The following is a 56,605-nucleotide window of genomic DNA, read 5'->3' as shown; positions in this document are numbered from 1 at the left end:
GACGTCCTGCTTGCCCGGGATCAGCAGCCGGGCGATCACACCGAGGACCAGCCCTTCGATCAGTGCCGAGACGATTGCCCACATGCCAGCTCCCAGGGGTCGGGGCCGCCGACGGCCGGTGGCGTTCCCCTTGCAGCTCACAGTCTTGGCTCCGTTCGGCCCTGGCGCACCCCGGACGGGCCGCCGCCCACGCCCGGGCACCGGGGCGGACACGGAAAGCCGGCTCCTCCCCCGCTCTCCTGCACGGCGCCGGCCCGGCGTACCGTGAGGAGGGCCGCACGGCGAGGCGTGCGGGCGCGGACGAAGGCGGTAGGACATGGGCAAGAGCGCCGGCAGCGGACCGGTCTTCCGGATCACCGGAGCGCGGAGCAGTCTCACCGAGGATGTCCGCGGGCGCCAGCGCCGCTACGTCATCTCGATGCTGGTCCGCACCCTCTGCGTGCTGCTCGCCGTGATCATGTGGGACGTCCAGCGGTACGTCGCGTTCGTCGCGCTGGCCGGCGGTCTGCTGCTGCCGTACTTCGCGGTGCTGATCGCCAACGCCGGACGGGAGCGGGCGCCCGGACTGCCGAGCACCTTCGCCGTCCCGGCCGAGACCCCGCTGATGCTGGGGCCCGGCGGAACGGGCGGTGGCGGGGCCGCCCCGGCGGCGCCCGGAGCCATGGACGAGTGACTGTCCGTTTCCTCCGGATTGATTGCCGTTAGTCCGCCGGAAAGCTCAAACCAGCCTCAGATTAATCATGAAAGAGGCCCCCGGAAGGGGTCTCGGCCGTGACATACTGCGTACGCGCTCCGCATCCCCCGTCGGAGCGACGGACCGACGCCGGGCGGCTCCCCCCGTGGCTGCCCGGCGTCGCCATGCCCGCACGCGGTCAGGCCGGACGCGAGGTGCGCCCGGGGCCGCCCGACGGGTGCGGGAGACTGGCGGTGCACACACCCGCCCCTCCCCCGAGCCGGAGGGCCCCGATGCCACAGGACGGCCCGCGATGACCCCCCAGGACGACCAGCAACCCTCGCCCAGCCTCTTCGCCGGCGCGGCGGGGCACCCCGAGAACCCGATCTGCTCGGGCAAGGGGTGCCGGACCGCCGCCGCCTGGGTGCTGGTGTGGAACAACCCCAAGCTGCACACCCCGGACCGCCGCAAGACCTGGCTGGCCTGCGACGAGCACCGCGAGCACCTCTCCCAGTTCCTCGGCGTGCGGGGCTTCCTCAAGGAGGTCCTGCCGTTCGCCGAGTGGACCGAGGCCGAGGCCGAGGCGCGGCCGCAGCCGCAGCCGCCGGTCGCACCCCCCGGAGCCTGACGCCCTCAGCCGCCGATCGCCGACATCGGCCGCACGGGCTGCAGGAACTCCGGGTCGTCGATGCCGGCCCCGGCCTTCTTGCCCCACATCGCGGCCTTCCACAGCGCGCCGATCTCGGCGTCCGCCGCGCCGGAGCGCAGGGCGGTCCGCAGGTCCGTCTCCCCGGTCGCGAACAGGCAGTTGCGGACCTGACCGTCAGCGGTCAGCCTGGTCCGGTCGCAGGCCCGGCAGAACGGCCGGGTGACGGAGGCGATCACCCCGACACTCGCCGGCCCGCCGTCGACCAGCCAGCGCTCGGCCGGTGCGGCGCCCCGGGCGGCCGAGGGCTCGGCGGTGAGCCGGAAGGACTCGGTGAGGCGGTCGAGGATCTCCTCGGCGGTGACCATCTGCGAGCGGTCCCAGCCGTGCTGGGCGTCCAGCGGCATCTGCTCGATGAACCGCAGCTCGTAGCCGCGCTCCAGGCACCAGCCGAGCAGGCCGGCCGCCTCGTGGTCGTTGACGCCGCGCATCAGGACTGCGTTCAGCTTCACCGGGGTCAGCCCGGCGGCCTCGGCGGCGGCCAGGCCCTCCAGCACGTCGTGGTGGCGGCGCCGGCGGGTCAGGGTGTGGAAGGTGTCCGGGTCCAGGGTGTCCAGCGAGACGTTCACCCGGTCCAGCCCGGCGGCCCGCAGCGCGGCGGCGGTGCGGGCCAGGCCGATGCCGTTGGTGGTGAGCGAGAGTTCCGGGCGCGGCGCCAGCTCCGCGCAGGCGGCGACGATGCCGACCAGCCCCGGGCGCAGCAGCGGCTCGCCCCCGGTGAAGCGGACCTCGCGGACGCCCAGGTCGCGCACGGCGATGGTGACCAGCCGGACGATCTCCTCGTCGGTGAGCAGCTCCGGCTTGGCGAGCCACTGCAGACCCTCCTCGGGCATGCAGTAGGTGCAACGCAGGTTGCACCGGTCGGTGAGCGAGACGCGCAGGTCGACGGCCTGGCGGCCGAAGGTGTCGAGGAGCACGGCGAGCCCCTTCCCTGTAGTGCGGCCGGCCCGGCCGCCGTCACGGCGGGCCGGGCCAGCTTAACCGCAGGGACCGCCACCGCCGGGCGGTGTCCGTCCGGTGGGAAATCTAGTGCGCGCCCAGTCCGGTGAGGGAGCGGACCTCCAGTTCAGCGTACTTCGCCGGGTCGGCCTCCTCCTTGGAGAGCAGGGTGCCGATCCAGCCGAGCAGGAAACCGACCGGGATGGAGACCAGGCCGGGGTTCTCCAGCGGGAACCAGTGGAAGTCGGAGTGCGGGAACAGCGAGGTGGGCTTGCCGGAGACGACGGTGGAGAAGACCACCAGCAGCACCGAGCTGAACAGGCCGCCGTAGACCGAGCAGACCGCGCCCCTGGTGTTGAAGCGCTTCCAGAACAGCGAGTAGAGCAGGGTGGGCAGGTTCGCCGAGGCGGCCACCGCGAAGGCCAGCGCGACCAGCGCGGCGGTGTTGAGCTTCTCGGCGAAGATGCTGAGCACGATGGCGACCGCGCCGATCGCGACCGCCGCGAGCTTGGCGGAGCGGACCTCCTCCTTCTCGCCGACCTTGCCGCGCCGGATCACGTTGGCGTAGAGGTCGTGCGCGAAGGACGCCGAGGAGGCCAGGGTCAGCCCGGCGACCACGGCGAGGATGGTGGCGAACGCGACGGCCGAGATCACCGCGAGCAGGATCGCGCCGCCGGTGGAGCCGGCGCCGCCGCCGAGCTTCTCGGCCAGCAGCGGCGCGGCGGTGTTGCCGGCCGCGTTGGAGGCCTTGATCACCTTGGGGCCGACCAGGGCCGCCGCGCCGAAGCCCAGCGCCAGCGTCATCAGGTAGAAGCCGCCGATGATGCCGATCGCCCAGAGCACGGACTTCCGCGCGGCCCGGGCGGTGGGAACGGTGTAGAAGCGGACCAGGATGTGCGGCAGTCCGGCGGTGCCCAGCACCAGCGCCAGGCTCAGGCTGAGGAAGTCCAGCTTGGTGGTGCCGGTGACGCCGTACTTCAGGCCGGGCTCCAGGAAGTGCGCGCCCTTGCCGCTGGCGTCGGCCGCGGCGCCGAGCAGGGCCGAGACGTTGAAGTGGTACTTGGCGAGCACCAGGACGGTCATCAGCGCGGTGCCGGCGATCAGCAGCACCGCCTTGACGATCTGCACCCAGGTGGTGCCCTTCATGCCGCCGATGGCGACGTAGACCACCATCAGCGCGCCGACCGCGACGATCGTCCAGCGCTTGGCCGCGCCGCCCTCGACGCCCAGCAGCAGGGCGACCAGGGAGCCCGCGCCGACCATCTGGGCGAGCAGGTAGAAGATCGACACGACGATGGTGGAGATGCCGGCGGCGGTCCGCACCGGCCGCTGCCGCATCCGGAAGGCCAGCACGTCGGCCATGGTGTAGCGGCCGGAGTTGCGCAGCGGCTCGGCCACCAGCAGCAGGGCGACCAGCCAGGCCACCAGGAAGCCGATGGAGTACAGGAAGCCGTCGTAGCCGAACAGCGCGATGGCGCCGGCGATGCCGAGGAAGGACGCGGCCGACATGTAGTCGCCGGAGATGGCCAGGCCGTTCTGGAACCCGGTGAAGCCGCGGCCGCCGGCGTAGAAGTCGGAGGCGTCCTTGGTCTGCCGGCCGGCCCAGACGGTGATGCCCAGGGTGGCGAGGACGAACAGGCCGAACAGCGTCATCGTCAGGCCGCGGTGCTCGGTCGCGGCGGTGGCCAGCTGACTGCCCGCCAGCCGGCTCGCGGGCAGCTGACCGGTGACCAGGTGGGTGCTCATTCGCCGGCCTCCCGGGGCGCGTGGACGGTGGCGGCCTCGTACCGGGTGCGGATGGCGGTGGCCGGCGAGTCCAGCCGGCGGTCGGCGTACCGGGCGTACCAGGCGGCGATCGCGAAGGTGGTGACGAACTGCAGCAGGCCCAGCACCAGCGCCACGTTGACGTGCCCGACGACCTTGGTGGCCATGAAGGCCGGGGCGTAGCTGGAGAGCAGGACGTACAGCAGGTACCAGAGGATGAAGCCGATGGTGACGGGGAAGGCGAAGCTCCGGACGGAGCGGCGCAGTTCGCGGAACTCCGCGGTCTCCTCGATCCGTTGGACGGACGACTGCTCGGTGCTGGTCGGCGGCGGTGATTCCACTCGGTCTCTCCTGACTCCTTCGTCGGGGCGGTGCGCACGGTGGAACGACCGGACGTGAGGGGTGTCACAGTTCGGCTGTGCGCCGCTGATGTTAGAAGTGGCCGGTGGGCCGCGAGAAGGGAACGGGCACGATCAGCCGGATCTTCACCCAGCAGCGCTCTCCTATTGGCCGAAACACGTCAGGTTCGGACATGCGATCGGGGTGGCCCCGGTCCCGGAGCCACCCCGATCCTGTACCGCCCGGCCGCGCCCTAGAAGGCGATCCGCACCTTCAGCGCCGACCGGTCGTCCATCGCGCGGTAGCCGTCCGGCACGCCCTCCAGGCCGACCGTGCGGTCGAAGACCAGGCCCGGGTCGATCGCGCCGGAGAGCACGTCCGGCAGCAGTTCGGGGATGTACGCGCGGGCCGGGGCGACGCCGCCGCGCAGCGAGACGTTGCGGCCGAACATCTGGCCGATGTCCACGCCCGCGCTGCCGCCGTGCGGCACGCCCACGTAGCCGACCGCGCCGCCGTCGCGGGCGATCGAGATCGCGGTCCGCATCGACTCCTCGGTGCCGACCGCCTCCAGCACCGCGTGCGCGCCCTGACCGCCGGTCAGCTCGCGGACCGCCTCGACGGCCTCCTCGCCGCGCGCGGCGACCACGTCGGTGGCGCCGAACTTGCGGGCGATGTCGGTGCGCACCTGGTGCCGGCCGAGCGCGATGATCCGGCCCGCACCGAGCCGGTGCGCGGCCAGCACGCCGCAGAGCCCGACCGCGCCGTCGCCGACCACCGCGACGGTCGCGCCCGGCCGCACCCCGGCCGTGACGGCCGCGTGGTGCCCGGTCGCCATCACGTCGGAGAGGGCGAGCAGCCCGGGCAGCAGCTTCTCGTCCGCGGCCGCCTCCTTGGGCAGCTGGACGAGCGTGCCGTCGGCGAACGGCACCCGGACGGCCTCGCCCTGTCCGCCGTCCGAGCCGACCTGGCCCCAGAACCCGCCGTGCGGGCAGGAGGTCTGCAGGCCCTCGCGGCAGTAGTCGCAGGTGCCGTCCGACCATACGAAGGGGGCGACCACGAAGTCGCCGCGGCGGAAGTCCCGCACCTCGGAGCCGGTCTCCTCGACGATGCCGAGGAACTCGTGCCCGATCCGCTGACCGGCCACCCGGGCCGCGACGCCGCGGTACGCCCAGAGGTCGCTGCCGCAGATGCAGGCGTTGACCACCCGTACGACGGCGTCGGTCGGGTGCTGGATCACGGGGTCGGGCACCTCCTCGACCCGGATGTCGTTGGGGCCGTGGATCACGGTGGCGCGCATGGGGGAACGTCCTTCGGGGAGGCTGCCGCCTGGGGTAGGGCGGCCGGAAATCGCTCGTCGGGATGTCCGGCGAACACGCTCACCACTCTATTCCGGCGCCGCCGCTCGGACATTCGGACCATGGGGGCGCCGCGCGGCCCTTATTCTGGTTGACCATGCACGCGATCCAGTCACCGACGAACCACGCCCCGTGGACGGTCCCCGTCCCGGCGCAGCGCACCGCCGCCCCCGCCGAGGGCTTCGCGGTGGTGGACGTCGAGACCACCGGCCTCGGCCGCTCGGACCGCGTCATCTCGGCCGGTGTCTACCAGCTGGACGCCGAGGGCGAGGTCACCGACCAGTGGTACACCCTGGTCAACCCGCAGCGCGACCCCGGGCCGGTCTGGATCCACGGCCTGACCAGCGCGGTGCTCAAGGACGCGCCGACCTTCCCGGAGATCGCCGGCGAGCTGGCCGAACGGCTGCGCGGGCGGGTGATGGTCGCCCACAACGCGCTCTTCGACTGGAACATGATCTCCCGCGAGTACTCCCGGGCGGGCCTGCGCGCCCCGGTCGACCAGCGGCTCTGCACCATGGTGCTCTCCCGGGACCTCCGGCTGCCGCTGCCCAACGGCAAGCTCGCCTCGCTCGCCGCGTACTTCGGGGTCCAGCAGCGTCAGGCCCACAACGCGCTGGACGACGCCCGGGTGCTCGCCGAGGCCTTCCGGCCGAGCCTGCACCTGGCCCGCCAGGGCGGCGTGCCGCTGCCGCTGCAGGCCTGCGTGGCCGTCACCGACCTCGGCGAGGAGGAACCGCAGACCCCCGGCCGCAGCTCCTGGAGCGGATCCTCGTACCGCGCCGCGAAGAAGCGCCCGCCGTGCCCGTACCCGAACCCCGGGCGCTGGCAGGACGGCAAGCCGCTCATGCAGGGCATGCGGGTGGCGATCACCGGTGACACCGCGACCGACCGCGAGGTGCTGGAGGACCGCGCGGTGGAGGCCGGACTGCACATCGCGACCTCGGTGAGCCGGCTCACCAGTCTGCTGGTCACCAACGAGCCCGGCAGTTGGAGCGGCAAGGCCCGCAAGGCCCGCGACCTGGGCACGCCGGTGGTCGGCGAGGACGCCTTCCTCCAGCTGCTGCGCGAGGTCGCACCGCACCCCGGAGCCTGACCGACCCCCGGTGTCGGACGGGCGGACGCGGTGGGCGTACCGTGCCGGTGTGTACCGTTTTCTGCTCTCCCGGCGCTGGGTGATCACCGTCCTGATCGCCCTGCTGCTGATCCCCGCCACCATCAAGCTGGGTTTCTGGCAGCTGCACCGGCACGAGGCGCGGGTGGCCCGCAACGAGCTGATCGCGCACGCGCTGACCGCCGAGCCGGTCCCCTTCGACTCGCTGAGCGCGCCGGGCCGCGCCGTCCCCAAGGACCTCACCTGGCGGGCGGTCACCGCGACCGGGCAGTACGACCAGGCGCACGAGTTCGTCGTCCGCAAGCGGACGGACGCCGGCGGGGACAACATCGGCTACTTCGTGATCACCCCGCTCCGGCTCGCCGACGGCGCCGGCGAGGTGCTGGTCAACCGGGGCTGGACCGCCTCCGGGGACTCCGCCGCCGCCTACCCCGACGTCCCGGCCGCGCCCTCCGGCGACGTCACCCTCACCGGGCGGATGCGCGCCGACGAGACCGCCGCGGGCAGCGGGATCCGCGACCGCAGCGGCCTGCCGGACCGCCAGTTCAACCTGATCAGCAGCGCCCAGCAGAGCGAGCGCACCGGGGCCGCGGTACTCCCCGGCTACCTGGAGCTGACGGCCACCGCGCCGGCCCCCGCGAGCCAGCCCGAGCTGCTGCCCGAGCCCAACCACTCCGACATCGGCCCGCACATGGCGTACGCCGTCCAGTGGTGGCTGTTCACCGCGATGATCCCGGTCGGGGTCTGGGTGCTGGTCCGCCGCGAGGCCAAGGACCGGGCCCGGGAGGCCGCCGCCGCGACCGCCGAGGCCGGTGCCGGGCCCGAGCCGGTGCCGGTGGCCGGCTGAATCCCGGACCGCGTCCCGCGGACCGGCCGCACCGACGGCTCAGAGCACGTCGGCCAGCTCGCGCAGCAGCCTCGCCCTGGCCCGCGCCCCGACCATCGACTTCACCGGCTCACCGTCCCGGAAGACCATCAGCGTCGGCATCGAGAGCACCGCGTACGCCGCCTGCGTCCGCGGGTTGGTGTCCACGTCCAGCTGCACCACCTTGAGCCGCCCGGCCAGTTCCACCGCGATCTCGGCCAGCACCGGCGCGACCATCCGGCACGGCGGGCACCAGTCCGCGGTGAACTTCACCAGGACGGGGCCCTCGGCCCCCAGCACCTCCGCGGCGAACGACTCGTCGGTGACGGACGCCACCCCGGTCACGACCGTGCCTCCTGCCGCCTGAACCGTTGCTGCCTGAGTCATCCTGATCTCCCTTCTGCGGGCGGCCACCTGGCCACCGGTCCGCTTACCTGACTGACTGCTTGCCTGTCTGTCTGCGTGCCTGTCTGCGTGCGTGCCTGCGTGCCTGCCCGCCCGGCCGTTACTCCGGCGCCGGCATCCGCTCGTGCGCCAGCTCGCAGCGCGGCGAGGGCGCGGCATCGGCGGCGTCCGCCAGCTCCGACCGGGACCGCTCCGCCCGGGACAGCTGCTCGCCGACCTGGGCGCGGACGGCCCGCAGCCGCTCGATGCACTCGTCCAGCTCGGCGAGCTTGCGCCGGTAGACCTCCAACGAGGCCGGGCAGGTGTCGCCCTCGGGGTGCCCCGCCTGCAGGCACTCCACGAACGGCCGGGTCTCCTCCAGCCCGAAGCCGAAGTCCTGCAACAACCGGATCTGCCGCAGCAGCCGCAGATCGTCCTCCCCGTACGCCCGGTACCCGTTGCCGCTGCGCCGGGCCGGCAGCAGCCCGCGCGACTCGTAGTACCGCAGCGTCCGGGTGGTCGTCCCCGCCCGCCTGGCCAGCTCACCGATCCGCATGCCCGTACTCCCTCCGGCCGCGCCGTGCCGCCGTGACCGACGGTAGACCTTGACCCTGACGTCAACGCCAGCCCCGCCCGGCGGACGGTGGCGGCCGGCGGCGGGCCGGCGGCGGGACGACCCGCGGCAGACCGCCCCCGGAAGGCCGCCGGGCCCGCTCCGGACGGGGGAGAATGCCGTCCATGGATCTTGGACTGAAGAACAAGGTGTACGTGGTCACCGGCGCCACCCGCGGGCTCGGCTTCGCCACCGCCCGGGAGCTCGCCGCCGACGGTGCCCGGCTGGTGGTCAGCGGCCGCTCGCAGGCCGCGGTGGACGAGGCGGTGGCCGGGCTCGGCGGCGAGGGACACGCGCACGGCGTGGTGGCGGACAACGCCGACCCCACCGCGGCCGCCCGGCTGGTCGAGGCCGCCCAGGAGGCGTTCGGGCGGCTGGACGGCGTCCTGATCAGCGTGGGCGGCCCGAAGGCCGGCCCGGTGGTGCTGGCCGAGGACGACACCTGGCGGGCGGCCTTCGAGTCGGTGTTCCTGGGCGCCCTGCGGATCGCCCGCGCGGCGGCGGCGGAGCTGGGCGAGGGCGGGGTGATCGGCTTCGTGCTGTCCGGCTCCGTCCGCGAGCCGATCTCCGGGCTGGGCGTCTCCAACGGGCTGCGGCCGGGGCTGGCGATGGCGGCGAAGTCGCTGGCGGACGAGCTGGGCCCGCGCGGGATCCGGGTGGTCGGCCTGCTGCCCGCCCGGATCGACACCGACCGGGTGCGCGAGCTGGACGAGCTGAGCGGGGACGCCGAGGCGGCCCGGGCCCGCGCCAGTGCCGCGATCCCGCTCGGCCGCTACGGGACGGCCGAGGAGTTCGGCAAGGTCGCCGCCTTCCTGCTGTCCCCCGCCGCCTCGTACCTCACCGGCGTGATGGTCCCGGTGGACGGCGGCGCCCTGCGCGGGCTCTGACCCGCCCGCAGGCCCCGGGGGCTCAGATCACCCGGGGGTGCTTGGGGGTGGCGGCCGGTTTCCTGGCCGCCACCCGCAGCCGCAGCCGGGCCGGCAGGGCGGTCAGCGCGAGGCTGGCCCGGGCCTGCGCCAGCGGGCCCGCGTCGAAGTCCTCGACCAGGGCCGCCGGGTCGCCGCCCGGCGAGAGCAGCACCGAACCTTGCACGGCCAGCCGCTTCGTCCGCCGGCCCACCACCCGCATCCGCGCCCGCTCGACCCCCGGCAGGCCGTCCGTGCCGGACTCCAGGGCTTCCTCCAGCGCCTTGGTCCGCAGCCGCAGCCGCAGCCCGGTGCCCGGGGAGGGCAGCGCCAGGCTGCTCGGCGCCGGCCGGCGGAGCTGGGCGACCAGCCACCAGAGCCCCAGCACCACGATCAGCGACAGGCCGCCGATCACCACCGGCCACCACCAGCCCTCGTCGGTCCGGCGGGTCCGGGCGGAATCGCTCAGCAGCGGCTGGTCGGGCGAGGTGAGCGGCCACCCGTCCGGCATGTCGAGGCCGAGGTGCCGGTAGAGGTCGAGCCCGCCGGCCAGCACCAGCAGGCCGACGGCGAGCAGCAGCAGGCCGGCCAGGGCCAGTACCACCCGGTTGACTCCGGAGTGGTTCATCGGGTTCGTCCTCCCGTCCGGGGTGTCCCCGCGCCGATCCTGCTGGTCAGCACCTCCAGCCGGAGCGGGCGGGCCAGGGCGATCCGGTCCAGCTCGGCGGCCAGGTCGCGCTGGACGGCCGCCGGGTCGGCGGGTCCCTCGATGGTGACCCTGGCCCGCCGGCGGTTGATCCTGACGGTGGTGCGTTCCACCCCGGGCACCTCGTCGGCCCGTGCCACCAGCAGGGCGCCGACCCCGGCCCGGTCGATCATGGCGTCCGTGGTCGCCGCGGGCAGCAGCGACAGCCAGCGGCGGAGTCCGGGGGCGAAGGCCAGCCAGAGGAGCCAGCCGCCCAGCAGGACGGCGGCGCCGGCGCCGAGCAGCACCCACAGGTCGTCCAGGTGGTGGGTGGCCAGCTGGTCGGCGAGTTCCGTCCGCCAGTACGCCGCCCGCCGGCCGGCCCGGACCGCGATCACGTCGTAGAGCAGCGGCCCGCAGACGGCCAGCGCGGCCACCACGACCACCGCCGTGGGGGCCGTCCTGGGGGACTTCTCCCGGCGGCCCCGGACCGCCCGGGCGGCTCCGGCGGCCGTGCGCCTGCCGGTCCGGTCGCCGGCCGGCGGCCCGGGCTCCGGTTCCGACCGCTCCCCCTCCCCCGGCTCGAAGGGCTGAACCGGCTCGGCGGGCGGGCCGGCCGGGGGCCCGGCCGCGGACGAGGCGGTCGCGCCCGTGCCCGGCACCGGCACCGGCACCGAGCCGGCGCCGGTGCCCGGGGCCGGCTCCGCGCCGTCGGCGGAGGGTTCGACGGGCCGGTGCTCCGGCCCGCCCGGCGGTTCCTGCTCCGGCCCGCCGGCCGGCTCGTTGCGCGGTCCGGTCATCGTGGCCGCCTCCCCACCGGGTGGGTCATCTCACTCCCCGCCCGTCACCGGCAGCAGCCGCTCGACCAGCACCGTCACCTCGACCACCCGGGTTCCGGTGAGGGCGGCGACCTGCTCGGCCACCCGGTCCCGGACGATGCGGGCCAGCGCCGCCAGGTCGGAGGGGAAGGGAAGCTCCACGCCGACCCGGACGGTGGCGGTGCGACCGGGCACCGAGACGGAGACGTGGGGCGGGGTGCCGGGTGCGGGCAGCCCGGGGCAGGCGACGCCCAGGGCGTCGCGGGCGGCCCGGGCGGCCACCTTGACGAAGACCCGGTCGGCGACCCGCAGGCTGCCCCGCCGGCCGCGGCCCGGCGCCAGGACGGCGGGCATCAGCGGCGCCGGTCGCGGCCGCGCAGCATGTCGCCCAGGTCACCGAGGTCGATGTCGCCCTCCAGCAACCGGCCCACCACGAACCCGACCGCACCGAGGACGGCCACCAGCAGGAAGGCGGCGAAGCCGCCGAAGTAGCCGGCGAAGCCGAGGGCCATTCCTGCCACCAGGCCGACGATGGCCAGGTTCATCCGCTGCTCCTCGTGTCTCCGGGGCCTCGTGGGTCCGGGGTCGGGTCCGGTTCGATCCCGGGTGGGTCGGGTCCGGGTGGGTCTGGCTTGTTCGGGCCGGGCCCGGTCGGGCCGGGGGCGGCCGTCGGGCCGGTAGGGCTACTGCAGCTTGGGCCGCTGACCGGTGGAGCCGCTCTCGTCCTCCTCCTCGATGTCCGGCTCGTCGGGCAGGTGGACGTCGTTGACCGCGATGTTCACCTCCACCACCTCCAGGCCGGTCATCCGCTCCACCGCGGAGATGATGTTCTCCCGTACCTGGGTGGCGAGTTCGGGGATCACCACGCCGTACTCGACGACCAGGGCGATGTCGATCGCGGTCTGCTTCTCGCCGACCTCGGCCTTGATGCCGCGTCCCATGCTGGACTTGCCGCCGGGCACCTTGTCGCGCATCGCGCCGAAGGTCCGGGTCAGGCCCGAGCCGAGGGCGTGGATGCCCGGGATCTCGCGGGCGGCCATGCCGGCGATCTTCTCCACCACACCGACGGCCAGCGCGGTGCGCCCGCGCTCGGCGGACGCCTTGGGGGCGGACACCCCGGACGACCCGGAGGAGGACGTGGGGCTGCCGGCGGGGGCGGTCTTGTGCAGGGCTGCGGGCGTCGGCGTGTCAGCCATGGGGGATCTCCTGTCGTTGCGTGTCCAGCTATATCGCAAATCACCCCAACTCTGGCATTCCGCCACGTAACCCGCCCCCGGAAAGCACGGACGGCCCGGCCCCACCCGGGGCCGGGCCGTCCGCGGTCGACCAAGGCGCGCCAGCCGCGCCCGGTCGTGCGACGGGTCAGTCGCCGATACCGGCGAGGTCCCGCATCCGGCGGGCCTGCGCCACCCGTTCGGCCGAACGCTGCTCGTCGTAGGAGCGGGCACCGGCGCCCTGCAGCAGCGCCTTGGTCTCGATCACCGCGTTGCGCGGGGCGGCCAGCAGGGCGGCCGCGAGGTCGCGGACGGCGCCGTCCAGCTCGGCGGCGGGCACCGCCAGGTTGGCCAGCCCGGTGGCCACCGCCTCCTCCGAGCCGACCCAGCGACCGGTCGCGCAGATCTCCAACGCCCTCGCATAGCCGACGAGTTCGGTGAGCGGCTTGGTGCCGGCCAAGTCCGGGACCAGCCCGAGCGAGGTCTCCTTCATGGAGAACTGGACGTCCTCGGCGACCACCCGCAGGTCGCAGGCCAGGGCGAGCTGGAACCCGGCGCCGACCGCGTGCCCCTGAACGGCCGCGATGCTGATCAGATCGGGGCGCCGCCACCAGGTGAAGGCCTCCTGGAAGCCGGCGATGGTGTCGTCGAGGTCCTTGTCCTCGGCGGCCGCGAGCTGGATGAAGTTCCGCTCGCCCGGCAGGCCCTCGGGGGTGAACATGGCACGGTCCAGGCCGGCGGAGAAGGAGACGCCCTCGGCCCGGAGCACGACCACCCGCACGGTGCCGGGCAGCTCGCGGCCGGCCGCGCTCAGCGCGCGCCACATCGCCGGCGACTGGGCGTTGCGCCGCTTGGGCTGACAGAGCGTCACCAGGGCGACGTCGCCGTCGATCTCCAGTCGGACGCCGTCCTGCTCCCAGGCCTCGGCCTGCGGGTCGGTGGCGGGAGCGGTCATGGGGCACCTCCGGCGGTGAAGGGAACGCGTGGGGACGCGCCGCCGAAGGGGTGGCGGCGGACCACGGCCGGCGGGCGGCAGGACGGCCCGCCCGGTCGGCTACCGGAGAGTAACAAACTTGCGCCGGTGACGGCAGGGGCACCCCGCAGGCCGGTCCGGAGCGGGTCGCACCCCGGACCGGAAGGCGCCGGGAGCGGCCAGGAGGAGCCGGAAGGACCCGGACATGGCGATCGGCGGCCGGTTCGCCCGGCCCGGGGGCGGACGACCCTCACGTCGTCCCCCCGGCCGGCGCCCTGCCGCCGATACGTCCTGATCCTCGACCGCGCTCCTGCGCGCAGCTTCCGGCACGGCGACCACGACCCCCCTTTCGGGTCCGCTCAACGGTCGCACCGCCGCCCGGCATGACGTAATGTCAGGAACCAGCTCCTGCAGTAGCCTTGTTCTTGCCCCGCGTGGCACCGCCGCGGCCCCGGAGAATCACTCCGGACTCGCTCAGCATGCGGTGCACGAAGCCGTACGAGCGACCGGTCTCCTCCGCCAGCGCGCGAATGCTCGCTCCGGAGTCGTATTTCTTCTTCAGATCGGCCGCGAGCTTCTCACGCGCGGCACCGGTCACCCGGCTGCCCTTTTTCAGAGTCTCGGCCACCCGTGCCTCCTCGTAGCGTTGCTCGGTCAGATTCCCATGATCACCCATCGACCGCGTCCTGGCCACCCATTCGACAAGGTGGATGTACGGAAGGACTGCTCGCCGGTGGTGATCGCCCCGCACGACGGCGCTCACGCTGGGTGCACGCGCCCCTGCTCCGAGTACCGTCCCGGCGGCGAAAGAGCTGATCAGCACGGCCGGCCCGGCAGCGGGGCGACGCCAGGGCTACGAGATCCCACACAAACGGAATCCCCGACCACTTCATTCCCGGACACACCGGGAGGACTAGTTCTTCTCGTACCGATGGACTACCCCGCGTCCACCCGACGTCACCCTGCGGTCATGGCGGCGGGCCGCAGCGGCGGATGCCCGAGGGCCCCGGGGTCACCGGGCGGGCGCGCCCATGGGAAGAGCCCCCGCGAATGCGGGGGCTCCCGAGGTGGCCGAACGGTCAGGCCAGCGAGACCAGGTCCGCGTAGGCGGGGCTCCAGAGGTCCTCGACGCCGTCCGGGAGCAGGATGATCCGCTCCGGCTGGAGCGCGTCGACCGCGCCCTCGTCGTGGGTGACCAGGACGACGGCGCCGCTGAACTCGCGCAGCGCGCCGAGGATCTCCTCGCGGCTGGCCGGGTCCAGGTTGTTGGTGGGCTCGTCGAGCAGCAGCACGTTGGCGCTGGAGACCACCAGCGAGGCCAGCGCGAGACGGGTCTTCTCACCACCGGAGAGCACCCCGGCCGGCTTGTCCACGTCGTCGCCGGAGAACAGGAAGGAGCCGAGGATCTTGCGGATCTGCACCAGGTCGGTGTCGGGCGCGGAGGAACGCATGTTCTCCAGCACCGTCCGCTCCGGGTCCAGCGTCTCGTGCTCCTGGGCGTAGTAGCCGATCTTCAGACCGTGTCCGGGGATCACCTCGCCGGTGTCCGGCTCCTCCACGCCCGCGAGCATCCGCAGCAGGGTGGTCTTGCCGGCGCCGTTCAGGCCGAGGATGACGACCCGCGAACCGCGGTCGATCGCCAGGCCCACGTCGGTGAAGATCTCCAGCGAGCCGTACGACTTCGACAGGCCCTCCGCCATCAGCGGGGTCTTGCCGCAGGGGGCCGGGTCCGGGAAGCGCAGCTTGGCGACCTTGTCGGAGACCCGGACCTGCTCCAGTCCGGCCAGCAGCTTCTCGGCGCGGCGGGCCATGTTCTGCGCGGCCACCGTCTTGGTCGCCTTCGCGCGCATCTTGTCGGCCTGCGAGTTGAGGGTCGCGGCCTTCTTCTCGGCGTTGGCGCGCTCGCGCTTGCGGCGCTTCTCGTCGTCCTCGCGCTGCTGCTTGTACTGCTTCCAGCCCATGTTGTAGATGTCGATCGCGGCCCGGTTGGCGTCCAGGTAGAACACCTTGTTGACGACCGTCTCGACCAGCTCGACATCGTGGGAGATCACGATGAAGCCGCCCTTGTAGGTCTTCAGGAAGTCCCGCAGCCAGGCGATCGAGTCGGCGTCGAGGTGGTTGGTGGGCTCGTCGAGCAGCAGGATGTCGGCGTCCGAGAAGAGGATCCGGGCCAGCTCGACCCGGCGGCGCTGACCACCGGAGAGGGTGTGCAGCTCCTGGCCGAGGATGCGGTCCGGCAGGCCCAGCGCGGCGGCGATGGTCGCGGCCTCCGCCTCGGCGGCGTAGCCGCCCTTGGTGAGGAACTCGGTCTCCAGGTTGGAGTACTTCTTCATCGCCTTGTCGCGGGTGGCGCCCTTGCCGTTCGCCATCCGCTCCTCGTTCTCGCGCATCTTCTTCAGCACGGTGTCGAGGCCGCGGGCGGAGAGGATCCGGTCGCGGGCCAGCACGTCGAGGTCGCCGGTGCGCGGGTCCTGCGGGAGGTAGCCCACCTGGCCGGAGTTGGTCACCGTGCCGCCGGCCGGGATGCCCTCGCCGGCCAGCACCTTGGTGAGGGTGGTCTTGCCGGCACCGTTGCGGCCGACCAGGCCGATCCGGTCGCCGGGGGCGATCCGGAAGCTGGCGGACTCGATCAGGACGCGGGCGCCGGCACGCAGTTCGAGGGCGTTCGCGGAAATCATGGCTGGGTACTCCTGGGACGTGGGCGGGCGCGGGCGACCGGCGAACCCCAGGGGCTGGGGACACCGGGCCGGGGCGGCGGCGGGGGTGAGGGGGCGGCGTCACGGAACACGGACGGCCGTCGGACGCACGCTGAGGTGCACCGATCGGCTCGCCGTCCCGCCCGCTAGTGCCCGGAGAAGTCAGCCATGCGGACCAGTCTACCGGGCGCCGCGCGAAGGCCCGAAGGCAATACGTGCCCGAGCGGCGCACGACGGGCGCACGCCGCGCACCCGGTGGGCGCGCGGCGGGGGCCCGGGCGGCGGGCTCAGGGGCCGGGGTTGGCCGCCGGCTCGGCGCACGCGCCCTGCGGGCGGACGGCCGCGAAGGCCTCGGTCCGGCTGCCGCAGGCCGACTCCGGGGCGGCCGCCTTGGTGTCGAAGACCCGGCTGCCGAGGATCGGGCCGTCCTCGATCTGCACCCGCTGCCCGTCCAGCGCCCGCATCGCGACGGCCGGGCCGGTGGCCAGCTGCCAGTTGGTGCTGTCCAGGCGGTAGCCGGTGATGCCGCCGAAGGCCTGGTGGTTGTTGCTGCTGCTGCCGGTGCAGGTCCGCGGGACCAGCACCGCGTAGTTGGTCCGCACGGTGCGCAGCGGGTCGTAGGCGCAGTTGCCGGCCGGGCGGTCGTTGTAACGCAGATCACCGTCGGCGTCGCGGAAGCCCATGGTCAGGCCCGGCGTCACCACCGCCACCCAGGGGCTGGCCTGGGGGACGGTGTACAGGGCGATGGCCGCGCGCTCCACCGCAAGCTGCTTGCGCTGGGTCTCGGTGCGCTGGGCGGCGCCGGGCTCGCCCTCGCCGCGCAGCCACTCCGCCAGACCGGGCACGGCGCGGTGCCAGCGCACCTCGTGGTCGCTCGGGCGGACCGAGGTGACCAGGCCGTCGTCCCAGAGCACCACCGCGTCGTCGCCGGCCATCGCCAGGTAGAGGGCGGTCGCGCCCTCCCGGCGGTAGGACCAGGCGTGCTCGCCGCTGGCGGGGTCGTAGGCCTCCAGGCCCGGGCCCACCCTGAGCTCCAGCCCGGCGGTGTCCAGCGACTGCGCGGTCACCGGGCTCGCGTCCGCGCCGCCCGGCTCCGCCACCCGGTCGCCGAACGGGACGGGCTTGTTGGCGTGCGCGGCCGCGCCCGCCAGCAGCACCAGCAGGACCGCCAGGGCAGGGAGGATCGAACGGGGGGTGAGAACACGCAGCGGCTTCCAGGACACGGGCGGAGCGTACCTTCCGTTCACCCCGCGAGTCAGCCGGACATCATCGGCCGTCCGTAGGACGGACACCCGTACGGGGGTCGTCCGCGAGGTCTCCGGACGCGTCGGGCGACCTGCGCCGTCAGGGGTGTCGCCGGGCGGGCGGGCGGATCGCGGCCCCGCGCCCGCGGGGCCGCGGCGGGCCGGCGGACTGTTACAGAGGTGGTACACAGACGCACCGCGCCCGGGCGCGGTTCCCGGCCCCGGAGCGGCACCGCTCCGGGCCCTTCGCGGCGGCTCCCGGACGGGGTCCGGCGGCGCTCCGGCGGCTCCGCGGCCCGCTCTCCCCCAGGCCCGGAAGGGGAGTTCGAACGGCGTCCACTTTAGGGTGACATTGGGGTTTTCTGACGCCTTGTGGGCTTAGTGTCAGAATCGCGGGCCCGCTCTGCCGGGCCCGGCCTTGAGGCCCACGAGGAGAGACCATGCGTTCAGGCCGGCTCGCCCTGGCCGCCGCCGCGCTGCTCATGCTGACCACCGCGAGCGTCCCGGCCGGCCCCGCGCCCGACCGGGACGGGCCCGGCTCGGCCCTCTCCGCCGACGCGGCCGCACCGCGCGGGGCCGCCCCCCGGCCCGCCACCCAACAGCCCCGGCACGAACCCCCGTTCGGGGCCTTCGTCGGCTCCTGGGACCGGTACATCCCGCAGATCGGGCGCTACGCCCAGTGGCTCGGCAACGCCAATCTGCAGGTCGGCCACACCTACCTGGCCGGCAACAGCTGGGGCGACGTGGAGGGCGAGCCGGTGGTGCTCGGCCTCTGGTCGCAGTGGCGGCAGGCCGACCCCGCGCGCACCCTCGTGCTCGGCGTGCCGATGCTGGTGCCGAGCGAGGGCGGCGTCCCGGACGCGGAGGTCGCCCGGCTGCTGGCCCAGGGCGCCAAGGGGGACTTCGACCAGCACTTCCTCAAACTGGCCCGCAAGCTGGTCGCGCTGGGCGGCAACGACACCGTGCTCACCCTCGGCTGGGAGATGAACGGCGTCACCTACACCCACCGCTGCAAGCCCGACCCGACCGCCTGGAAAGCCTACTGGCGGCGGATCGTCACGGTGATGCGCTCGGTGCCCGGGCAGCGGTTCCGATTCGACTTCACCCCCAACCGCGGCCTGGACGCCATCCCCTGGACGCGCTGCTACCCGGGCGACGACGTGGTCGACATCATCGGCATGGACAGCTACGACCAGCCCGCCGGGGGCACCTTCGACGAGTACGTCTCGGAGCCCTACGGCCTGCAGGACCAGGTCGAGTTCGCGGCCCGGCGCGGGAAGCCGGTCTCGTACCCGGAATGGGGCCTGTTCCGCAACGGCGACAACCCCGAGTACGTCCGGCGGATGGTGGAGTGGATGCGCACCCACGACACCAGCTACCAGACCGTGACGGACTACTGCCCGCACGGCTTCTGGGGGTGCGACCGCAACCCGCGGTCGAGCGCGGTGTTCAAGCAGCTGATGAGCGGCTCCAGGGGCGCGACCGGCCCGTCCCCGGCCGCCCCGGCCCCCGTGCCCGCTCCGGGCGTCCCCGCTCCGGCCGGGACCCTTCCGGCCCCGGCTGCCGCTCCGGCCTCAGCTCCGGCGGCGGGCCGCTAGCGCCTCCTTCAGGCGGGGCAGCCGCGAGCGCAGCAGCTCGACCGCGGTCCGCCTGGCCCGGGCCGCGAGCAGCAGCACCGCGACGGCCGGGGCGAGCCGGCCGGGGCCCAGCAGCAGCCGCTGGTTGGCCAGCGCGTCCGGGCGCCAGCGCTGCTTGTACGGCTCCTGGCCGCGCAGCAGGCTCAGCACCGGGATCCCGGCGTCCACCACCTCGTCCAGGGCCGCGCCGAACAGCAGCCCGGCGATGTCGAGCCGCTCGCGCAGCGCCGGGTGCGCGCCGTAGAGGTAGAGGCCGCCGAAGGCCGGCGAGAGCAGCAGCAGGTTCACCGCGACCAACTCCCCGTCCAGCCAGTACTGGTGCACGGCGGCCCGGCGGGCGGCGACCAGGCCGGTGGTGGACTCGGTCAGGTGCCGGGCGAAGCGCTCGGAGCGGTGTTCAGGGGTGACACCGCGCTGCTGCCACTGCAGGAAGTGCAGCCGCAGCAGTCCGGCGACGGCCTCCGGCACCTCCTCGGGCGGGGTGGAGCGGAACTCCACGCCCGATTCGGCGATCCGGCGCAGCTTCACCCGGCTGCGCTGGGCGGTCCGGCCCGGCAGCCGCTTGAGCAGCTCCTCCATCGGGACGGCCGGCAGGTACTGGCAGAGCGAGTCGGGCAGCCGGTGCCGGGCGCCCCGCCAGTGCTCGAAGAGCTGCTGGGCGGCGGCGTCCGGGTGCACCTCGCGCAGTTCCAGGCTGTGCCAGGGCCGGCTGAGCGGCAGTACGGCGGCCAGCTCGGCGGCGGCCCGCGCCGCGCAGTCGTCGTCCAGCAGGACGTCGGTGAAGTCGATCAGGGCGCCGCCCAGGCCGGTCAGCCCGCCGGACAGCCGCCCCAGCAGGCCGGCCCGGCGCTGGAAGGCGCCCGCGCCGACCAGCCGGCCGTCCCGCCGGACCAAGGCCACCACCAGGGCTCCCGGCCGACCGTAGCTCCGCCACCAGGAGGCCTGCCAGGCGGCGCTCTGGAAGGAGGTGGCGGTGCGGCAGCGGGCGGCCAGGTCGTCCCACTCGGCGGCGAGGGCGCCGAGGGCCTCGTCGTCGCGGCGGATCTCGGTGCTCCAGCGCGGCCCGGCCGCCTGCGCCGGGAGGCCCGCCGAGGCCAGGTCGGCGGTCACCGGGTGCTCGTGGCCGGTTCGGCGGCCTGCTCCTTGCCCCGGGCGCGCCCGGCGGTCTCCCCGGCGGCCGCCGGGCCCGGCACGGGCACGGCCTGGGCGGCAGCGGCGACGGGCAGGGCCTGACCCGCCGGTGCGGCGGCCGGGTCGTCGTCGCGCCGGCGGGTCATCATCACCAGGGCGCCGATCAGCAGCCCGGCCGCGCCGCCCACCGCGACGTCCAGTTGCGCGGACGGCGAGGTCGGCCGATCGGGCGCGGCGGCCGCCGCCAGCGGGACGAGCTTCACCCCGGTCTCCGGCGTGCTCGGGTTGGCGAAGGCCACCAGCGCCTTGGCCACCGCGTCCGCGGCCGTCGCGGCCTCCTTCGGCGCCGGGCCGGTGCCGGTGATCTCGATCATCGGCGCGTCCGGGGAGGTGGTGCCGTGCACCAGCTCCGACAGCTCCGAGGTGGTGTGCCCGCTGGCCGCCGCGGCCGGGGCGAGCACCTGCGGCTGGCCGGCCAGCCGGCCGTACGCCTGGGCGAAGTTGACGGCGTTCGCGCCCTCCCCCGGGGTCTGCGGCACCACCACCACGTAGGCGTTGGCGGCGTACACGGGGTGCGCGACGGTCGCGTACCCGGCGCCGGCCGCGGCGCCGAGCGGCACCGCGAGGGCCACAGGCCACCAGCGGCGGGCCAGCTGGCGAGCGCTCTGACGCAGTTCGGACATCGGGGGGCTCCAGGGGGTCGGCCGGCCCGGGTGGGCCGGAGGTGACGGGAACGTAGGGAAACGGGCTCGTGCTCAGGCGCCGCGGGCGGCGCCGGCGGGTGCGGACGCGGGGCGCGGCACCAGTCGGTCGTAGAGGGCGCCCAGCTCCGCGGCGGCCCGGGCGGCGTCGTAGCGGGCCACCGCCGGCGCCGGGGCGAGCGGGCGGGTGCCCGTGGCCCGCAGGTCGTACAGCTCACGCAGGGCGGAGGCGTAGGCGGCCGGGTCGGAGGGGATCCGCAGGGCGCCGGGGGCCGCCGCCGGGGGCAGCTCGTCCAGGGCCGGGCAGGCGCTGTGCCGGACGGGAAGGCCGGCCGCCAGCCCCTCCAGCACGCCGAGGCCGAAGGTCTCCTCGGTCGAGGGGGCGGCCAGCACGTCGAGGGCGGCCAGCAGGTCGGGCACGTCGTCGCGCTCGCCGGTGAACAGCACCCGGCCGCGCACCCCGAGCCGCCCGGCCCGGCGCTCCAGGGCCGGACGCTCCGGGCCCTCGCCGATCAGCACCAGCCGGGGCCCGTCCAGCTCGCGCAGCGCGTCCAGCAGGACGTCGAAGCGCTTGCCGGGCACCAGCCGGCCGACCGCGCCGATCACCCAGCTGCCCTGCGGCAGCCCGAGGCCGTCCCGGACCCGGCGCCGGACCACCGCGCGCTGCCCGGCCGGCCAGGCGTACCGGGCGGCGTCGATGCCGTTGGGGATCAGCTCCACCCGGGCCGGCGGGACGCCCCAGGCGTGCAGCGTCCCCTCCACCTGCCGGGAGACCGCGACCGTGGTGCGGCCCAGCCGCTCCGCGGCCAGGTAGAGGCCCTTGACGCCGCGGGTGACCGGGCGGCCCTCGATCACCCCGGGGTGCAGCGAGTGCTCGGTGGCGACCACCGCCCGCACCCCGGCCAGCCGGGCGGCCAGCCGCCCGTACAGCCCGGCCCGGTAGAGGTGGGTGTGCACCAGGTCGTAGCGGCCGGCCCGGATCAGCCGGACCAGCCTGGGCAACGCGCCGACGTCCCGGTTGCCGCGCATCGCGAGGTCGTGGACGGGGACGCCGTCCGCCCGCAGCGCGCCGGCCACCGCGCCGGGGTTGGTCAGCGTCAGCACCTCGCAGTGCTGGTGGGCGGGCAGGTTCCGGACGGTCAGCAGCAGTTGGCGCTCGGCCCCGCCGGAGGCCAGGCCGGTGACGATGTGCAGCACCCTCATCGCCCGGACCTCCCGCGCCGCTCGGCCAGCCGGCCGCGGCGCAGCCCGGTGACGGTGTCGCGCAGCCGGTGGCGGCCGCGCTTGGCCCGCAGCCGCCAGCCGCCGTCGCGGTCGCCGACGTAGCAGCGGGGCAGTGCGAAGCGGCCGGTCAGCGGGGAGTGCGCGATCGCGCAGGCGTAGTCGTAGCCGGCGTCGCGGACGGCGAGGGTGGCGGCCAGGTCCACCGCCCCGTACGGGTAGCAGAAGCCGGTGACCGGGCCGCCGACCATCTCCTCCAGCGCGCGGCGGCTCTCCCTGGTCTGGATCGCGAGCTGGTCGGCCGGCAGCCCGGGCAGCGCCCGGTGGCCCAGCCCGTGCGAGCCGATCTCCCAGCCGGCGGCGGCCAGCCCGGCCACCTGGTCGACCGTCAGCAGTTGCTTGCGCGGGCCGTCGGAGTCCCAGTCGTTGACCCGGCCGAGCAGGTCCGGCACCACGTACGCGGTGGCGGTGAAGCCGTACTGCTGGAGCACCGGGACGGCGTACCGGGCGAAGTCGGCGTAGCCGTCGTCGAAGGTCAGCCCGACCAGCCGCTCGGCCCGGCCCTCGGCCTGGGCCCGCATCAGCTCACGCGTGGAGACGCCCCGGCGGCCGGTGCGGTGCAGCCAGTTCATCTGCTCGGCGAACCGGCCGGGGCTGACCGTCAGCAGGTACGGGTCGTCCTTCTCGACGGCCACCGAGTGGTACATCAGGATCCACGGCGCCCAGGGCGAGCCCGGCCGGGCCGCGGGCAGCGGCCGCCTCGGGTAGGGCAGGCGGCCGGCCCGGGCCTCGGGGGCCCGCCGGCCGGCGCCGTCCGGCACGGTTTGCGGCGCGCCGGCAGGGCGACGGCGCGGATCGGACAGGACCGGGCGGACCGGGCCCCGTTCAGCGTCCATGGGGCAGCTTCCCTTCATCGGCGATGGATGGCGGGCACAGGGCCCGGACGGCGGCGAGCACGGGGCCACGCACCTCGGCGGCGCCGAAGCCCGTCCCGAGGGCGGCGAAGACCAGGGCCACGGTCACCCCGCCGAGCAGGGTCGACAGCAGCGGGTCGGCGGGCACCCCGGCGGCGAGGGCGCCGGCCGCGGCCGCGCCGACCGCGGCGGCCAGCAGCCGGGCCTGGCCGGCCAGCACCCGGCCCGTCCGGACGGCGATGCCGCGCAGCAGCAGTCCGCGCAGCAGCAGGGCGGCGGTCGCGGTGATGCCCGCCGCGTTGCCGGCCGCCAGCCCGAGCGCGCCGTAGCCCGGGGTGGCCAGCAGTCCGACGACGACGGTGACCCCGAGTCCGAGCAGCATCGCGGCGGCCGGGTACCAGTCGAGCAGCCGGCGGCCGCCGTCGTCCGGCCGCCGGTCGCCGGCCCGGCGGACCACCGGGCGGACCGAGAAGTACGGCCGGACCATCACCCCGATCAGGGCCTGAGCGGGCAGGCCGAAGCTGTAGACCCGGATGACGGCGGCGGTCGCGGCGGTGTCCTGCGGTCCGAAGGCGCCGCGCTGGAAGAGCAGCGCCACGACGGAGGGCGCGCAGGCCATCAGGAAGGCGGTGCCGGCCAGCACCACGGCGGTGGCCTGGCCGAGGTCCTTCTCCACCCGGTCCCTGGCGGTGACCAGGTCGCCGGCCGCCAGCGCCCTGGCCACCAGCGGGAAGGTCACCGTGCAGATCAGGATGGCCGCCGTCATGGCGAGCTGGGAGACCTTGGCGGCGTAGTTGAGGTGCGAGATGGTGCCGGGCGGCAGGCCCGAGCCGAGGTAGCGCTCGACGAAGACCTGGGCCTGCCGGGTCAGGGTGAAGACCGCGACCGGGAGTATCGCGAGCGGGATGAGGACCAGGCCGCCCGGCTGCGGCCCCCGCCCGCGCCCCGGCCGTGGCCCGGCCTGGCCCGCGCCCCGGCCGCGCAGCCGCCGCAGGAACGGGCCCACCAGCAGCGCGGCCATCAGCAGGCTGCCGACCGCCACGCCGATCGCCGCCGACCGGACCCCCCAGATCGCGTTGCAGGTCAGCAGTACGGCCAGGATGCCCAGGTTGTAGGCCACGTAGATGCCGGCCGGGGCGGTGAAGTTGTGGTGGGCGCGCAGCGCCGAGCCCAGGTAGCCGGCCAGGCCGAAGGGCAGGATGGTGAGCGCGGTGATCCGGGTGCAGGTGACGGCGAGGCCCGGATCGGGCAGGCCGGGGGCGAGCAGCCGCACCAGCTGGGGCGCGCCGAGGGCGGCGCCGAGCGACAGCGCGCACAGTGCCGCCAGCAGCCAGGGCAGCGTGGCCCGGACCAACTGGCGTACCGGGTCCGGCGATTCGGGGTTCTCCTCGCGGAGCACCAGGGCCAGGCTGAAGGCGGGCACCATCAGGAAGGCCATCGCGTCCTCGATCAGCAGCGGCGCCGCCGTCTCGGGCACCGTCCAGGCCACCAGGAAGGCGTCGGTGCCCTGGTTGGCGCCGAAGAAGCGGGCCAGCAGCAGGTCGCGGAGCAGGCCGAGGGCGGATCCGGCGGCGCTCAGCAGGGCGGTGACGCCGAAGGCCTTGACCAGGAAGCCGCGCCGGTTCGGCGCTCCCGCCGGGGCGGGCGGGGGCGCGGCGGCCCCGGCCGGGGCGGGCCGGGGTTCGGCGGCGCGGGCCGGCGGCAGCGGCGCGGCCACCGTCCGGGCGGGTGGGTCGCCGTTCACGGGGCGGGCACCTCGGCGCGGGCGGTGGCCGGGGCGGGCCGGGGGCGGGCGGACGGGACCGGGACGCCGGGCGCGGGCAGCGGCCCGGCGGCCCGTCCGGGGGCGGCCGGCAGCGCCGTCCGCGCGGCGAGGCCGAGCACGATCGAGGTGAGCACCGTGGTGGTGCCCCCGATGTCCGCGTAGAGGAAGTCCACCAGCACCCAGGTGAGCAGCGCGAGGGCGGCCGTCCCGGTGCCCCGGGCCCGGCGCAGGCAGCCGGCCAGCAGGCCGAGGAAGAGCGCGGCGTACGCGAGGATCCCGAGCAGGCCCTGTTCGCTGAGCACCAGGAAGTACATGTTGTGCGGGGAGAGCAGCGGCTCGCGCGTGAACCCGATGCTGGTGTCCTCCGCGTCGCTGCCCGAGGAGAGCCGCAAGGGGGCGTGGCTGTCGCGCAGTTGCTGGAAGGCCTTGGGGCCCGCGCCGGTCACCGGGTGGTCCTGCCAGATCCGCTCGGCGGTGCCCCAGAGGTCGTAGCGGTCGCTGACCGACTGGTCGGGCGCCGCCGAGACGGAACCGATGCTGCTCAGCCGGGCGGTGACGCCGGAGGCGCCGACCCCGAAGCCGCCCACCAGCACCACCGCGGCGGCCAGCGCCAGCACGGCGTTCCGCAGGGCCAGCCGGGCGTCGCAGCGCAGCAGCAGCACGGCGGCGGCGATGCCGGTGGCGATCCAGCTGCCCCGGCTGAACGACACGGCGAGCGGGAACACCAGGAACGCCGCGGCCGCGAACATCGCCCGGCGCAGCCGGGCGTCGCCGCCGGGGCCGCGCTCGGCCATGGCCAGCGCCAGCGCGGCGAGCAGGCCGTAGCTGACCACGCTGGACATCGCCATGATGTCCAGCGCGCCGAAGGTGCCGACCGCCCGGATCGGCTGCCCGGTGTACGAGGCGCCGGTGCCGGTCAGGTACTGGTGGGCGCCGACCACGCCCTGGACCAACGCGGCGAGCACGAAGGAGCCGAGGATCAGCCGCTGGTCGGTGCGGTCGCGCAGGACGCAGAGCACGGCGGCCGGGACGAGTACGAAGACCTGGGCGAGCCGGACGAACCCGGTGACGCCGGCGACCGGGTCGATCGAGCCGACCGTGGCGACGGCGGCGGCCAGCACCACGGCGCCGAACAGGACGCAGGCCGTCCGGCCGATCCGGGGGGTGCGGCCGCGCAGCAGGTCGAGCCCGAGCAGGGCGACCAGGGCCAGCGAGGCGAGGTCGGCCGGGGTGACGTGGACGGCGGCGGCGACGTCCTTCTCCCCGGTCGGCACGCAGACCAGCAGGACGGTGGCGGCGGCGAGCAGGCTCGGCCGGGCCGACAGCGCGGCGCCCGCCCGGCGTAAGGCCGCGGCCGGTCCGGGGGCGGCGGGAAGGGTCAGGGCCACGGTGGTCAGCTTCCGTCCGGGTGGAGCATCAGGGCTGCCGTCCGGAGCAGGATCTTGACGTCCTGCCACAGGCTCCAGCTCTCGATGTAGCGGTTGTCGAAGCGGGCCCGGTCCTCGATGGAGGTGTCGCCGCGCAGGCCGTTGACCTGGGCGAGGCCGGTGAGACCGACGGGGACGCGGTGCCGGTCGGCGTACTCGGGGTACGCCTGGCCGAAGCGCATCACGAAGTACGGGCGCTCCGGCCGGGGGCCGACCAGGCTCATGTCGCCGCGCAGGATGTTCCACAACTGCGGCAGCTCGTCCAGGGAGCTGCGGCGCAGCAGCTTGCCGACGGCGCCCATCCGGTGGTCCTGGGCGATGTTCCAGCGGGTGGCCGACTCGTGCTCGTTGCTGGGCCGCAGGGTGCGGAACTTGAGCAGGGTGAAGACCCGGCCGTCGAGTCCGGTGCGCTGCTGGCGGAAGAGCACGCCCGAGCCGGTGTCGAAGCGGACGGCCAGCGCGCAGGCGGCCAGCACCGGCGCCAGCGCGATCAGGCCGAGGGCGGCGGCGGTGATGTCGAGGGCGCGCTTGCCGGCCCAGCCGGGGCGGCGCATCGCGGGGCGGCCGATCCGCAGGCAGGGGAAGCCCCAGAGGTGGTCGCCGCCGCGGGGGCGGGGGCCGGCCGGGAGCGAGCCGTACTCCCGCAGCGCGGGGACCAGCCAGACCTGGCAGCCCAGCCGGGCGGCCTCGCGCAGGGCGGCGGCGGTCTCCGTCCCGTCGGCGGCGCCCTCGGTGGCGAGCACGTGGTGGACGCGGTGGCGGCGGACCTCGCGCTCCAGCGCCTCGCGGCCGCCGAGGACGGGCAGCCCGGTGCCCTCGGCGGTCAGCACCGGGTCGGGGTCGAGGAAGCCGACCGGGCGCAGCCCGTACTCGCGGCGCTCGGTGAGCGCGGCGGCGACCCACTGGCCGAGCTGGCCGGCGCCGAGCAGCAGGACGGGGCTGGGCCGGCGGCGGCGGGCCCGGCGGATGAGGTGGTAGGAGACGGCCCGGCCGCAGCTGGCGAGCAGCAGGAAGACGCCGAGCAGGGTGAGCAGGCGGACCGGGGTGCCGGTGCCCCGGTCGGGCCAGCGGCCGTCGAGGCAGCCGGCCACGGTGACGGCGAAGGCGGTGGCGACCACGGAGCGGGCCGCGAGGGCGGGGAGTTCGTCCAGGGCGGAGAGGCTGAGCCGGGTGCGGTAGAGGCCGCCGGCGAGGTTGAGCACCAGCAGCAGGGCCAGCAGGGTGCTGGTGGCGAGCAGCGGCCGGTCGCGGCCGGTGGCGCCGAGGGTGGCGGTGCCGACGGCGGCGGCGGCGCCGAGAGCGAGGATGTCCACGGTGACCAGCGCGGCGGGCAGCGCGAGCCGGGAGCGGAAGGGCCGGCGGTGGCGGCCGATCGCCTGGGCCGTCCGGGCCGGTCCGGCGGCGGCCGGGCGGTCCAGGACTCCGGTGGCGGGCCGGCGGGCGGCGGCCATGGATCCGCCCGGCCTCGGCACGCTCTCGTGGTCAATGGTCATCAGCGCACGAACTCCCCTGCTGTGTGCCCGTGACGTCGGGAGTGCGGCTCCCGGTCCCCCGGGGCGGCCGTCCCGGCCCGGTGGGCGCGGTCCAGGTGGTACCTGCCGCCGCGAACGAATTTCGGCATGTTCGGTGGACTGCCGATGCGAATGGAAAGGAAGCAGGCAAATTCAGACAATACCGAACGCTGGCTTTTTTCCTGGCAGTTGACGTGCCACTTCATTCCACCCGCCCATTAATAGGAATGTCCGACTTGAAGCCTCGTCCTATTCGGTTGAGGTGCGAATACGGCAGCACCTTCGCGGCGAGCATTCACGGCTGGTAGAACGATCAGATCCGCCCCGGGACACGGTCCCCGCCGCGCCCGGCTGTCCGCCCGGCCCGGTCCGCCCGCACAACCGTCCGGTACAGCTCCTCGACCTGCTCCACCACCGCCCGGACGTCGTGGCGCGCCGTCACGTGCGCCCGGGCCGCCGCCCCCCGCCGTTCGCATTCGATCGGATCCGCCAGCGCCCGCGCGATCCCCGTGGCCAGCGCGAGCGGATCCTCCGCCGGCACCGTCCCGCCCGCCCGCTCCGACGGCGGCAGGCACTCCCGGGCGCCCGGCACGTCGGTCAGCAGGACGGGCCGGCCGGCCGCCATCGCCTCCAGCGGCGCCAGCGCCATCCCCTCCCAGCGCGAGGGCAGCACCACCAGGTCGGCCGCCGCCAGCCAGGGGCGCGGATCCGGCACGTCCCCGGCCGCCCTGACCCGGAACGGCTCCGCCAACTCCCTTACCGTGGCGGCCAGCAAGGCCTCGTCCGGGCCGCCGCCGACCAGCGCCAGCCGGGCCGCCGGCACCCGCGCCAGCACCTGCGGCCAGGCCGCGAGCAGGACGTCCTGGCCCTTCTGGCGGCAGAGCCGGCCGACGCAGACCGCGAGCGGCGCCTCCAGGTCCAGGCCCAGCGACATCCGGGCCGCCCGCCGGTCGGCGGGCGTGTGGTGGCGTACGTCCACGCCGTTCGGGACGACCGTCCAGCGCGCCCGGACCCCGGCGGCCTCGCCGTCCCGTCGCTCCTGCTCGCTGACGCAGAGCACCCGGTCCGCCCAGCGGGCCGCGTACCGCTCCCAGCGCAGGGTGGCCGCCGCCAGCGGGCCGTCCACCGCCGCGAACGACCAGGCGTGCGGCTGGAAGACGGTCGGTACCGCCCCCCGGACGGCCAGCCGGCCGGCCAGTCCCGCCTTGGCGCTGTGCAGGTGGAGCACGTCCGGCTGCGCGTCCCGGACGATCCGGCGCAGCCGCCAGGCCTCGGCCGCGGTCGCCGGGCCGGGCGAGCGGCGGGCCGGCCAGTCCCGCACCAGCGCCCCCGCCGCGGCGGCCTCGGGCTCCAGCCGGCCGCCGCCCGGGCAGGCCACCAGCACCCGGTGGCCCGCCTCGCGCTGGCCGCGGACCAGGTCGACCAGCACCCGGGCGACCCCGCCGTCGACGGGCTGGGCGATGTGAAGGATCGTCATAGACACGGCCGCGAGCCTAGGGTCCGGCCACCGCCGCCGAACCCCTCCGCCGCCCGCCCGGGACGGCTTCCACCCGTACGGCGCCGACGGCCGTACGGGTGTCCGGGGCGCTCGAACGGGCTTGCCCGCCGGGCGGGTTGTGCCCGGGAGCCGGGCGGGTCCGTCGCCGCGGCCGTCGGCCCCGGTCGGACGAACGGGCCGGACGAACGGGCCGGCCCGGGGCTCGGGCGACCGACCGGCCGGCCGGGCCGTCAGCCGCTGGTCAGCGGACCTCGTCCGCGAGGGCGGCCAGCACCTGGTCGTGGATCCGGTTGAGGCCCTTCGGGGCGAAGGTCCGCTCGAAGAAGCCGCCGATGCCGCCCGCGCCCTGCCAGGTGGTCTCCACCGTCACCTTGGCCCGGCCCTCGCCGGCCGCCGAGACCGTCCAGGTGATCACCATGCTGGAGTTGGCGTCGCTCTCCACCAGCTTCTCCGGGCTGGGCGAGGTGACGGTGAAGAGGCAGTCCCGCACCCGCTTCTCGGTGGCCTGCAGCCGCCAGTGCACCTCGGTGCCCGCGCCGGTGCCGCCCGCCCGCACCTCGTACTCGCTGTACTGCGCGGGCAGCAGCTTCGGGCGGGTCACCTGGTAGTCGGCGAGGGCCTCGTACACCCGCTCGGGGGAAGCCTCGTAGACCCGCTCGGTGGTGGCGTACACCTGTCCCATGACCTTGCACTCCTCGACTGGAATCCGGTATCTCCGGCAAGCCAACCACCGGCGCGGCCCGGCACCAAACCGGCGCGGCCGGGCCGGCCGGGCGGCTGGGGCGCCGGCCGGCCGGGTGCCGGGGCCCGGTCAGACCAGCCGCAGGCCGCCGGTCCGCTGCGCCCTGGCCTCCCCCAGTCGCAGCGCCAGCACCGCACCGGCGAGCAGCAGGACGCAGAGTACGGCCAGCCGGGCCAGCGCCGGCGCCAGCTCGCCCAGGCCCTGACGCTCCAGCAGGGCGCCGCGCACCACCGCCAGGCTGCCGGTCAGCGGCAGCGCCGCGCCGAGCACCCGGAGCACGCCGGGCAGCGCGAACACCGGCAGCCGGACACCGCCGACGAACCACATCGGGTCGTCCAGCACGGTGTAGACGAAGGTGGAGTCCCGGGAGAACACCATCAGGCTGTTGAGCAGCGCGCCCCAGGCCATCGCCGGCAGCAGCAGGGCCAGCAGCACCACGGGGTACATCCAGGGGCCGGCCACCTGGAGGCTGCCGAAGCCGAAGGCGGCCGCGCCGAGGAAGCAGGTGAGCAGCCAGGCGTTCTGCAGCAGCGCGCCGGCGCCGTTGGCGAGCATCAGCACCACCCGGCCGGCGGGTGAGAGGAAGAGCAGTTCGAGGGTGCCGGTGGTCCGCTCGTAGGAGAAGTTCCAGGCGGACTGCACCAGGGAGAAGAAGAACGCCCAGGCGAGCGCGCCGGTGGCGAGGAAGCCGAGCAGCTTCGCCGGGTCGGCGGCGAGCGGCCACCGGGCGGCGGCCGCCGATCCCGCCGCGATCGGGTGCAGGGTGTAGTAGGTGGCGGCGAGCTGGAGGAGCGGCCAGATCAGCATGGAGGCCACCACCAGCGGCTGCCCGAACATGGTCCGGTGCTGCTTGAGCGCCTCGGCGGCGAACACCTTTCCGGCGTGGCGCAGTTCGGTGCGGGCCCGGCGGGCGGCCGGCCGGAGGGGACGCGGCCGGCGGGGCGGTCGGACGGGGCCGGGGCCGCCGGGCCGGCCGGGCTCGCCGGGCCGCAGCGGCAGCAGCCGGTCGGCGAGCGGCAGCAGCAGGGCCTCGGTGCTGGGCAGGGCGCCCGGGTCCCGGGAGTGCCCGCTCACGCCGCCACCTCCGCGCCGGCGCCCGCCCGGTCGGCCGGGCCGGGGCCGGGGCCGGGGCCGGGGCCGGGGCCGGGGCCGGGGCCGGGGCCGGGGCCGCGCCCGGCGCCGCCGTCGGCGAGCGCGAGGATGGCGTCCTCCAGGCTGGCCTCGGTGACCTCCAGGCCGCCGATCGCCCCGCCCGCCCCGACGACGGCCCCGGCCAGCGGGCCGGCGATGTCCTCGGGGTGGTGGACGGTCACCAGCAGGCCCCCCTCCGCGGTCGGGGCGAGCTGCGGCTCGGTGCCGATCCCGCGGACGAACTCGGTGATCCGGTCGGTGAGTTCGGGCGACGGATTGGTGACGGTGACCCGGACGGCCCGGTGGCTGCCGGTGGCCGCCTTGAGCTCGGCCGGGCTGCCCTCGGCCAGGTGCCGGCCGTCGGCGATCACGTAGACGTGCCGGCAGAGCTCCTCGACCTCGGCCAGGTAGTGCGAGGTGAGCAGGACGCCCCGGCCCTCGGCGGCGAGCTCGGCGACGACCCGGCGCAGGTCGCGGGCGATCGGGGCGTCCAGGCCGAGGGTGGGCTCGTCGAGCAGCAGGTACGCGGGGTCGTTGACCAGCCCGCGGGCGATCGACAGCCGCTGGGCCATGCCGCGCGAGTAGCGCTCGACCGGGACGTCGGCGGCGTGGCCGAGGCCGACGAGGTCCAGCAGTTCACCGGTCCGGCGGCGCAGGACCGGGGTCGGCACGTCGTAGAGCCGGCCGAAGTAGCGCAGGTTCTCGGCACCGGTGAGCTTGCCGTAGACCATCCGCTCGCCGCCGGCGATCAGGTTGATCCGGCGGCGGGCCTCCCGGGCGTGCTGGACCAGGTCGAGGCCGTCCAGGGTGACGGTGCCCGAGGTGGGGCGCAGCAGGGTGGCGAGGATCTTGATGGTGGAGGTCTTGCCGGCGCCGTTGAGGCCCAGCAGACCGGTCACCCGGCCGGGCGGGATCAGCAGGTCGAGGCCGTCCACGGCGGTCTTCTCCAGGCGCGGACCGAACAGGCCCTTCTCCCGGGCCCGGAAGGTCTTGCGGAGGTCGTGGGTGCGGATCACGTCAGTAACTCCGTTCGACGGCACGGCGTTCGGCGCCGGGCAGGACGAGCAGGCCGAGCAGCAGGTACCCGGCGCCGAGGGCGAGGCAGGTGAGGAGCCGCGGTGCGAGGTCGGCGAGGCCGGCGCCGTGCGAGAGGGCGCCGCGCAGCACGTCCATCGCCGAGGTGACCGGCAGGGTCTCGGCCAGCCAGCGGGCGGGCGCGGGCAGGTAACTGTTGGGGAAGGTGACGCCACAGAGCAGGGAGACGGCGAGGAAGACGGTGTTCTGCGAGATGTGCGCCTCCCCCGCGACGATCATCAGGGCGCCGAGGACGACCGAGACGGCGAAGACCGCGAAGGCCAGGGCCAGGACCCCGGCGAGGGCGGCGAGCGGCTGGCAGGCGGGCAGGGTGATGCCGAGCAGGGCCGCGAAGCCGCCGAGCAGGCCCACCTCCACCACGGTGTTGGCCAGCGCGAACCCGGTGAAGCCCAGCAGGTAGGGCAGCCGGCCGGCGGGGGCGACGAGCAGCGCGCCGAGGGTGCCCTGGCGCTGTTCGGTGATCAGCGCCTTGCTGCTCCAGAGCAGCAGCCGGACGGTGAACATGAAGGCGCCGGCGCCGATCGCGATGTAGCCGAGGTAGTCGGCGCCGCCGGTGCGGGCGGTGAAGTCGGCGGCCACCGTGCCGCCGCCGATGGCGTGCAGCGCGAGGTAGGAGAGGCCGATGGTGAGGACGCCGGTCAGCAGGCAGCCGACGGCGTAGGACCAGGGGTAGGCCCGGCTGGTCATGGTCCAGGTGCGGCGCAGGGTCGCCCAGGCGACGGGCATGCGGCTCCTTCCGGATGTCAGGGCGGGGCGGTCGGGACGGTGGGGCCGTCGGGGCGGGGCGGTCGGGACGGTGGGGCCGTCGGGGCGGACGGTTTCACGGCCGCAGGCGCCCGGGGCGCTCGACGGGTGGCGGCGGGCGTGGCGGCGGGCGTGCCCCGGCGGGCGCCATGAGTTCCGATTGGGAACTTACTAGTTCCCTTTTGAAACTCGCAAGCCCGGTGCGAGGATGGGGAGCCCGCCGGCGCCGCGCCGGCCCGCGGACGAGCGGGCCGGAGAAGGCACCGGCCGGGGAGGGGCCGGCCCGAAGCCACCGGCCCGCGAAGGAGGAGCGGCCGTGCCCAGAGCAGTGCCCGAACGCGACGCGGACTGCGCGATCGCCCAGTCCGCGGCCGTGATCGGCGACTGGTGGAGCATCCTGGTGGTCCGCGAGGTGGCCCGCGGCCGGCTGCGCTTCGACGACCTCCAGCACGAGCTCGGCATCTCCCGCAAGGTGCTCACCGAACGGCTGGTCCACCTCGGCGAGAGCGGCGTCCTGGAGCGGGTGCCCTACCAGCGGGGCCCGGTCCGCTACGAGTACCGGCTGACCGAGGCCGGGCGCGGACTGCTCCCGGTCCTGGTCACCATGCAGGACTGGGCCGACCGCTGGCTGCTCGGCGACGGCACGCTCTCCGGCTCCGCCGCGCCGGACAGCGCCGAGGCGGCCCGGATGCTCGCCCTGCCCGGCACCCGGCTGCCGGCGCTCACCCTGCCCGCGCACACCGGCATCGAGCTGGACCCGGTCGACCCGGCGGCGGCCGTCACGGTGCTGTTCTGCTACCCGGCGACCGGCCGGCCCGCCCCGCTGCCCGCGGAGTGGAACGCCGTCCCGGGCGCGGTCGGCTGCACCCTGGAGAACCGGCTGTTCCGCGACGCGTACCCGGACTTCCGGGCGGCCGGCGCGGCCGTGCACGGCGTCAGCACCCAGCGACCGGACGAGCAGCGGGCGTTCGCCACCGCGGAGGACCTGCCGTTCGCCCTGCTGTCCGACGCCGACGTCCGGCTGGCGGCGGCGCTGCGGCTGCCCACCTTCCACGTGGGCCAAGGCCTGCGGCTGAAGCGGTCCGTCCTGGTGGTGGACCGCGAGCGGGTGGTCCGGCACGTGGTCTTCCCGGTCGCGGACATCCCGGCGGCCGTCGACCGGGCCCTCGCGGTGGCGCGGGCGGTGGCCGGCGAAGCTCCGGCAGCCCTTCCGGCCGGGCCGCCGGCCGCCTCCTCCTCGGCCGGGTAAACCGTTCGCGGTCGGACCGGGCCCGCAGGCTATGGTGGCCGGTGTGCTCGATCAGGTGACCGCAGTCCGCTATGTCGACCCGCTCCGCGCGGGCGGGTCCGTCCCCGGCGTCGTCGAGACCGACGACCTGGGCACGTACGTGGTGAAGTTCACCGGCGCCGCGCAGGGCCGCAAGGCGCTGGTGGCCGAGGTGATCGTCGGCGAACTGGCCCGCCGGCTGGGCCTGCGGGTGCCGCCGCTGGTGCTGGTCGACTTCGACCCGGCGGTGGGCGCGGACGAGCCCGATGCCGAGATCCAGGACCTGCTGCGCTCCAGCGGCGGCCTCAACCTGGGGATGGATCTGCTCCCCGGCGCCCGCGACTTCCGGCCCGGCATGATCGACGTCGACCCCGCCGAGGCCGGCCGGGTGGTCTGGCTGGACGCCCTGACCGCCAACGTCGACCGGACGGTCCACAACCCCAACCTGATGGTCTGGCACGGCCGGCTCTGGCTGATCGACAACGGCGCCGCGCTGGTCTTCCACCACCGCTGGGCCGGCGCCGCGGCCGGCGTGAGCCGGCGCTACGACCTCAGCGACCACGCCCTCGGCGGCTACCGACCCGATGTCGCCCGGGCCGACGCCGAGCTGGCCCCGCTGGTCACCCCCGCCCTGCTGCGCGAGGTGCTCGCCCTGGTGCCGGACGCCTGGCTCGCCGACGAGCCGGGCTTCGGCTCGCCCGCCGAGCTGCGCGAGGCGTACGTCGGCCACCTCTCCGCCCGGGCGGCCGACTCGGCGGCCTGGCTGCCGGAGGGGTTCGCCACCCCGGAGCAGCAGCGCGCGGCCGAGGCCCGGCGCGCGGCGGTCACCCGGGCGGGCCGGCCCGCCTGGCTGCAGCAGGTGCCGGACCTGCACGGGCAGCCGGCCGTCGAGATCGACGGCCGGGGCCACTTCGGCTGACCGGCCCGGCCGGCGGACCGGACCGACGGACCCCGGCCGCCGTACGGCCGCCGGGCACGGCGGAGACCGCCGGTACGACCACGTACGGGGGAGCCGGCCCGCGACGGACCGGCTCCCCCTGTTGCTCACCGCCCCGCCCGTTCCCGGCGGGTCCCGTGGTCGGTCAGCGCGTCAGCGCCACCACTGGACCGCCTTCTGGGCGTTGATGATGCCGGCCCCGTAGAAGCCGTTGTCGTTCTCGCCGCCCTCGCAGGTGGCGGTCCAGGCACCGGCGCCGCCCGGGTTGTACGGGACGGTCGGGCAGGCGTGCGACTCGGCCTGGTTGAGCAGCAGCTCGGTCAGCTCCTCCGGGTCGGCCCAGGGGAAGGTGCTGGCGAGCAGCGCCACCACGCCGGTGGTGTGCGGGGACGCCATCGACGTGCCCTGCTTGTAGCCGTAGCCGCCGCCGGTGACGGTGGACAGTACCCGGCCGTTCTTGTCCGGGGTGTCCGGGAGCTGGTAGCGGGCGTCGCCGCCGGGGGCGGCGACGGTGGCCACGCCCTTGCCGTAGCTGGAGTAGTAGGACTTCTCCCCGTTGACGCCGACGGAGGTGGTGACGATGACGCCGGGCAGCTCGGTCGGCAGCGAGAGGCAGCTCTGGTCGACCGGGCGGGTGCCCGGGGTGGTGTCGTCCGGGCTGCTGGTGTCGACGGTCTTGTGGGCCAGGTCGATGTTCTCGTTGCCGGCCGCGGCGACGTTGAGCACGCCGTTGCGCTGCGAGAAGGCGACCGCCCGGCGGACGGCGGTGGTGATCGCCGCCTGGTCCGGGTCGTTCTTGCAGTTGAACAGCCACGGGTCGATGTAGTAGCTGTTGTTGGTCACCTTGAAGTGGTGCTCACCCGCCCAGACGAAGCCGCAGATCGCGTACTCGGGGTAGATGAACCCGCCGTCGTCGACGACCTTGACCGAGGCGAGCCGGACGTTCGGGGCGATGCCCACGATGCCCTTGCCGTTCTTGGCGGCCGCGATCGTCCCGGCGACGTGCGTGCCGTGGTCGCTGGTGGTCGGCTGCCAGGCCTGCCAGGCGGTGTTGGGCCTGCCGCCGTCGATGCAGGAGACCGACTGCGAGGCGTCCACGTTGGCGGCGAGGTCCTCGTGGGTGGCCTCGATGCCGGAGTCCAGGACGCCGACCGTGACGTCACGGCTGCCGAGCGAGATCTTGTGGGCCTTGTCCACGCCGATCTGGCGCATGTCCCACTGGTTGGCCTCCAGCGGCTCGCTGCCGTCGGCCGGCGCGGCGGCCGGGACGGTGGCGGCCTCGGTGGCCTCGACGTCGCTCTGCAGGATGCCCGCCGTCCGGCTGGCGCCGACCGAGTCGACGCCCTTGGCCGGGCGGAGCCTGGCCGCGAACTGGGTGTCGGTGGAGCGGGCGATCACCACGCCGATCTGCTCGTACGACTGGACCACCGTGCCGCCGAGGGCGGCGATCGCCTGTTCGACCTTCTGGACCTGGCCGTGGTTGGCCTTGGTGTTGACCACGTAGCTGATCAGCGGCCCGGTCGTGCCGGCGGCCGCGGGGGTGGCCGCGGCGGCCGCGCCGGCCGGCAGCGCGAGTGCGCCGGCCGTGGCGAGGGTGAGACCCACCACCGCGAGCCGGGTCGGGCGTATCCGCTGAACTCTCATAGGGGTTGACCCTCCGGAGACTCGGATGCACCTGCTGGTTGGCTGGTGCACGGGAATGATCGGGACGTTAGTGAACAGCCGTCGCAATCCGCAAGAGGTTGACACGTCCCCACCACATTCCGGCCACATGGGAAGGGCGCACGGCCCGGATCGTCCCGGCCGTGCGCCCAACTCTCCGTACCGACAGGCCCGTCGGGTGCTCCCAGGAATCCCGGGGGCCGCTGTCGTCAGGAGTTGAAGAGATCCCCGTAGGTCGCCATCGCGGTCGCGATGTCGGCCTGCGCCCAGAACCGGTGGTAGGTGAAGACCGGGGCCGGACCGCCGTTCAGGTAGCTCTGCACCTTGGCGAAGGACGGGTCGTTCTTGTACCAGGAACGGATCGACAGGAAGGTGGACGAGGAGTTGACCGCGTCACCGTTGGGCATGGTGCCCGTCCAGCCGGACGGCACCGACAGGGAGTCGGCGAACCGGCTGTAGTCCGTGCGGGTCTCGGGCACCGCGATGCCCAGCGCGTCCTGGCTGTTGCCCCACATGCCGTCGAGCAGCTTCTGCGCGGCCGTCTTCGCCGCCGCGCTGCCGGACTTGGCCGCGTAGTAGGAGAGCAGCTTGGCGTACGAGCCCGCCACGCCGACGTCCTTGGTGTAGTCCACGACGCTCACGTGCAGGCCCGTGTTGGCGCCCGGCGAGGCCGCGTTCCAGTTGTCCGGCTTGCCGGTCCAGGCCAGCGTGGACGGGATCTGGTAGCTGCCGTCCGCGTTGAAGGTGGTCTTGGACAGCGCCCAGCTCACCCACTTGTCGAGCACGGCCTTGGCCTTGGCGTCGCCGCTCGCGTAGTAGTACTCCGCGACCCGTTCCATGCCCCAGGCCTGGAACCCGAACCACTGGTTGCTCGGCGGGTCGTGGTAGACCGGCGCCTCGTCGTAGTACATCCCGTAGAAGGTCGGCGTGCCGGTCGGCGGGGTCGCGTAGCTTCCCTCCCAACTGTTGGTCGCACCACCGGAGATGGCGCCTTCACTGGACTGCAGCCACTGGATGAACTCCATCTGCCGGCCCAGACTGGTGGTCCAGTCCGTCTTGCCGGTGGCCGACTTGGGCGCCAGCGCGGCGTCGTTGACCAGGGCGTAGGCCGCCATCGGGTTCTGGTAGCCGCCGTGCGCGGCGCTGTCGCCGATCCGCCAGGCCCAGCCGGCGTTGGTGTCGCTCGCCCCGCCCCAGGCGTAGTACCAGGAGAGCAGGTAGTGCGAGGAGTCCTTGCCGGAGCCGGCCGCGCACGCGCTGGGACCGACGCAGTTGCCGATCTTCTTGAAGTACTTGTCGTACATCGCGTAGCGCAGGTAGTCGCCCATCTTGCCGGCCTTGGCGACCGTGCCGGCCACCGTGGCGCCGTTGCCCTGCGCCTTGGCCCAGGTGTCCGCCCAGTAGGCGGCCTGGATGGCCCGGGCGTCCGCGTCCGGCGCGTCGGTGTACTTCCACTGCTTGGCGTACGAGGAGTCCTTGACGAACAGGTCCAGGTAGCCGTTCTTGCCGCCGTAGGCGAACTTGTCGCAGGTCGGCTGGGGGACGGTCTCCCAGACCGACTCCTGCGCGCCGCGCTGGTAGGTGTTGATGTAGGACGGCCCGGTGTCGGTCGGCCCGGCCTCGCACTTGCCCGGCGCGTTGCCGTAGCCGTACACGTTGTCCACGTCCTGCAGCCAGTGCATGCCGTAGATGTCGCTGGTGCCGTAGGTGCTGCTGAGTTCGGCCGCGATGGGGTCCTGGCCCGCCGTCACCGAGGTGTCCAGCTGCGCCGGGTAGTCGCTCGGCAGCGGACGCTCGGGGGCGTAGGTCGCGGGCTTGGCGGCGTTGTAGAAGCTGTTGGTGGGCTGGTCCGCGTGGGTGGGGATCATGTACGTCTCCATGAGCGTCCACGCCGCGTTGAACTTCGTCCAGTCCTTGGTGACCCGGCCGTACTGGGCCTCAAGCCAGATCAGGTAGCTGTACGCCTCCGAGGTGGTCTCGTGCCCCTGGTCCGGCGCCTCCACCAGCAGGGTCTCCACCGAGTGGTACGGGATGCCCTCCGGCGAGAAGTAGCCGTTCGCCGGGTCCTTGATCTTGTTGTAGAGCTGCAGGAAGCGGTCGTTGTACACCCCGCTGGCGGCGGCCAGCTCGGTCACCGTGACGGTCGAGGCCGTGTGGCCGGGGGCCGTGGAGGTGAAGGTCGCCGAGCCGGTGCCGGTGGCGTCGGCGGTCAGCGTGACGGTCTGCGGGGTGGACCAGTCGGCCGGGGTGAAGGTGAGCGTGGCGCCCCCGGTGACCGACAGCCCGGTGTTGCCGGCCGTGCGGGCGGTGGTGACGGTGACGTTCGCCGCCGGCTGCGCCGACAGCTTCAGGGCGAAGGTGCCGGTCTTGCCCTGGGCCACGGACACGGCGGACGGCACCGCGGAGACGGCCGGGCCGGCCGCCACCGTGATGCCGGCCGGCGCCGACTCCCCGGTCGCACCGGTGCTGTCGTACGCCTTGGCGTAGACCGAGTGGCTGCCGGCGGCGGCACCGGTCCAGGTGAAGCTGTACGGCGCGGTGGTGTCGCTGCCCAGCAGGGTGGTGTTGTCGTAGAAGTCGACCCGGCTGATGCTCGCGCCGTCGGAGGCCGAGACGGTGGCGGCGATCGGCACCGCCGCCCCGGCGGCGTAACTCGCCCCGGGGGCCGGGCTGGTGAGCGTGGTGACCGGCGCCTGGTGGGCGCCGGTGCAGGTGGTGCCGTTGACCGCGAACGCGGTCGGTGCCGCGTTGGTGCCGCTGTAGGCGAAGTTGGCGCCGGCCGAGACCGAACCGCCTGGCGCGATGGTGGCGTTGTACGACAGGTTGGTGACGCTGACGTTCTTGCCGCTCTGGGCCCAGGTGCCGTTCCAGCCGGTGCCGGAGAGGGTCTGGTTGCCGGTGTAGGCGTAGGTCAGCTGCCAGCCGCTGATCGCGGCGGTGCCCTTGTTGTTGACGGCGACGTTGGCGGTGAAGCCGCTGCCCCAGTCGTTGGTGGTCCAGTCGACCGTGCACTGGACGGCGGCCGCCGAGGCGGGCGCGCCGACGGCGGTGGTCAGGCCGGTGGCGAGCAGGGCGAGCGAGACACCGAGCGAGCCGGTGAGACGCCTTCCGGGCGTGCGGGGGCGCAGGGTGGGTGGTGACAAGACGGGCTCCATGGGGTGGGGGTGAGCGGGTCGTTGCCTTGCATGCCTTGCGTTCGCGAGCCGTTGCGCCCGGCGGGTGCCGGGCGCTCCCGCTTGCGGCTGTGGGAGCGCTCCCAAGAATCGGACTGCCCGCAAGGGGTGTCAAGAGGGTGCGCACGCGTTCCTGACAAGTCCCATGTGGTGGACAAATGCCAAGTCAGAAAGGGGAGATGGATTGTCAGGCCGATGACTGGTCGCTATCTTCCTCACCGGGACGTGGGAGCGCGCCCATGAAAATTCTTGATCTGATCTGTCTTGGCACCCCTAGGAGCAAACCCATGTCCGTCCGCAGGAAAGCCCTCGCGATGGGATCGGCGCTGGCCGCGGCCGTCGCCGCGACCGTCGCCATGGTGGGCCCCGGCAGCGCCGCCGCGGCCACCGTCGCCTGTACCGTCGACTGGTCGACCAACGACTGGGGCAGCGGCTTCACCGCCAACGTGAAGGTCAACAACCTCGGCACCGCCCCCGTCAACGGCTGGCAGCTGACGTACGCCTACACCGGCAACCAGACCCTCTCCGGCACCGGCTGGAGCGGCACCTGGGCCCAGAGCGGCAAGAACGTCAGCGTCACCAACCTGTCCTGGAACGCCGTCGTCGCCCCGGGCGCCTCGGTCACGGCCGGCGCCAACTTCGCCTACAGCGGCGTCAATTCGGCCCCCACCTCGTTCGCGGTGAACGGGCTCGCCTGCACCGGCGCCGGGACGGTCAGCCCCTCCCCGACGGCCTCCGCCTCGCCGACCGCCACCGCTTCACCGACCGCCACCGCCTCGCCCACCGCCACGGCTTCGCCGACCGCGACCGCCAGCCCCACCGCCACACCCACCGGCACGCCCACCGGCACCGGCGCCGCGCCGGCCCTGCACGTCGCCGGGAACACCCTGGCCGACGCCGCCGGCCGGACGGTCACCCTGCACGGGGTCAACCGCTCCGGCACCGAGTTCATGTGCGTCCAGGGCTACGGCTTCTTCGATGGACCGGTGGACGCCGCCTCGGTGGCCGCCATCAAGAGTTGGAAGGTCAACGCCGTCCGCGTCCCGCTCAACGAGGACTGCTGGCTCGGCGCGTCCAACGTCAAGCCCGAGTACGGCGGCGCCAACTACCGTGCCGCGATCAAGACCTGGGTCGACACCCTGCGCACCAACGGCATCACCCCGATCGTCGAGATGCACTGGAGCCACGGCCTGTACACCGGCAACTCCTCGGGCTGCTCCGACGTGAACGCCACCTGCCAGAAGCCGATGCCCGGCGCCGAGGCGGTGCCGTTCTGGACGTCGGTCGCCGACACCTTCAAGGGCGACACCTCGATCGTCTTCGACCTGTTCAACGAGCCCTACGCGGACCGCGCCGTCTCCTCGCTCCCGCAGGCCTGGCTCTGCTGGCGCGACGGCGGCAGCGCCTGCCCCGGCATCTCGTACCCGGTCAGCGGCATGCAGAAGCTGGTCGACACCGTGCGCGCGACCGGCGCGAAGAACGTCATCCTGCTCGGCGGGCTCGCCTACTCCAACGACCTCGGCCAGTGGCTCGCCCACAAGCCGGCCGACCCGACCGGCAACCTCGGCGCCGCCTTCCACGTGTACAACTTCAACACCTGCTCCACCGTCTCCTGCTTCGACTCCACCCTGGCGCCGGTGGCCGCCCAGGTGCCGCTGATGGCCGGTGAGATCGGCGAGAACGACTGCGCCCACGGCTTCGTCGACCAGGTGATGTCCTGGCTCGACGCCAAGAAGCTCTCCTACCTCGGCTGGACCTGGAACACCTGGGACTGCGGCTCCGGCCCGTCCCTGATCAGCAACTTCGACGGCACCCCGACCAACTTCGGCGTCGGCGTGCGCGACCACTTGCGCGCGATCGGCTGAGCCCGCGGCGCCGGCCGGGCACGAGGGGGCAGCCTCCCGTGCCCGGCCGGCGCCGGCGTCCCGTCCGGCGGCCCCCGCCCGACCCAGGGACGAGCGCGGGTTCAGAGCCGGTAGAGGCGGCGCGCGTTCCCGGCCGAGAGCAGCCGGCCGATCCGGGTCACGTCCCCGGCGGAGCAGGCGCCGTCCGCCCGCCAGGACGCCAGCAGCGCCCCCAGGCCGTGCCGGAACTGGGCGGCGCCCACCAGGTGCAGTTCGGGCAGGCCGTACCCGTCGGTGGAGAACAGCAGCTTGCCGAACGGCGCCAGCTCCAGCATCTCGCCGAGCACCCCCGCCACCCTCGGCCCGACGTACGAGGCTGTCAGCCCGAGGTCCGCGTACACCTGCGGGAAGGCCTGCGCGAGCCAGGCGGCCTGCCGGTGGTAGGGGTAGCCGTGCAGCAGCACCAGCGGGACACCGGTGGGCTCCGCCGCACGGACGAAATCGGCCAGCAGCGCGGGGTCGGCCCGGTGCAGGGTGAGATCCGGGTCGCCGAACCCGGTGTGCAGCTGGATCGGCAGCCCCGGGCCGGCGCAGGCGTCGAGCGCCGTCCAGAGCAGATGGCGCAGCAGGACCGGGTCCGTGAGCCGGCCGCCGCCGGCCCGCAGCCGGGCCCCGGCCGCCGCCACCACCTCGCGGTCGGTGGGCCGCTCGGCCGGGATGTCGAGTCCGTGCCGGTAGGCCAGCACGGACTTCAGCGCGACGGCGCCGCCCTCGACCGCCGCGCCGACCGCCACCCGGACGGCGCCCGGCCAGGCCGCCGCGGCCGGGTCGAGGGCCTCGGCGAGAGCCTCCAGCCGGACCACCTCCCGGACGTCCGCGCCGGTCAGCGTGGCGAACTCCGGCAACGGCAGCAGCGGGCGGCCGGCGGCAGCGAGCAGTCCGGTGTCGACCAGGCAGGTGTCGAGGCCGGCGGCGGCGAGCAGCAGGCGGGTGGCCTCGGCGGCGCCGAGTTCACGACGGCGGGCCAGGTAGTCGGCGGCGGGGGCGTGCGCGGGCAGGCCGAGCACGGGCGGGCACCAGCGGCGTACGGCGAGGCCGAGGGCGCTGTCCAGCGGCGAGGTGCCGGGGGCCGGCGGGCGGTCCGACTCGGTGAGCAGGCCGGCCAGTTCGTCGTCGTCCAGCTCGCCGTCGAGCACGCTGTGGCAGTGGTGGTCGACCAGGGCCGGCGGACCGGCCTCCCGTCCGTCGTCGCCCGCACCGGCGGCGCCCGTCACGGTGCCGCCCGGCCATTTACCGCCCACCTCGGTACCGCCCACCTCAGTACCGCCAGCGCGTCGCGGCGATGATCTCCTCGGCGCCGCGCCCGGCGAACAGCGCGCTCTCGGCCCGGCGGACGGCCAGCACCGCCCGGTACAGCGGCTCGCCGAGGGCCTCCCGCAGGACGGTCGAGCGCTCGTAGGCGGCGAGGGCCTCGCTCAGGTCCGCGGGCAGCCGGGCGAGCGTGCCGGGGGCCAGCCGGGCCGGGTCGACGGTGGTCTCCGGGGGCAGCCGCAGCCCGCCGTCGATGCCGGCGAGGCCGGCGGCGAGCACCGCGCCGACGGCCAGATAGGGGTTGGCGGCGCCGTCGAAGCACTTGATCTCGGCGTTGGCCGTGTCCGCACGCTCGCCCTCCGAGCCGGTGACCAGGCGCAGCGCGGCCTCCCGGTTCTCCAGCCCCCAGCACCGGTAGGCGCCGGCCCAGCGGGAGGGCACCAGGCGCAGGTAGCCGGCCGGGCTGGGGGTGCCGAGGACGAGGAGTTCGGGGAGCGCGGCGAGCACCCCGGCCAGGAAGGCCTCGGCCTCGCCGGTCAGTCCGTGCGGTCCGGGCCCGCCGTGGGAGAGGTTGCGGCCCTCGCGCCAGAGGCTGAGGTGCAGGTGGGAGCCGTTGCCGACGCCGCCGGGCTCGACGGCGGGCGCGAAGGAGGCGCGCAGCCCGTGCCGGGCCGACACCGCGCGCACGGTGTGCCGGACGAGCACGGAGGTGTCGGCGGCGGCCACCGGCCCCTCGGGGGCGACCGAGACCTCGAACTGTCCGGGCGCGTACTCGGGGTGGATCTGCAGCACGTCGAGGCCCTGCTGCTCCAGGGCCCGCAGGACGTCGCGCAGGTAGTCGGAGAGGTCGGTCAGCCGCTGCAGGCCGTAGGCCGGGCCGGCCGTCGGGTAGCGCGGCTCCTCCTCCGGCGGGCCGGCCAGCGCGGCCACCCACTCCACCTCGATGCCGGCCCGGACGGACAGCCCACGGGCCCGGGCCGCGGCCTCCGCCCGGCGGGCGAACAGGCGCTGGCAGCCCGGGTGCGGGATGTCCTGCTGGGTGTAGCGGTCGGCGGGGGCCCAGGCCCAGCCGGGCTGGGCGGCGAGCGGGACGAGCCGGTCGAGGTCGGGGTACAGCCGCAGGTCGCCGACGACGCCGCTGCCGGCCGGCGGCGCGGCCCGGTCGGGGGCCTCCGCGGTCGGATCCGCCACCGGTTCGGCCGTCGAGTCGTCGACCAGGAAGGCGTCGAAGCAGGGCGCCGCGCCGACGCCCCAGGAGGCGGCGTGAACCAGCCCGCCGACCGGCACGGCCTTGACCCGGGCCAGCCCCGCGTTGTCGACCCAGCCGATCGCGACCGCGTCCACCGCGGCCGTCCGCAGCCGGTCGGTGGCGAGCCGCGCCCGGGCCGCGCGCTCCGCCCTGGGCAGCCGGGTGTCGGCGGCGCTACTCATGGGGCCATGCTTCCGCGCCCGCCGACCGGGCGGTATTCCCCGTACGGGTGGTTTGCGCGGCTCCGGCCCGCGCGGCCGCGGAGCGGACGGGCCGCCGGAGCCGGGCGGCCCGCCTGCGCAGGGCGGCGGCGAATTTCGCGCACGCCCTCTTCCTACTCAACGGTAACTTCGCTACAGTGACCGCACGCACCACCGCCGGGCTTCGGGAGCCGCACCGGCGGGGTCGTCGCCCGGCGCGCCATCGCGCTCTGCGGGGCGGCGGCACGGGTGCCCTTCTCCCGGCCCGCGCCATGGCGGCGCACGGCCGGATCCTCGTATCAGAGTCGCTTCCTTCTTCTTGAGCGCCTGAGTACCACGGCGTACCCGCGGCACGGCCGGAGCGGACCGGCCCCCTCGGGTACGCCGGACCGTCATCTCCCTCCCCCGTGCGTGACCCTCCTCCGGCGGCCGCCGGCCCCCCGACGACGGGCGCGGCCGCGCCGCCGGAGCACGCCCGGGTCCACATGACAAGGAGTCAGGATCCAATGGAGCGTCCCTTTTCCACTGTCGCCGTGATCGGCCTGGGCACCATGGGTGCCGGCGTCGCGGTGGCGGTCGCCAGGAGCGGCCGCCGGGTGATCGGCGTCGAGGCGAACGGCGACAGCGCCGCCCGCGCCCTGGCCAGGATCGCGGAGACCACCGCCCACGACGTCGAGCGCGGCCGGATCACCGCCGAGGAGCGCACCGCGCTGCTCGCGCGGATCACCGTCGGCGACCGGCTGGACGCGGCGGCCGCCGCCGACCTGGTGATCGAGGAGGTCCCGGAGCAGCTTGAGCTGAAGCGGGAGATCTTCGCCGAGCTGGACCGGATCTGCCCCCCGGAGACGGTGCTCGCGACCGGTACCACCGCCCTGTCGGTGACCCGGATCGCGGCCGCCACCTCGCGCCCCGAGCGGGTGCTGGGCCTGCACTTCTTCAACCCCGTGCCGGTGATGAAGCTGGTCGAGGTGGTCCGCACCGTGCTGACCGCCCCGCCGGTGGCCGAGGCCGCCGCCGCCTTCGCCCGGGACCTCGGCAAGGAGCCGGTCGCGGCCGGCGACCGGGCCGGTTTCGTGGTCAACGGCCTGCTCTTCGCGTACCTGAACCAGGCCGCGGCGATGTTCGAGTCCAAGTACGCGACCCGGGAGGACATCGACGCCGCGATGCGACTCGGCTGCGGCCTGCCGATGGGCCCGCTGGCCCTGCTGGACCTGATCGGCGTCGACACCGCCCGGACCGTCCTGGAGGCGATGTACGAGCAGTCCAAGGACCGCCTGCACGCGCCGGCGCCGATCCTCGGCCAGCTGGTCTCGGCCGGACTGCTCGGCCGCAAGTCCGGGCGCGGTTTCTACACGTACGAGGCTCCCGGCTCCGCCAAGGTGGTGCCCGGCGCGGGCGGTGCCGCGGCCGGCCGGCCGGCCGGGCGTGAGGTGCGCAGCATCGGCGTCTGCGGCTCGGGCACGATGGCCACCGGCATCGTCGAGGTGTTCGCCAAGGCCGGCTACGGCGTGCTGCTGGCCGCCCGCAGCCAGGAGAAGGCGGACCGCGCCAAGGCCCAGCTGGCGAAGTCGCTGGAGCGCTCGGTCGCCAAGGGCCGGCTGACGGAGGAGCAGCGCGACGCGGCGCTCGCCCTGGTCACGCCGACCGGCTCGTACACCGACCTGGCCGAGGCCGACCTGGTGGTCGAGGCGGTGGCCGAGGACCTCGCGGTGAAGCGCGAGCTGTTCGCGACCCTCGACAAGATCTGCCGGCCGGGCGCGGTGCTGGCCACCACCACCTCCAGCCTGCCGGTGATCAGCTGCGCCGCCGCGACCTCGCGCCCGCAGGACGTGATCGGCATGCACTTCTTCAACCCGGCGCCGGCCATGAAGCTGGTCGAGGTGGTCTCGACCGTGCTGACCGCCCCGGACGTCACCGCCACCGTGCTCGACCTTTGCACCAAGGTGCGCAAGCACCCGGTGGAGTGCGGCGACCGTGCCGGCTTCATCGTGAACGCGCTGCTCTTCCCGTACCTGAACGACGCGGTGCGGATGCTGCAGGAGCACTACGCGACGGTGGACGACATCGACACCGCGATGAAGCTCGGCTGCGGGTACCCGATGGGCCCCTTCGAGCTGCTGGACGTGGTCGGCCTGGACGTCTCGCTGACCATCGAGCAGGTGCTGCACCAGGAGTTCCGCGAGCCCGGCCTGGCGGCCGCGCCGCTGCTGGAGCACCTGGTGGCGGCGGGCTGCCTGGGCCGCAAGACCGGCCGCGGGTTCCGCGACCACGCACGCCGATGACCGCCCCCGCAGGACCTTCCGGCGGCCTGCCCAGGGGCGGCTGGAGCCCCGCCCCGGTGTCCTCCCGGTGGCCCAGACCGAGCGTCGCCGGGCCCGTCGCCCCGGTGCGTCGGACAAGGCCGGAATCCGCGCCCGCCGGGACGTGTAGCGTTCCGGGCATGGATCGGGTTCAGGCAGCGTCCGAGCAGCAGTCCGCCGTACGGCAGCCGGCCGGCCGGCACGAACCGGCACGGCACGACCCGCCGCGGCCGGCCACGGCGGGCACCCCCGCCGCCGACCCCGGGCCGGGCGGGCGCCGGGCCGCGGCGCAGCGCCTGCAGATGCGGCAGGACCTCGCCACGGCGGCGATGGAGCTGTTCGCCGGGCAGGGCTACGAGGAGACGACGGTCGACCAGATCGCCGCGGCCGCCGGGGTCGCCCGGCGGACCTTCTTCCGGTACTTCCGGTCGAAGGAGGAGGCGATCTTCCCGGACCACGACGACACCCTGGTCCGGGTGGCCGACCTGCTGGCCAGCGCCGACTCCGAGGAGCACCCGCTGGACGTGGTCTGCCGGGGGATCAAGGAGGTGCTGCGGATGTACGCCTCCATGCCCTCGGTCTCGGTGGCCCGCTACCAGCTGATCCGCCAGGTGCCGGCGCTGCGCGAGCGGGAGATCGCCGTGGTGGCCCGGTACGAGCGCCTGTTCACCCGGTACCTGCTGGGCCGCTTCGACACGGCCGCGCAGATCCCGCCGGGCTGGCAGCGCGGCGGGGACGACGACTCGATGCTCGCCGAGGTCTCGGCGGCGGCGGTGGTCGCGGCGCACAACCACGTGCTGCGGCGCTGGCTGCGGGCCGGCGGGCACGGCGACGTGGAGGCCCAGCTGGACCACTCCTTCGAAGTGATCCGGGGGACGTTCTGGGCCACCGAGCCGTCCGGCGTCCGGCGCCGTGGGGCCCTTGTGGCACCCGGTGCCAGTAGTGACGCGACGTCCTCGCTGGAGTCGGCCGCGGCGAGCGCACTGAGTGCCACCCCGGGCGGTGAGGTCCTCATCACAGTGGCCCGCACCGACGCCCCGCTGGACATCGTGCTGGACAGCATCCGGGCCGCGCTGGCGGGCCCGAAGGCCAGCCAGTAGGGCGCGTTTCCGCAGGTCAAGAGAGTTCGAGAGGCCCGTCCCGGTCAGCCGGGGCGGGCCTCTCGCATGCCCGCCGAAGGGTGCTCGAACGGTTTTCCGGTTCACCTGAATTGATGACACCCAGTGTCTTTACGAGTGGCACAGGGTGCCACTACCTTGTTACTCACCAGTCGCGGCGCCGCGGCTCCCCACCTCGGCGCGCCGTCGTCAGGCACTCCCCCACCCCGGGAGTCAGGCCTCACCAAACCCACCCACCCTCAGCGAAGCCGGTGTCCGCTCCCGGCTCCCCCAGACGCCCTGTGCCCCTCACACAGGTACGCCTTCGGAGGCAGCCATGAAGGAAATCCTCGACGCGATCCTCAGCTCCGACAGCACCGCGGCGGACTTCGCCGCGCTCAAGCTGCCGGAGTCCTACCGGGCGGTCACGCTCCACAAGGACGAGGAGCAGATGTTCGCCGGCCTCGACAGCCGCGACAAGGACCCTCGCAAGTCCCTGCACCTGGACGACGTCGCCCTGCCCGAGCTCGGCCCGGGCGAGGCCCTGGTGGCCGTCATGGCCAGCGCCGTGAACTACAACACCGTGTGGAGCTCGATCTACGAGCCGGTCTCCACCTTCGGCTTCCTGGAGCGCTACGGCCGGCTCTCGCCGCTCACCAAGCGCCACGACCTGCCGTACCACGTGCTCGGCTCCGACCTCGCGGGCGTGGTCCTGCGCACCGGCGCCGGCGTCAACGCCTGGAAGCCGGGCGACGAGGTCGTCGCCCACTGCCTCTCGGTCGAGCTGGAGTCCTCGGACGGCCACAACGACACGATGATGGACCCGGAGCAGCGCATCTGGGGCTTCGAGACCAACTTCGGCGGCCTGGCCCAGATCGCCCTGGTCAAGACCAACCAGCTGATGCCCAAGCCGGCGCACCTCACCTGGGAGGAGGCCGCCTCCCCCGGCCTGGTCAACTCCACCGCCTACCGCCAGCTGGTCAGCCAGAACGGCGCCGGCATGAAGCAGGGCGACAACGTGCTGATCTGGGGCGCCAGCGGCGGCCTCGGCTCGTACGCCACCCAGTACGCGCTGGCCGGCGGCGCCACGCCGATCTGCGTCGTCTCCAACGACCAGAAGGCCGAGATCTGCCGGGCGATGGGCGCCGAGGCGATCATCGACCGCAGCGCCGAGGGCTACCGGTTCTGGAAGGACGAGAACACCCAGGACCCGCGCGAGTGGAAGCGCCTGGGCGGCCGGATCCGCGAGCTGACCGGCGGCGAGGACGTGGACATCGTCTTCGAGCACCCGGGCCGCGAGACCTTCGGCGCCTCGGTGTACGTCACCCGCAAGGGCGGCACCATCGTGACCTGCGCCTCCACCTCCGGCTTCATGCACCAGTACGACAACCGCTACCTGTGGATGTCGCTGAAGAAGATCGTCGGCTCGCACTTCGCCAACTACCGCGAGGCCTGGGAGGCCAACCGCCTGGTGGCGAAGGGCAAGATCCACCCGACCCTGTCCAAGGTCTACTCCCTCGACCAGACCGGCCAGGCCGCGCTCGACGTCCACCAGAACAAGCACCAGGGCAAGGTCGGCGTGCTCTGCCTGGCCCCGTCCGAGGGCCTGGGCGTGCGGGACCTCGAACTGCGCGAGAAGCACCTGCCGGCGATCAACCGCTTCAGGGACATCTGATGGCAGCGCCGAGCGAGCGGATCGTGCGCGACCGGCCCTGGCTGATGCGCACCTACGCGGGCCACTCCACCGCGAGCGACTCCAACGCGTTGTACCGCAAGAACCTCACCAAGGGGCAGACCGGCCTCTCGGTGGCCTTCGACCTGCCGACCCAGACGGGCTACGACTCCGACCACGTCCTCGCCCGCGGCGAGGTCGGCCGGGTCGGCGTCCCGGTGGGCCACGTCGGGGACATGCGGACGCTGTTCGACGGCATCCCGCTCGAACAGACCAACACCTCGATGACGATCAACGCCACCGCGATGTGGCTGCTGGCGCTCTACCAGGTGGTCGCCGAGGAGCAGGGCGCCGACATCGCCAAGCTCACCGGCACCACCCAGAACGACATCGTCAAGGAGTACCTCTCGCGCGGGACGCACGTCTTCCCGCCCGGCCCGTCCGTCCGGCTGATCACCGACATGATCGCCTACACGGTCGGCAACATCCCCAAGTGGAACCCGATCAACATCTGCAGCTACCACCTGCAGGAGGCCGGGGCCACCCCGGTCCAGGAGATCGCCTACGCGATGTGCACCGCGATCTCCGTGCTGGACGCCGTCCGCGACTCCGGCCAGGTGCCGGCGGAGCGGATGGGCGAGGTGGTCGCCCGGATCTCCTTCTTCGTGAACGCCGGCGTGCGCTTCGTCGAGGAGATGTGCAAGATGCGCGCCTTCGCCCAGCTCTGGGAGAAGGTCACCCTGGAGCGCTACGGCATCCAGGACGCCAAGCAGCGCCGGTTCCGGTACGGCGTGCAGGTCAACTCGCTCGGCCTGACCGAGGCCCAGCCGGAGAACAACGTCCAGCGGATCGTCCTGGAGATGCTGGCCGTCACCCTCTCCAAGGACGCCCGCGCCCGCGCCGTCCAGCTGCCTGCCTGGAACGAGGCCCTCGGCCTGCCCCGCCCGTGGGACCAGCAGTGGTCGCTGCGGATCCAGCAGGTGCTGGCCTACGAGTCCGACCTGCTGGAGTACGGCGACATCTTCAACGGCTCCGAGGTCATCGAGACCAAGACGGCCGCGCTGCTGGCCGGCGCCGAGGCGGAGATCGCCAAGGTGCTGGAGATGGGCGGGGTCATCCCGGCCGTCGAGTCCGGCTACCTGAAGTCCAACCTGGTCTCCTCGCACGCCGAGCGGCGGGCCAGGATCGAGTCCGGCGAGGACAAGATCGTCGGGGTCAACTGCTTCGACACCACCGAGGAGAGCCCGCTCACGGCCGACCTCGACACCGCGATCATGGTGGTGGACCCGGCCTCCGAGCAGTCGGTGCTGGGCGCGCTCAAGAAGTGGCGGGAGAACCGCGACGAGAGCGCCGTCCAGAGTGCCCTGGAGCAGCTGCGGGCGACCGCGGTCACCTCGGACAACCTGATGCCCGCCACGCTGGCCTGCGCCCGCGCGGGGGTCACCACCGGCGAGTGGTCCTTCGCCCTGCGGGACGTCTTCGGCGAGTACCGCGCGCCCACCGGCGTCGGCGGCGCCCCGGTCGCGGTCGCGGCCGAGCCCGGCGGCGAGCTGGCCGCCGTCCGTGAGGCGGTGGCCGCCACGGCCGCCGAGCTGGGCGCCGGCAAGCTGCGCCTGCTGGTCGGCAAGCCCGGCCTGGACGGGCACTCCAACGGCGCCGAGCAGATCGCCGTCCGGGCCCGCGACGCCGGCTTCGAGGTGGTCTACCAGGGCATCCGGCTGACGCCCGAGCAGATCGTCTCCGCCGCCGTCGCGGAGGACGTGCACTGCGTGGGTCTGTCGATCCTTTCCGGGGCGCACCCGGAGCTGGTGCCCGACGTCCTGAACCGCCTGCGGCGGGCCGGGGTGGAGGATGTCCCCGTGATCGTGGGTGGCATCATCCCGGCAGCGGACGGCGAGGCCCTCAAGGCCGCCGGCGTCGCTGCCGTGTTCACCCCGAAGGACTTCGGCATCACCACCATCATCGGCCGGATCGTGGACGAGATCCGGCTGGCCAACAGGCTCCAGCCCTGGACGCCGACCACCGCCGCGTCCACCAGCTGACCCCGGAAGGAACTGACCCACCCTCATGAGCACCGTCAACCGGCTCCGCCCCCGCCGCTCCTGCCTCGCCGTACCGGGCAGCAACCCGCGCTTCCTGGAGAAGGCCCAGGGCCTGCCCGCCGACCAGGTCTTCCTCGACCTGGAGGACGCCTGCGCCCCGCTGGTCAAGGAGAGCGCCCGGCACAACATCGTCGACGCCCTGAACAACGGCGACTGGGGCAAGAAGACCAAGGTCGTCCGGGTCAACGACTGGACCACCCACTGGACGTACCGCGACGTGATCACCGTCGTCGAGGGCGCCGGCCCGAACCTCGACTGCATCATGCTGCCCAAGGTCCAGGACGCGACCCAGGTCAAGGCCCTCGACCTGCTGCTCACCCAGATCGAGAAGACCATGGGCTTCGAGGTCGGCAAGATCGGCATCGAGGCGCAGATCGAGAACGCCAAGGGCCTGGTGAACGTCGACGAGATCGCCGCCGCCTCGCCCCGGCTGGAGACCATCATCTTCGGCCCGGCCGACTTCATGGCCTCGATCAACATGAAGACCCTGGTGGTCGGCCAGCAGCCCCCCGGCTACCCGGCGGACGCCTACCACTACATCCTGATGCGCATCCTGATGGCCGCCCGCACCCACGACCTGCAGGCCATCGACGGTCCCTACCTGCAGATCCGCAACGCCGAGGGCTACCGCGAGGTGGCCGGCCGCGCCGCCGCGCTGGGCTTCGACGGCAAGTGGGTCCTGCACCCGGACCAGGTCGCCGCCGCGAACGAGATCTTCTCGCCCTCGCAGGAGGACTACGACCACGCCGAGCTGATCCTGGACGCCTACGACTGGTGCACCTCCGAGGCCGGCGGCGCCAAGGGCTCCGCGATGCTGGGCGACGAGATGATCGACGAGGCCAGCCGCAAGATGGCCCTGGTCATCGCGGGCAAGGGCCGCGCCGCGGGCTTCGAGCGCACCTCGAAGTTCGAGCCCCCGCAGTCCTGAGCCCCGCCCGCACCCCTGCCTCTAAGGACATCTCATGCAGTTCGGACGCACCTACGAAGAGTTCGAGGTCGGCGCGGTCTACAAGCACTGGCCGGGAAAGACCGTCACCGAGTACGACGACCACCTCTTCTGTCTGCTCACGATGAACCACCACCCGCTCCACATGGACACGAACTACGCCGAGAAGACGACCGACTTCGGCCGGAACGTGGTCGTGGGCAACTACATCTACTCGCTGCTGCTCGGCATGTCCGTCCCGGACGTCTCCGGCAAGGCGATCGCCAACCTGGAGATCGAGTCGCTGCGCCACATCGCGCCGACCTTCCACGGCGACACGATCTACGGCGAGACCGTCGTGCTCGACAAGTGGCCGTCCAAGTCCAAGGACGACCGCGGCATCGTCCACGTCGAGACCAAGGGCTACAAGCAGGACGGCACGGTCGTCTGCATCTTCCGCCGCAAGGTGATGGTGCCGACCGAGACGTACATCAAGGCCCGCGGCGGCGAGCAGCCCGGCCGCCCCGAGCCGCTGTCCTAGCGGCTCCGGCCCCGCCCGGGGCCGGCCCCCGAGACCCCGGAACGAGGGGCCGCCGTCATCGGCCGCTCTCCGGTCACGGGGGGCTCCGCGGAAGTCACGCCCGCGGAGCCCCCCGTACCCCTCCCGTACCCCCTGCACCGCCGCACCCTCTCGTCACCCCGCACCCCCGCGGCACGCACGCCCCCTCACCCCCACCCTCACTTTTTCCTTTGCATGACAGGAGCCGCACGATGGGACGCCTCGCACAGACCGACGGCCTCACCGAGATCCAGCGGGACATCCTCGCCACCGTGCGGGACTTTGTCGACAAGGAGATCATTCCGGTCGCCACCGAGCTGGAGCACAAGGACGAGTACCCCACCGCCATCGTCGAGGGGATGAAGCAGCTGGGCCTGTTCGGCCTGACCATCCCCGAGGAGTTCGGCGGCCTCGGGGAGTCGCTGCTCACCTACGCCCTGGTGGTGGAGGAGATCGCCCGCGGCTGGATGTCCGTCTCCGGCATCGTCAACACCCACTTCATCGTGGCGCACATGATCAACGCGCACGGCACCCAGGAGCAGAAGGAGTACTTCCTGCCCAGGATGGCGGCCGGCGAGATCCGCGGCGCCTTCTCGATGTCCGAGCCGGGCCTCGGCTCCGACGTCGCGGCGATCTCCACCAAGGGCGTGAAGGACGGCGACTTCTACGTCCTCAACGGCCAGAAGATGTGGCTGACCAACGGCGGCACCTCCACCCTGGTCGCAGTCCTCTGCAAGACCGACGAGGGCGGCAGCACGCCGTACCGCAACATGACCACCTTCCTGATCGAGAAGACGCCCGGCTTCGGCCCGAACCCGACCGTCCCCGGCCTCACCGTGCCCGGGAAGATCGAGAAGATGGGCTACAAGGGCGTCGACACCACCGAGCTGGTGCTGCAGGACGTCCGGATCCCGGCCGACCGGATCCTGGGCGGCGTCCCCGGCAAGGGCTTCTACCAGATGATGGACGGCGTCGAGGTCGGCCGGGTCAACGTGGCCGCCCGCGGCTGCGGAGTGGCCCGCCGCGCCTTCGAGCTGGGCATCTCCTACGCCCAGCAGCGCTCGACCTTCGGCAAGAAGATCTCCGAGCACCAGGCCATCCAGTTCAAGCTGGCCGAGATGGCCACCAAGGTCGAGGCCGCGCACCAGATGATGGTGATGGCCGCCCGCAAGAAGGACAGCGGCGAGCGCAACGACCTGGAGGCCGGCATGGCCAAGTACCTCGCCTCCGAGTACTGCAAGGAGGTCGTGGAGGACTCCTTCCGCATCCACGGCGGCTACGGCTTCTCCAAGGAGTACGAGATCGAGCGCCTCTACCGGGAGGCTCCGATGCTGCTCATCGGTGAAGGAACCGCGGAGATCCAGAAGATGATCGTGGGACGCCGCCTGCTGGAGGAGTACCGACTCGCCGACTGACCGGAGCAATTCCGGTTGACGGCCGGTGGACGGGCGTGCGGGCCCGACCCGGCACCGCCGTACCCCCGTACCCCGGCCTGGTCCGCCGCGGGTCGGTACGGCGCCACAGGGGCGGCCGCAGGGCGCATGTCAGTAGGTATGCGCCCTGCGGCCGCTTCCGCACGCCCCCGCGCACACACCCATTGGGCTGAGACATGGGTCACCCGGATCTGCGGACCCCTTGGGAACCGAACCCGGGCGAGCTACGGTCGTACACATAGCAGGGGCACCCCCGCGCAGCCCAGGACAGATGAACGAGCAGGCGGGTTGCCCACCCACCGTGTGCTCCCGATAGCATCCACCGGGACAGCACAGCCGTCCCTTTATCACTCGATCCCCGCGGTGGCCCCCGTCCAGCGGCCATGATCCCCCGCGACTAAGGTCTTCGATGCCCATCAGCCCGTCCCCTCACACCTCCGTCACGGACCGCGATGCCCTCGCCGCTCCGACGGCCGGTCGGCGACCCCGCGTGACCATCGCGCGCGGAGCCACCCCCTGGTTCGTCCCCACCCTGGCCACGGCCGCCCTCACCACCGCCCTCACCAGGCGCAGCGGTAAGTGGGCCCTGGCGGCGGTGCCGGCCTGTGCGCTCAGCGCGGGCATGCTGTGGTTCTTCCGCGACCCCGAGCGTGAGATCAGCACCGGCCGAGTGATCTCGCCCGCCGACGGCGTGGTGCAGAGCATCGACGCCTGGCCGGACGGCCGCACCCGGGTGGCGATCTTCATGAGCCCGCTGAACGTCCACGTGAACCGGGCGCCCCTGCCCGGCACCGTGACCTCGGTCGAGCACGTCGCCGGCGGGTTCGTCCCGGCGTTCAACAAGGACAGCGACCAGAACGAACGTGTCGTGTGGCACTTCGACACCGAGCTCGGCGACATCGAGATGGTGCAGATCGCGGGGGCCGTGGCCCGCCGGATCGTGCCGTACGTGAACGCGGGCACCAAGGTCGAGCAGGGCGAGCGGATCGGTCTGATCCGCTTCGGCTCGCGCGTCGACACCTACCTGCCGGCCGGCGTCGAGGTCGGCGTCGAGGTCGGCCAGAAGACCACTGCCGGGGTGACACGCCTTGACCGTGACTGATCCTGAGACGATCGCGGGTCTGGACGACGAGGAGACGGAGCTGCGTCGCCGCCGCTGGGCGCGCGACCGCGAGCTGCGCGCTCCGCGTTCGCCCCAGCACCTGTCCACCGCTGACTTCCTGACCCTGGGGAACGCCGTCTGCGGCTTCCTGGCGATCTACTCGATCACCACCGGGGTCCTGGTCCCGCACATCACCAACCCGGACGCCGCGCCGGACCGGCACAGCGCCGCCACCGCCGTGGTGCTGCTGCTCATCGGCTCGATGTGCGACCTGTTCGACGGCCTGGTGGCACGCAAGCTGCGTTCCTCCGCGCTCGGCGCCGAACTGGACAACCTGGCCGACCTGATCAGCTTCGGCATCGCGCCGGCCTACTTCGTCGCGGTCTGGGGCATGGTCTCGCCGGGCTCCGACAGCCGGCTGTCGGCCCTGATCGCCCTCACGGTGCTGCTCTCGGTGGTGCTGCGGCTCGCCCGCTTCTCCGCCGTGAAGATGCGTCCGGGGGTCTTCCAGGGCATGCCCTGCCCGATGGGCGCGATGACGGTGATCGCCATCGTGCTGCTGGACCCGCCGTTCCTGCCGGGCCTGCTGGCCATCGCCGGTACCGCGTACCTGATGATGAGCCGGATCGAGTACCCGAAGCCGCAGGGCCTGCTGGCCACCGCGACGCTCTGCTGGATCGTCGTCAGCATCGGCTGCCTGGCCGCCTGGGCGACCGGCCTGCCGGGTGGCGACACCCTGCTGCACATCGGCGCCTTCGCCCAGATCGCGCTGGCCGCGATGGCCCCGCTGCTGGTCATCCGCCGCAAGGTCGGCCAGAAGGTCGGCGACGTCCGCGCCCGCCGGGCGGAGTCCCGCCTCGGCTGCGACGGCGAGCTGTAGCGGCAACGCACCACGCAGTACGAAGGGCCCGGATCCACCAGGATCCGGGCCCTTCGTACTGCGTACGGCCGATGGGGGCGGCAGGGGCCGC

50 protein-coding genes (1 of these 50 running past the window's edge) are annotated in these 56,605 nt (G+C 73.9%); 18 read left to right on the top strand and 32 right to left on the bottom strand.

The genetic code is table 11. The features are described from left to right. Positions 1-84: the start of a GlsB/YeaQ/YmgE family stress response membrane protein gene (locus J2S46_RS29110; protein WP_191289817.1), read on the bottom strand. It extends 183 nt beyond the left edge of the window; only the first 84 of its 267 coding nucleotides appear in the window; it begins with the start codon at positions 82-84; its stop codon lies off the left edge, out of view. A gap of 232 nt (positions 85-316) precedes the next feature. Between J2S46_RS29110 and J2S46_RS29105 the strand changes: the two genes are divergently transcribed. After that, positions 317-673 (top strand): DUF3099 domain-containing protein, encoded by a 357-nt coding sequence (locus J2S46_RS29105; protein ID WP_191289818.1) that lies wholly within the window; start codon positions 317-319, stop codon positions 671-673. A gap of 313 nt (positions 674-986) precedes the next feature. Then, the gene (locus J2S46_RS29100; RefSeq protein ID WP_229912667.1) at positions 987-1,301 is read left to right on the top strand and encodes a hypothetical protein; all 315 of its coding nucleotides are present in this window, start codon (positions 987-989) and stop codon (positions 1,299-1,301) included. Between the two features lie 5 nt (positions 1,302-1,306). Here the strand turns inward: J2S46_RS29100 and moaA are convergent, their stop codons facing one another. From moaA to J2S46_RS29080, 4 genes are all read right to left on the bottom strand, one after another. After that, positions 1,307-2,296 (bottom strand): GTP 3',8-cyclase MoaA, encoded by a 990-nt coding sequence (gene moaA / locus J2S46_RS29095; RefSeq protein WP_191289819.1) that lies wholly within the window; start codon positions 2,294-2,296, stop codon positions 1,307-1,309. Positions 2,297-2,405: 109 nt separating this feature from the next. After that, complete coding sequence (locus tag J2S46_RS29090; RefSeq protein ID WP_191289820.1) at positions 2,406-4,064, bottom strand: monocarboxylic acid transporter; 1,659 nt, start codon at positions 4,062-4,064, stop codon at positions 2,406-2,408. Then, positions 4,061-4,423: a DUF485 domain-containing protein gene (locus J2S46_RS29085; protein ID WP_191289821.1), complete on the bottom strand. Its 363-nt coding sequence runs from the start codon at positions 4,421-4,423 to the stop codon at positions 4,061-4,063. The genes J2S46_RS29090 and J2S46_RS29085 overlap by 4 nt, the downstream gene beginning before the upstream one ends. Positions 4,424-4,674: 251 nt before the next feature. Then, positions 4,675-5,718, bottom strand: a complete 1,044-nt coding sequence (locus J2S46_RS29080) for a zinc-dependent alcohol dehydrogenase family protein (protein ID WP_191289822.1) — start codon at positions 5,716-5,718, stop codon at positions 4,675-4,677. A gap of 155 nt (positions 5,719-5,873) precedes the next feature. Here J2S46_RS29080 and J2S46_RS29075 point away from each other — a divergent pair, with 155 nt between their 5' ends. Further along, the gene (locus tag J2S46_RS29075; RefSeq protein WP_191289823.1) at positions 5,874-6,869 is read left to right on the top strand and encodes a DEDDh family exonuclease; all 996 of its coding nucleotides are present in this window, start codon (positions 5,874-5,876) and stop codon (positions 6,867-6,869) included. 49 nt (positions 6,870-6,918) lie between these two features. Beyond that, positions 6,919-7,734: an SURF1 family cytochrome oxidase biogenesis protein gene (locus tag J2S46_RS29070; protein ID WP_191289824.1), complete on the top strand. Its 816-nt coding sequence runs from the start codon at positions 6,919-6,921 to the stop codon at positions 7,732-7,734. Between the two features lie 39 nt (positions 7,735-7,773). On the opposite strand, the gene trxA is transcribed toward J2S46_RS29070, so the two are convergent. Beyond that, complete coding sequence (gene trxA / locus J2S46_RS29065; RefSeq protein ID WP_307351632.1) at positions 7,774-8,139, bottom strand: thioredoxin; 366 nt, start codon at positions 8,137-8,139, stop codon at positions 7,774-7,776. A 118-nt stretch (positions 8,140-8,257) separates the two neighbouring features. After that, positions 8,258-8,692, bottom strand: coding sequence for a MerR family transcriptional regulator (locus J2S46_RS29060; protein ID WP_191289825.1), 435 nt, complete (start codon positions 8,690-8,692; stop codon positions 8,258-8,260). Positions 8,693-8,874: 182 nt separating this feature from the next. Here J2S46_RS29060 and J2S46_RS29055 point away from each other — a divergent pair, with 182 nt between their 5' ends. Then, positions 8,875-9,636 (top strand): SDR family oxidoreductase, encoded by a 762-nt coding sequence (locus tag J2S46_RS29055; protein ID WP_191289826.1) that lies wholly within the window; start codon positions 8,875-8,877, stop codon positions 9,634-9,636. A gap of 22 nt (positions 9,637-9,658) precedes the next feature. On the opposite strand, the gene J2S46_RS29050 is transcribed toward J2S46_RS29055, so the two are convergent. The 9 genes from J2S46_RS29050 to J2S46_RS29010 form a co-directional block, all read right to left on the bottom strand. Then, the gene (locus J2S46_RS29050; RefSeq protein ID WP_191289827.1) at positions 9,659-10,282 is read right to left on the bottom strand and encodes an Asp23/Gls24 family envelope stress response protein; all 624 of its coding nucleotides are present in this window, start codon (positions 10,280-10,282) and stop codon (positions 9,659-9,661) included. Further along, positions 10,279-11,139: a DUF6286 domain-containing protein gene (locus tag J2S46_RS29045; RefSeq protein ID WP_191289828.1), complete on the bottom strand. Its 861-nt coding sequence runs from the start codon at positions 11,137-11,139 to the stop codon at positions 10,279-10,281. The genes J2S46_RS29050 and J2S46_RS29045 overlap by 4 nt, the downstream gene beginning before the upstream one ends. Positions 11,140-11,169: 30 nt before the next feature. Continuing rightward, entirely contained in the window at positions 11,170-11,511 is a 342-nt protein-coding gene (locus J2S46_RS29040) for an Asp23/Gls24 family envelope stress response protein (RefSeq protein WP_191289829.1), read from the bottom strand. Beyond that, complete coding sequence (locus J2S46_RS29035) at positions 11,511-11,702, bottom strand: hypothetical protein (protein ID WP_073928784.1); 192 nt, start codon at positions 11,700-11,702, stop codon at positions 11,511-11,513. Before J2S46_RS29035 ends, J2S46_RS29040 begins: the two co-directional genes overlap by 1 nt. A gap of 138 nt (positions 11,703-11,840) precedes the next feature. Then, positions 11,841-12,353 carry an Asp23/Gls24 family envelope stress response protein gene (locus J2S46_RS29030; protein ID WP_191289830.1) on the bottom strand — a complete coding sequence of 171 codons (513 nt, stop codon included), beginning with the start codon at positions 12,351-12,353 and terminating at the stop codon, positions 11,841-11,843. Positions 12,354-12,519: 166 nt separating this feature from the next. Next, positions 12,520-13,326, bottom strand: coding sequence for an enoyl-CoA hydratase/isomerase family protein (locus tag J2S46_RS29025; RefSeq protein WP_191289831.1), 807 nt, complete (start codon positions 13,324-13,326; stop codon positions 12,520-12,522). 412 nt (positions 13,327-13,738) lie between these two features. Beyond that, the gene (locus J2S46_RS29020; protein WP_030059940.1) at positions 13,739-13,972 is read right to left on the bottom strand and encodes a helix-turn-helix domain-containing protein; all 234 of its coding nucleotides are present in this window, start codon (positions 13,970-13,972) and stop codon (positions 13,739-13,741) included. Between the two features lie 451 nt (positions 13,973-14,423). Further along, on the bottom strand, positions 14,424-16,022 hold the full coding sequence (locus J2S46_RS29015) for an ABC-F family ATP-binding cassette domain-containing protein (RefSeq protein ID WP_190208679.1): 1,599 nt from the start codon (positions 16,020-16,022) through the stop codon (positions 14,424-14,426). A 305-nt stretch (positions 16,023-16,327) separates the two neighbouring features. After that, positions 16,328-17,263 (bottom strand): PQQ-binding-like beta-propeller repeat protein, encoded by a 936-nt coding sequence (locus J2S46_RS29010; RefSeq protein WP_191289832.1) that lies wholly within the window; start codon positions 17,261-17,263, stop codon positions 16,328-16,330. 461 nt (positions 17,264-17,724) lie between these two features. Between J2S46_RS29010 and J2S46_RS29005 the strand changes: the two genes are divergently transcribed. Further along, positions 17,725-18,882, top strand: coding sequence for a glycoside hydrolase family 26 protein (locus tag J2S46_RS29005; protein WP_191289833.1), 1,158 nt, complete (start codon positions 17,725-17,727; stop codon positions 18,880-18,882). Here the strand turns inward: J2S46_RS29005 and J2S46_RS29000 are convergent. From J2S46_RS29000 to J2S46_RS28945, 12 genes are all read right to left on the bottom strand, one after another. Continuing rightward, positions 18,859-20,031, bottom strand: coding sequence for a GNAT family N-acetyltransferase (locus J2S46_RS29000; protein ID WP_229912668.1), 1,173 nt, complete (start codon positions 20,029-20,031; stop codon positions 18,859-18,861). The genes J2S46_RS29005 and J2S46_RS29000 overlap by 24 nt on opposite strands. Beyond that, entirely contained in the window at positions 20,028-20,735 is a 708-nt protein-coding gene (locus J2S46_RS28995) for a Wzz/FepE/Etk N-terminal domain-containing protein (RefSeq protein WP_191289834.1), read from the bottom strand. Before J2S46_RS28995 ends, J2S46_RS29000 begins: the two co-directional genes overlap by 4 nt. A gap of 72 nt (positions 20,736-20,807) precedes the next feature. Then, positions 20,808-21,956 carry a glycosyltransferase gene (locus J2S46_RS28990; RefSeq protein WP_191289835.1) on the bottom strand — a complete coding sequence of 383 codons (1,149 nt, stop codon included), beginning with the start codon at positions 21,954-21,956 and terminating at the stop codon, positions 20,808-20,810. Continuing rightward, entirely contained in the window at positions 21,953-22,870 is a 918-nt protein-coding gene (locus J2S46_RS28985; protein WP_229912669.1) for a polysaccharide deacetylase family protein, read from the bottom strand. Before J2S46_RS28985 ends, J2S46_RS28990 begins: the two co-directional genes overlap by 4 nt. After that, positions 22,860-24,632, bottom strand: coding sequence for a lipid II flippase MurJ (locus J2S46_RS28980; protein ID WP_191289836.1), 1,773 nt, complete (start codon positions 24,630-24,632; stop codon positions 22,860-22,862). Before J2S46_RS28980 ends, J2S46_RS28985 begins: the two co-directional genes overlap by 11 nt. Next, entirely contained in the window at positions 24,629-26,041 is a 1,413-nt protein-coding gene (locus tag J2S46_RS28975) for an O-antigen ligase family protein (protein WP_229912670.1), read from the bottom strand. Before J2S46_RS28975 ends, J2S46_RS28980 begins: the two co-directional genes overlap by 4 nt. Before the next feature lie 5 nt (positions 26,042-26,046). After that, positions 26,047-27,573, bottom strand: a complete 1,527-nt coding sequence (locus J2S46_RS28970; RefSeq protein ID WP_229912671.1) for a sugar transferase — start codon at positions 27,571-27,573, stop codon at positions 26,047-26,049. Between the two features lie 331 nt (positions 27,574-27,904). Continuing rightward, entirely contained in the window at positions 27,905-29,068 is a 1,164-nt protein-coding gene (locus J2S46_RS28965) for a glycosyltransferase (protein WP_191289837.1), read from the bottom strand. Between the two features lie 262 nt (positions 29,069-29,330). Then, on the bottom strand, positions 29,331-29,771 hold the full coding sequence (locus tag J2S46_RS28960) for an SRPBCC family protein (protein ID WP_073928796.1): 441 nt from the start codon (positions 29,769-29,771) through the stop codon (positions 29,331-29,333). A 129-nt stretch (positions 29,772-29,900) separates the two neighbouring features. Next, entirely contained in the window at positions 29,901-30,905 is a 1,005-nt protein-coding gene (locus tag J2S46_RS28955; RefSeq protein WP_229912672.1) for an ABC transporter permease, read from the bottom strand. Next, a complete protein-coding gene (locus J2S46_RS28950; protein WP_191289838.1) occupies positions 30,902-31,978 on the bottom strand; it encodes an ABC transporter ATP-binding protein in 1,077 nt (358 codons plus the stop codon). Before J2S46_RS28950 ends, J2S46_RS28955 begins: the two co-directional genes overlap by 4 nt. Position 31,979: 1 nt before the next feature. Beyond that, entirely contained in the window at positions 31,980-32,783 is an 804-nt protein-coding gene (locus J2S46_RS28945) for an ABC transporter permease (RefSeq protein ID WP_191289839.1), read from the bottom strand. Positions 32,784-33,117: 334 nt separating this feature from the next. Between J2S46_RS28945 and J2S46_RS28940 the strand changes: the two genes are divergently transcribed. Both J2S46_RS28940 and J2S46_RS28935 read left to right on the top strand, forming a co-directional pair. Continuing rightward, positions 33,118-34,050, top strand: a complete 933-nt coding sequence (locus tag J2S46_RS28940; RefSeq protein ID WP_229912673.1) for a winged helix-turn-helix transcriptional regulator — start codon at positions 33,118-33,120, stop codon at positions 34,048-34,050. A 43-nt stretch (positions 34,051-34,093) separates the two neighbouring features. Next, positions 34,094-34,987, top strand: coding sequence for a HipA family kinase (locus J2S46_RS28935; protein WP_191289841.1), 894 nt, complete (start codon positions 34,094-34,096; stop codon positions 34,985-34,987). 171 nt (positions 34,988-35,158) lie between these two features. On the opposite strand, the gene J2S46_RS28930 is transcribed toward J2S46_RS28935, so the two are convergent. Both J2S46_RS28930 and J2S46_RS28925 read right to left on the bottom strand, forming a co-directional pair. Beyond that, the gene (locus J2S46_RS28930; RefSeq protein ID WP_191289842.1) at positions 35,159-36,649 is read right to left on the bottom strand and encodes a S8 family peptidase; all 1,491 of its coding nucleotides are present in this window, start codon (positions 36,647-36,649) and stop codon (positions 35,159-35,161) included. A gap of 227 nt (positions 36,650-36,876) precedes the next feature. Continuing rightward, positions 36,877-39,810, bottom strand: coding sequence for a glycoside hydrolase family 48 protein (locus J2S46_RS28925; protein WP_229912674.1), 2,934 nt, complete (start codon positions 39,808-39,810; stop codon positions 36,877-36,879). 317 nt (positions 39,811-40,127) lie between these two features. Here J2S46_RS28925 and J2S46_RS28920 point away from each other — a divergent pair, with 317 nt between their 5' ends. Next, positions 40,128-41,705, top strand: coding sequence for a cellulase family glycosylhydrolase (locus tag J2S46_RS28920; protein WP_370882257.1), 1,578 nt, complete (start codon positions 40,128-40,130; stop codon positions 41,703-41,705). A gap of 101 nt (positions 41,706-41,806) precedes the next feature. Here J2S46_RS28920 and J2S46_RS28915 read toward each other — a convergent pair whose 3' ends face one another. Then, positions 41,807-43,000 carry an amidohydrolase family protein gene (locus J2S46_RS28915; RefSeq protein WP_307351610.1) on the bottom strand — a complete coding sequence of 398 codons (1,194 nt, stop codon included), beginning with the start codon at positions 42,998-43,000 and terminating at the stop codon, positions 41,807-41,809. 1 nt (position 43,001) lies between these two features. Then, positions 43,002-44,426, bottom strand: coding sequence for a type I glutamate--ammonia ligase (locus J2S46_RS28910; protein WP_191289844.1), 1,425 nt, complete (start codon positions 44,424-44,426; stop codon positions 43,002-43,004). A gap of 524 nt (positions 44,427-44,950) precedes the next feature. On the opposite strand from J2S46_RS28910, the gene J2S46_RS28905 reads away from it, so the two are divergent. From J2S46_RS28905 to J2S46_RS28865, 9 genes are all read left to right on the top strand, one after another. Continuing rightward, a complete protein-coding gene (locus J2S46_RS28905; protein ID WP_191289845.1) occupies positions 44,951-46,726 on the top strand; it encodes a 3-hydroxyacyl-CoA dehydrogenase family protein in 1,776 nt (591 codons plus the stop codon). A 158-nt stretch (positions 46,727-46,884) separates the two neighbouring features. Then, a complete protein-coding gene (locus J2S46_RS28900) occupies positions 46,885-47,844 on the top strand; it encodes a TetR family transcriptional regulator (protein ID WP_191289846.1) in 960 nt (319 codons plus the stop codon). Positions 47,845-48,178: 334 nt separating this feature from the next. Further along, positions 48,179-49,516 (top strand): crotonyl-CoA carboxylase/reductase, encoded by a 1,338-nt coding sequence (gene ccrA, locus J2S46_RS28895; protein WP_073928802.1) that lies wholly within the window; start codon positions 48,179-48,181, stop codon positions 49,514-49,516. Further along, positions 49,516-51,555 (top strand): ethylmalonyl-CoA mutase, encoded by a 2,040-nt coding sequence (locus J2S46_RS28890; protein WP_191289847.1) that lies wholly within the window; start codon positions 49,516-49,518, stop codon positions 51,553-51,555. The genes ccrA and J2S46_RS28890 overlap by 1 nt, the downstream gene beginning before the upstream one ends. 25 nt (positions 51,556-51,580) lie before the next feature. Continuing rightward, positions 51,581-52,543, top strand: a complete 963-nt coding sequence (locus J2S46_RS28885) for an HpcH/HpaI aldolase/citrate lyase family protein (protein ID WP_073928804.1) — start codon at positions 51,581-51,583, stop codon at positions 52,541-52,543. A gap of 34 nt (positions 52,544-52,577) precedes the next feature. Next, positions 52,578-53,081 (top strand): MaoC family dehydratase, encoded by a 504-nt coding sequence (locus J2S46_RS28880; RefSeq protein ID WP_190208696.1) that lies wholly within the window; start codon positions 52,578-52,580, stop codon positions 53,079-53,081. 230 nt (positions 53,082-53,311) lie between these two features. Continuing rightward, entirely contained in the window at positions 53,312-54,514 is a 1,203-nt protein-coding gene (locus J2S46_RS28875) for an acyl-CoA dehydrogenase family protein (RefSeq protein WP_073928806.1), read from the top strand. 427 nt (positions 54,515-54,941) lie between these two features. Beyond that, positions 54,942-55,634, top strand: a complete 693-nt coding sequence (locus J2S46_RS28870) for a phosphatidylserine decarboxylase (protein WP_229912675.1) — start codon at positions 54,942-54,944, stop codon at positions 55,632-55,634. Beyond that, complete coding sequence (locus J2S46_RS28865) at positions 55,621-56,514, top strand: CDP-alcohol phosphatidyltransferase family protein (RefSeq protein WP_073928808.1); 894 nt, start codon at positions 55,621-55,623, stop codon at positions 56,512-56,514. Before J2S46_RS28870 ends, J2S46_RS28865 begins: the two co-directional genes overlap by 14 nt. Positions 56,515-56,605: the final 91 nt, after the last annotated feature.

The organism is Kitasatospora herbaricolor, assembly GCF_030813695.1.
GTDB classification, from domain to species: Bacteria; Actinomycetota; Actinomycetes; order Streptomycetales; family Streptomycetaceae; genus Kitasatospora; species Kitasatospora herbaricolor.
Note: the sequence above shows the minus strand (reverse complement) of the source record. Positions and strands in the feature narration are given on the sequence as shown.

Coding starts and splice junctions, on each gene's coding strand:
- ccrA (WP_073928802.1), top strand. CDS start 48,179: ATGAAGGAAATCCTCGACGCGATCCTCAGCTCCGACAGCACCGCGGCG.
- J2S46_RS29040 (WP_191289829.1), bottom strand. CDS start 11,511: ATGCCCGCCGTCCTGGCGCCGGGCCGCGGCCGGCGGGGCAGCCTGCGG.
- J2S46_RS28875 (WP_073928806.1), top strand. CDS start 53,312: ATGGGACGCCTCGCACAGACCGACGGCCTCACCGAGATCCAGCGGGAC.
- J2S46_RS28885 (WP_073928804.1), top strand. CDS start 51,581: ATGAGCACCGTCAACCGGCTCCGCCCCCGCCGCTCCTGCCTCGCCGTA.
- J2S46_RS28870 (WP_229912675.1), top strand. CDS start 54,942: ATGCCCATCAGCCCGTCCCCTCACACCTCCGTCACGGACCGCGATGCC.
- J2S46_RS28920 (WP_370882257.1), top strand. CDS start 40,128: ATGTCCGTCCGCAGGAAAGCCCTCGCGATGGGATCGGCGCTGGCCGCG.
- J2S46_RS28945 (WP_191289839.1), bottom strand. CDS start 32,783: ATGCCCGTCGCCTGGGCGACCCTGCGCCGCACCTGGACCATGACCAGC.
- J2S46_RS29060 (WP_191289825.1), bottom strand. CDS start 8,692: ATGCGGATCGGTGAGCTGGCCAGGCGGGCGGGGACGACCACCCGGACG.
- J2S46_RS29015 (WP_190208679.1), bottom strand. CDS start 16,022: ATGATTTCCGCGAACGCCCTCGAACTGCGTGCCGGCGCCCGCGTCCTG.
- J2S46_RS29080 (WP_191289822.1), bottom strand. CDS start 5,718: ATGCGCGCCACCGTGATCCACGGCCCCAACGACATCCGGGTCGAGGAG.
- J2S46_RS29025 (WP_191289831.1), bottom strand. CDS start 13,326: ATGACCGCTCCCGCCACCGACCCGCAGGCCGAGGCCTGGGAGCAGGAC.
- J2S46_RS28890 (WP_191289847.1), top strand. CDS start 49,516: ATGGCAGCGCCGAGCGAGCGGATCGTGCGCGACCGGCCCTGGCTGATG.
- J2S46_RS28880 (WP_190208696.1), top strand. CDS start 52,578: ATGCAGTTCGGACGCACCTACGAAGAGTTCGAGGTCGGCGCGGTCTAC.
- J2S46_RS29100 (WP_229912667.1), top strand. CDS start 987: ATGACCCCCCAGGACGACCAGCAACCCTCGCCCAGCCTCTTCGCCGGC.
- J2S46_RS29090 (WP_191289820.1), bottom strand. CDS start 4,064: ATGAGCACCCACCTGGTCACCGGTCAGCTGCCCGCGAGCCGGCTGGCG.
- J2S46_RS29005 (WP_191289833.1), top strand. CDS start 17,725: ATGCGTTCAGGCCGGCTCGCCCTGGCCGCCGCCGCGCTGCTCATGCTG.
- J2S46_RS28960 (WP_073928796.1), bottom strand. CDS start 29,771: ATGGGACAGGTGTACGCCACCACCGAGCGGGTCTACGAGGCTTCCCCC.
- J2S46_RS28995 (WP_191289834.1), bottom strand. CDS start 20,735: ATGTCCGAACTGCGTCAGAGCGCTCGCCAGCTGGCCCGCCGCTGGTGG.
- J2S46_RS28990 (WP_191289835.1), bottom strand. CDS start 21,956: ATGAGGGTGCTGCACATCGTCACCGGCCTGGCCTCCGGCGGGGCCGAG.
- J2S46_RS28910 (WP_191289844.1), bottom strand. CDS start 44,426: ATGAGTAGCGCCGCCGACACCCGGCTGCCCAGGGCGGAGCGCGCGGCC.
- J2S46_RS29030 (WP_191289830.1), bottom strand. CDS start 12,353: ATGGCTGACACGCCGACGCCCGCAGCCCTGCACAAGACCGCCCCCGCC.
- J2S46_RS29050 (WP_191289827.1), bottom strand. CDS start 10,282: ATGAACCACTCCGGAGTCAACCGGGTGGTACTGGCCCTGGCCGGCCTG.
- J2S46_RS28930 (WP_191289842.1), bottom strand. CDS start 36,649: ATGAGAGTTCAGCGGATACGCCCGACCCGGCTCGCGGTGGTGGGTCTC.
- J2S46_RS28985 (WP_229912669.1), bottom strand. CDS start 22,870: ATGGACGCTGAACGGGGCCCGGTCCGCCCGGTCCTGTCCGATCCGCGC.
- J2S46_RS29045 (WP_191289828.1), bottom strand. CDS start 11,139: ATGACCGGACCGCGCAACGAGCCGGCCGGCGGGCCGGAGCAGGAACCG.
- J2S46_RS29075 (WP_191289823.1), top strand. CDS start 5,874: ATGCACGCGATCCAGTCACCGACGAACCACGCCCCGTGGACGGTCCCC.
- J2S46_RS28900 (WP_191289846.1), top strand. CDS start 46,885: ATGGATCGGGTTCAGGCAGCGTCCGAGCAGCAGTCCGCCGTACGGCAG.
- J2S46_RS29055 (WP_191289826.1), top strand. CDS start 8,875: ATGGATCTTGGACTGAAGAACAAGGTGTACGTGGTCACCGGCGCCACC.
- J2S46_RS29035 (WP_073928784.1), bottom strand. CDS start 11,702: ATGAACCTGGCCATCGTCGGCCTGGTGGCAGGAATGGCCCTCGGCTTC.
- J2S46_RS28970 (WP_229912671.1), bottom strand. CDS start 27,573: ATGACCATTGACCACGAGAGCGTGCCGAGGCCGGGCGGATCCATGGCC.
- trxA (WP_307351632.1), bottom strand. CDS start 8,139: ATGACTCAGGCAGCAACGGTTCAGGCGGCAGGAGGCACGGTCGTGACC.
- J2S46_RS28965 (WP_191289837.1), bottom strand. CDS start 29,068: ATGACGATCCTTCACATCGCCCAGCCCGTCGACGGCGGGGTCGCCCGG.
- J2S46_RS29105 (WP_191289818.1), top strand. CDS start 317: ATGGGCAAGAGCGCCGGCAGCGGACCGGTCTTCCGGATCACCGGAGCG.
- J2S46_RS28905 (WP_191289845.1), top strand. CDS start 44,951: ATGGAGCGTCCCTTTTCCACTGTCGCCGTGATCGGCCTGGGCACCATG.